General features: G+C 42.1%; 53 protein-coding genes, 2 tRNA genes and 1 pseudogene (2 of these 56 running past the window's edge). 26 read left to right on the top strand and 30 right to left on the bottom strand.

Annotated elements, in window-relative coordinates:
* The 5 genes from rodA to QTA56_RS04900 form a co-directional block, all read right to left on the bottom strand.
* Positions 1-394, bottom strand: the 5' portion of a protein-coding gene (rodA, locus tag QTA56_RS04920) for a rod shape-determining protein RodA (protein ID WP_267979805.1). The gene continues 749 nt to the left of window position 1, outside the view; the window shows 394 of its 1,143 coding nt (coding positions 1-394); the start codon lies at positions 392-394; its stop codon lies beyond the left edge, outside the window.
* A 246-nt stretch (positions 395-640) separates the two neighbouring features.
* On the bottom strand, positions 641-1,300 hold the full coding sequence (locus QTA56_RS04915; protein ID WP_267979804.1) for a hypothetical protein: 660 nt from the start codon (positions 1,298-1,300) through the stop codon (positions 641-643).
* A gap of 33 nt (positions 1,301-1,333) precedes the next feature.
* Positions 1,334-2,149, bottom strand: coding sequence for an NADPH-dependent 7-cyano-7-deazaguanine reductase QueF (queF, locus tag QTA56_RS04910; RefSeq protein WP_267979803.1), 816 nt, complete (start codon positions 2,147-2,149; stop codon positions 1,334-1,336).
* Entirely contained in the window at positions 2,146-2,919 is a 774-nt protein-coding gene (locus QTA56_RS04905; RefSeq protein ID WP_004679673.1) for an ABC transporter permease, read from the bottom strand. The genes queF and QTA56_RS04905 overlap by 4 nt, the downstream gene beginning before the upstream one ends.
* Complete coding sequence (locus QTA56_RS04900; RefSeq protein ID WP_267979802.1) at positions 2,916-3,851, bottom strand: ABC transporter ATP-binding protein; 936 nt, start codon at positions 3,849-3,851, stop codon at positions 2,916-2,918. The genes QTA56_RS04905 and QTA56_RS04900 overlap by 4 nt, the downstream gene beginning before the upstream one ends.
* 261 nt (positions 3,852-4,112) lie before the next feature.
* On the opposite strand from QTA56_RS04900, the gene QTA56_RS04895 reads away from it, so the two are divergent.
* Positions 4,113-4,188: transfer RNA gene (locus QTA56_RS04895), tRNA-Arg, on the top strand.
* A gap of 97 nt (positions 4,189-4,285) precedes the next feature.
* Here the strand turns inward: QTA56_RS04895 and QTA56_RS04890 are convergent.
* The 3 genes from QTA56_RS04890 to QTA56_RS04880 form a co-directional block, all read right to left on the bottom strand.
* Complete coding sequence (locus tag QTA56_RS04890) at positions 4,286-4,861, bottom strand: hypothetical protein (RefSeq protein WP_267979801.1); 576 nt, start codon at positions 4,859-4,861, stop codon at positions 4,286-4,288.
* A gap of 139 nt (positions 4,862-5,000) precedes the next feature.
* On the bottom strand, positions 5,001-5,693 hold the full coding sequence (locus QTA56_RS04885; protein ID WP_267979800.1) for a 3'-5' exonuclease: 693 nt from the start codon (positions 5,691-5,693) through the stop codon (positions 5,001-5,003).
* Positions 5,694-5,790: 97 nt separating this feature from the next.
* On the bottom strand, positions 5,791-6,579 hold the full coding sequence (locus QTA56_RS04880; protein WP_267979799.1) for an alpha/beta fold hydrolase: 789 nt from the start codon (positions 6,577-6,579) through the stop codon (positions 5,791-5,793).
* Positions 6,580-6,648: 69 nt separating this feature from the next.
* Between QTA56_RS04880 and QTA56_RS04875 the strand changes: the two genes are divergently transcribed.
* Positions 6,649-7,623, top strand: a complete 975-nt coding sequence (locus QTA56_RS04875) for a GlxA family transcriptional regulator (protein ID WP_267979798.1) — start codon at positions 6,649-6,651, stop codon at positions 7,621-7,623.
* Here the strand turns inward: QTA56_RS04875 and QTA56_RS04870 are convergent.
* Together QTA56_RS04870 and ychF are read right to left on the bottom strand one after the other, a co-directional pair.
* The gene (locus QTA56_RS04870; protein ID WP_267979797.1) at positions 7,616-8,461 is read right to left on the bottom strand and encodes a GGDEF domain-containing protein; all 846 of its coding nucleotides are present in this window, start codon (positions 8,459-8,461) and stop codon (positions 7,616-7,618) included. The genes QTA56_RS04875 and QTA56_RS04870 overlap by 8 nt on opposite strands.
* A gap of 17 nt (positions 8,462-8,478) precedes the next feature.
* Complete coding sequence (gene ychF / locus QTA56_RS04865; RefSeq protein ID WP_267979796.1) at positions 8,479-9,570, bottom strand: redox-regulated ATPase YchF; 1,092 nt, start codon at positions 9,568-9,570, stop codon at positions 8,479-8,481.
* A gap of 208 nt (positions 9,571-9,778) precedes the next feature.
* Between ychF and QTA56_RS04860 the strand changes: the two genes are divergently transcribed.
* A complete protein-coding gene (locus tag QTA56_RS04860; protein ID WP_267979795.1) occupies positions 9,779-10,549 on the top strand; it encodes a glutathione S-transferase family protein in 771 nt (256 codons plus the stop codon).
* 55 nt (positions 10,550-10,604) lie between these two features.
* Here QTA56_RS04860 and QTA56_RS04855 read toward each other — a convergent pair whose 3' ends face one another.
* A complete protein-coding gene (locus QTA56_RS04855) occupies positions 10,605-11,633 on the bottom strand; it encodes a DUF6670 family protein (RefSeq protein WP_267979794.1) in 1,029 nt (342 codons plus the stop codon).
* Between the two features lie 195 nt (positions 11,634-11,828).
* Here QTA56_RS04855 and QTA56_RS04850 point away from each other — a divergent pair, with 195 nt between their 5' ends.
* Positions 11,829-12,299 carry an Lrp/AsnC family transcriptional regulator gene (locus QTA56_RS04850; protein WP_004661600.1) on the top strand — a complete coding sequence of 157 codons (471 nt, stop codon included), beginning with the start codon at positions 11,829-11,831 and terminating at the stop codon, positions 12,297-12,299.
* 43 nt (positions 12,300-12,342) lie between these two features.
* Here the strand turns inward: QTA56_RS04850 and QTA56_RS04845 are convergent, their stop codons facing one another.
* Both QTA56_RS04845 and QTA56_RS04840 read right to left on the bottom strand, forming a co-directional pair.
* The gene (locus tag QTA56_RS04845) at positions 12,343-13,092 is read right to left on the bottom strand and encodes a YebC/PmpR family DNA-binding transcriptional regulator (protein ID WP_004679662.1); all 750 of its coding nucleotides are present in this window, start codon (positions 13,090-13,092) and stop codon (positions 12,343-12,345) included.
* Positions 13,093-13,227: 135 nt separating this feature from the next.
* Positions 13,228-13,773, bottom strand: a complete 546-nt coding sequence (locus QTA56_RS04840) for a 1-acyl-sn-glycerol-3-phosphate acyltransferase (protein WP_267979793.1) — start codon at positions 13,771-13,773, stop codon at positions 13,228-13,230.
* Between the two features lie 283 nt (positions 13,774-14,056).
* Between QTA56_RS04840 and QTA56_RS04835 the strand changes: the two genes are divergently transcribed.
* The 3 genes from QTA56_RS04835 to QTA56_RS04825 all read left to right on the top strand — a co-directional run bounded on the left by QTA56_RS04835 (position 14,057) and on the right by QTA56_RS04825 (position 15,011).
* Positions 14,057-14,133: transfer RNA gene (locus QTA56_RS04835), tRNA-Ile, on the top strand.
* 204 nt (positions 14,134-14,337) lie between these two features.
* On the top strand, positions 14,338-14,685 hold the full coding sequence (locus tag QTA56_RS04830) for a hypothetical protein (RefSeq protein ID WP_267979792.1): 348 nt from the start codon (positions 14,338-14,340) through the stop codon (positions 14,683-14,685).
* A 116-nt stretch (positions 14,686-14,801) separates the two neighbouring features.
* Positions 14,802-15,011 carry a hypothetical protein gene (locus QTA56_RS04825; RefSeq protein ID WP_267979791.1) on the top strand — a complete coding sequence of 70 codons (210 nt, stop codon included), beginning with the start codon at positions 14,802-14,804 and terminating at the stop codon, positions 15,009-15,011.
* Positions 15,012-15,110: 99 nt separating this feature from the next.
* Here QTA56_RS04825 and QTA56_RS04820 read toward each other — a convergent pair whose 3' ends face one another.
* The 7 genes from QTA56_RS04820 to QTA56_RS04790 form a co-directional block, all read right to left on the bottom strand.
* A complete protein-coding gene (locus QTA56_RS04820) occupies positions 15,111-17,123 on the bottom strand; it encodes an esterase/lipase family protein (protein WP_267979790.1) in 2,013 nt (670 codons plus the stop codon).
* A 117-nt stretch (positions 17,124-17,240) separates the two neighbouring features.
* Positions 17,241-18,146 carry an ABUW_2363 family tetratricopeptide repeat lipoprotein gene (locus QTA56_RS04815; protein WP_267979789.1) on the bottom strand — a complete coding sequence of 302 codons (906 nt, stop codon included), beginning with the start codon at positions 18,144-18,146 and terminating at the stop codon, positions 17,241-17,243.
* Between the two features lie 137 nt (positions 18,147-18,283).
* Entirely contained in the window at positions 18,284-19,096 is an 813-nt protein-coding gene (cysE, locus tag QTA56_RS04810; RefSeq protein WP_267979788.1) for a serine O-acetyltransferase, read from the bottom strand.
* Complete coding sequence (locus tag QTA56_RS04805) at positions 19,089-19,922, bottom strand: RNA methyltransferase (RefSeq protein WP_267979787.1); 834 nt, start codon at positions 19,920-19,922, stop codon at positions 19,089-19,091. Before QTA56_RS04805 ends, cysE begins: the two co-directional genes overlap by 8 nt.
* Before the next feature lie 13 nt (positions 19,923-19,935).
* Positions 19,936-23,499: a DNA polymerase III subunit alpha gene (dnaE, locus tag QTA56_RS04800; protein ID WP_267979786.1), complete on the bottom strand. Its 3,564-nt coding sequence runs from the start codon at positions 23,497-23,499 to the stop codon at positions 19,936-19,938.
* 400 nt (positions 23,500-23,899) lie between these two features.
* Positions 23,900-24,727, bottom strand: coding sequence for an SDR family oxidoreductase (locus tag QTA56_RS04795; RefSeq protein WP_267979785.1), 828 nt, complete (start codon positions 24,725-24,727; stop codon positions 23,900-23,902).
* Between the two features lie 36 nt (positions 24,728-24,763).
* Positions 24,764-25,480 carry an enoyl-CoA hydratase/isomerase family protein gene (locus QTA56_RS04790; RefSeq protein WP_267979784.1) on the bottom strand — a complete coding sequence of 239 codons (717 nt, stop codon included), beginning with the start codon at positions 25,478-25,480 and terminating at the stop codon, positions 24,764-24,766.
* Between the two features lie 119 nt (positions 25,481-25,599).
* Here QTA56_RS04790 and QTA56_RS04785 point away from each other — a divergent pair, with 119 nt between their 5' ends.
* Complete coding sequence (locus QTA56_RS04785; RefSeq protein ID WP_267979783.1) at positions 25,600-26,682, top strand: helix-turn-helix domain-containing protein; 1,083 nt, start codon at positions 25,600-25,602, stop codon at positions 26,680-26,682.
* Here the strand turns inward: QTA56_RS04785 and QTA56_RS04780 are convergent.
* The 3 genes from QTA56_RS04780 to QTA56_RS04770 all read right to left on the bottom strand — a co-directional run bounded on the left by QTA56_RS04780 (position 26,643) and on the right by QTA56_RS04770 (position 30,712).
* A complete protein-coding gene (locus QTA56_RS04780) occupies positions 26,643-28,073 on the bottom strand; it encodes an aminotransferase-like domain-containing protein (protein ID WP_267979782.1) in 1,431 nt (476 codons plus the stop codon). The two genes, QTA56_RS04785 and QTA56_RS04780, sit on opposite strands and share 40 nt — an antisense overlap.
* A 196-nt stretch (positions 28,074-28,269) precedes the next feature.
* Complete coding sequence (gene cydB / locus QTA56_RS04775) at positions 28,270-29,274, bottom strand: cytochrome d ubiquinol oxidase subunit II (protein ID WP_267979781.1); 1,005 nt, start codon at positions 29,272-29,274, stop codon at positions 28,270-28,272.
* Positions 29,267-30,712 carry a cytochrome ubiquinol oxidase subunit I gene (locus QTA56_RS04770; protein WP_267979780.1) on the bottom strand — a complete coding sequence of 482 codons (1,446 nt, stop codon included), beginning with the start codon at positions 30,710-30,712 and terminating at the stop codon, positions 29,267-29,269. Before QTA56_RS04770 ends, cydB begins: the two co-directional genes overlap by 8 nt.
* A gap of 359 nt (positions 30,713-31,071) precedes the next feature.
* Here QTA56_RS04770 and QTA56_RS04765 point away from each other — a divergent pair, with 359 nt between their 5' ends.
* Together QTA56_RS04765 and QTA56_RS04760 are read left to right on the top strand one after the other, a co-directional pair.
* Positions 31,072-31,890, top strand: coding sequence for a hypothetical protein (locus QTA56_RS04765; protein ID WP_267979779.1), 819 nt, complete (start codon positions 31,072-31,074; stop codon positions 31,888-31,890).
* Positions 31,891-31,934: 44 nt separating this feature from the next.
* On the top strand, positions 31,935-32,108 hold the full coding sequence (locus tag QTA56_RS04760; RefSeq protein ID WP_267979778.1) for a hypothetical protein: 174 nt from the start codon (positions 31,935-31,937) through the stop codon (positions 32,106-32,108).
* 115 nt (positions 32,109-32,223) lie between these two features.
* Here the strand turns inward: QTA56_RS04760 and QTA56_RS04755 are convergent, their stop codons facing one another.
* Positions 32,224-33,228 (bottom strand): helix-turn-helix domain-containing protein, encoded by a 1,005-nt coding sequence (locus QTA56_RS04755; protein ID WP_267979777.1) that lies wholly within the window; start codon positions 33,226-33,228, stop codon positions 32,224-32,226.
* A gap of 171 nt (positions 33,229-33,399) precedes the next feature.
* Between QTA56_RS04755 and QTA56_RS04750 the strand changes: the two genes are divergently transcribed.
* Positions 33,400-34,401, top strand: a complete 1,002-nt coding sequence (locus tag QTA56_RS04750) for a putative solute-binding protein (RefSeq protein WP_267979776.1) — start codon at positions 33,400-33,402, stop codon at positions 34,399-34,401.
* Between the two features lie 175 nt (positions 34,402-34,576).
* Positions 34,577-35,585 (top strand): annotated as a pseudogene (locus tag QTA56_RS04745) (putative solute-binding protein).
* A 70-nt stretch (positions 35,586-35,655) separates the two neighbouring features.
* Here the strand turns inward: QTA56_RS04745 and QTA56_RS04740 are convergent.
* Complete coding sequence (locus QTA56_RS04740; RefSeq protein WP_267979775.1) at positions 35,656-36,372, bottom strand: glutamine amidotransferase; 717 nt, start codon at positions 36,370-36,372, stop codon at positions 35,656-35,658.
* Positions 36,373-36,402: 30 nt separating this feature from the next.
* On the bottom strand, positions 36,403-37,368 hold the full coding sequence (locus QTA56_RS04735) for an alpha/beta hydrolase (protein WP_267979774.1): 966 nt from the start codon (positions 37,366-37,368) through the stop codon (positions 36,403-36,405).
* A 160-nt stretch (positions 37,369-37,528) separates the two neighbouring features.
* Between QTA56_RS04735 and QTA56_RS04730 the strand changes: the two genes are divergently transcribed.
* Complete coding sequence (locus QTA56_RS04730) at positions 37,529-39,241, top strand: AAA family ATPase (protein WP_267979773.1); 1,713 nt, start codon at positions 37,529-37,531, stop codon at positions 39,239-39,241.
* 171 nt (positions 39,242-39,412) lie between these two features.
* The gene (locus QTA56_RS04725) at positions 39,413-40,264 is read left to right on the top strand and encodes an AraC family transcriptional regulator (RefSeq protein WP_267979772.1); all 852 of its coding nucleotides are present in this window, start codon (positions 39,413-39,415) and stop codon (positions 40,262-40,264) included.
* A gap of 29 nt (positions 40,265-40,293) precedes the next feature.
* On the opposite strand, the gene thiM is transcribed toward QTA56_RS04725, so the two are convergent.
* Positions 40,294-41,112 (bottom strand): hydroxyethylthiazole kinase, encoded by an 819-nt coding sequence (gene thiM / locus QTA56_RS04720; RefSeq protein ID WP_267979771.1) that lies wholly within the window; start codon positions 41,110-41,112, stop codon positions 40,294-40,296.
* 18 nt (positions 41,113-41,130) lie between these two features.
* Positions 41,131-42,291 carry a hypothetical protein gene (locus QTA56_RS04715; RefSeq protein ID WP_267979770.1) on the bottom strand — a complete coding sequence of 387 codons (1,161 nt, stop codon included), beginning with the start codon at positions 42,289-42,291 and terminating at the stop codon, positions 41,131-41,133.
* Positions 42,292-42,513: 222 nt separating this feature from the next.
* Between QTA56_RS04715 and QTA56_RS04710 the strand changes: the two genes are divergently transcribed.
* The 6 genes from QTA56_RS04710 (at position 42,514) to QTA56_RS04685 (ending at position 45,965) form a co-directional block, all read left to right on the top strand.
* Positions 42,514-42,987: a DUF2147 domain-containing protein gene (locus QTA56_RS04710; RefSeq protein WP_267979769.1), complete on the top strand. Its 474-nt coding sequence runs from the start codon at positions 42,514-42,516 to the stop codon at positions 42,985-42,987.
* A 138-nt stretch (positions 42,988-43,125) separates the two neighbouring features.
* Positions 43,126-43,602, top strand: a complete 477-nt coding sequence (locus tag QTA56_RS04705) for a DUF2147 domain-containing protein (RefSeq protein ID WP_267979768.1) — start codon at positions 43,126-43,128, stop codon at positions 43,600-43,602.
* 140 nt (positions 43,603-43,742) lie between these two features.
* Positions 43,743-44,219: a DUF2147 domain-containing protein gene (locus QTA56_RS04700; protein ID WP_267979767.1), complete on the top strand. Its 477-nt coding sequence runs from the start codon at positions 43,743-43,745 to the stop codon at positions 44,217-44,219.
* A gap of 71 nt (positions 44,220-44,290) precedes the next feature.
* A complete protein-coding gene (locus tag QTA56_RS04695) occupies positions 44,291-44,764 on the top strand; it encodes a DUF2147 domain-containing protein (RefSeq protein WP_267979766.1) in 474 nt (157 codons plus the stop codon).
* A gap of 106 nt (positions 44,765-44,870) precedes the next feature.
* Positions 44,871-45,344: a DUF2147 domain-containing protein gene (locus QTA56_RS04690; protein ID WP_267979765.1), complete on the top strand. Its 474-nt coding sequence runs from the start codon at positions 44,871-44,873 to the stop codon at positions 45,342-45,344.
* Between the two features lie 147 nt (positions 45,345-45,491).
* A complete protein-coding gene (locus tag QTA56_RS04685) occupies positions 45,492-45,965 on the top strand; it encodes a DUF2147 domain-containing protein (RefSeq protein WP_267979764.1) in 474 nt (157 codons plus the stop codon).
* A gap of 58 nt (positions 45,966-46,023) precedes the next feature.
* Here QTA56_RS04685 and QTA56_RS04680 read toward each other — a convergent pair whose 3' ends face one another.
* Positions 46,024-46,281 carry a hypothetical protein gene (locus QTA56_RS04680; protein ID WP_267979763.1) on the bottom strand — a complete coding sequence of 86 codons (258 nt, stop codon included), beginning with the start codon at positions 46,279-46,281 and terminating at the stop codon, positions 46,024-46,026.
* A 345-nt stretch (positions 46,282-46,626) separates the two neighbouring features.
* On the opposite strand from QTA56_RS04680, the gene pepN reads away from it, so the two are divergent.
* From pepN to QTA56_RS04660, 4 genes are all read left to right on the top strand, one after another.
* Positions 46,627-49,236 (top strand): aminopeptidase N, encoded by a 2,610-nt coding sequence (gene pepN, locus QTA56_RS04675; RefSeq protein WP_267979762.1) that lies wholly within the window; start codon positions 46,627-46,629, stop codon positions 49,234-49,236.
* A 100-nt stretch (positions 49,237-49,336) separates the two neighbouring features.
* On the top strand, positions 49,337-51,472 hold the full coding sequence (locus tag QTA56_RS04670; RefSeq protein WP_267979761.1) for a sensor histidine kinase: 2,136 nt from the start codon (positions 49,337-49,339) through the stop codon (positions 51,470-51,472).
* A gap of 224 nt (positions 51,473-51,696) precedes the next feature.
* The gene (locus QTA56_RS04665; protein WP_267979760.1) at positions 51,697-53,823 is read left to right on the top strand and encodes a two-component sensor histidine kinase; all 2,127 of its coding nucleotides are present in this window, start codon (positions 51,697-51,699) and stop codon (positions 53,821-53,823) included.
* Positions 53,824-53,868: 45 nt separating this feature from the next.
* On the top strand, positions 53,869-54,522 hold the full coding sequence (locus QTA56_RS04660; RefSeq protein ID WP_267979759.1) for a response regulator transcription factor: 654 nt from the start codon (positions 53,869-53,871) through the stop codon (positions 54,520-54,522).
* Here QTA56_RS04660 and QTA56_RS04655 read toward each other — a convergent pair.
* Positions 54,514-55,122 carry a Uma2 family endonuclease gene (locus tag QTA56_RS04655; protein WP_267979758.1) on the bottom strand — a complete coding sequence of 203 codons (609 nt, stop codon included), beginning with the start codon at positions 55,120-55,122 and terminating at the stop codon, positions 54,514-54,516. The genes QTA56_RS04660 and QTA56_RS04655 overlap by 9 nt on opposite strands.
* 200 nt (positions 55,123-55,322) lie before the next feature.
* Between QTA56_RS04655 and QTA56_RS04650 the strand changes: the two genes are divergently transcribed.
* Both QTA56_RS04650 and QTA56_RS04645 read left to right on the top strand, forming a co-directional pair.
* On the top strand, positions 55,323-57,263 hold the full coding sequence (locus QTA56_RS04650; RefSeq protein ID WP_267979757.1) for a hypothetical protein: 1,941 nt from the start codon (positions 55,323-55,325) through the stop codon (positions 57,261-57,263).
* Positions 57,264-57,350: 87 nt separating this feature from the next.
* Positions 57,351-57,671: the beginning of a hypothetical protein gene (locus tag QTA56_RS04645; protein WP_267979756.1), read on the top strand. The gene runs 747 nt beyond the window's last position; only the first 321 of its 1,068 coding nucleotides appear in the window; the start codon lies at positions 57,351-57,353; its stop codon lies off the right edge, out of view.

The raw sequence follows: 57,671 nt of genomic DNA, 5'->3' as shown, positions 1-57,671 counted from the left end.
ATTCACTGGGCTGGACGCTACCGAAACCAGGAATATCAATCCAGCGCTGTGCCCCCATACGCACTTCACCAAAAATCACCACTGCAAGCAACGACAGCACACCAAAAACATAAAAGTAGGGTGAGAATGCCTGATAAACCTTGGGTGGAATCTGCGCCAGACTGAACATGACCACAAAACCAATGCCAAAGCTCATGGCCTGCTTGCTGACCAAGCCGACATCCTGAGCAGAAGCACTATATAAAACGGTCAATCCAAGCAGGGCATTCAGCACAAGAAACAGGCAAAGCCAGGGGTCGATATGCAGTTGTTGCCAACGGGATAACTGGGTTGCTGTGCTCAAGCCGTCACGAGGCGCTTGACGTAGAAATTTGTACTGGGAACTAGGTGCCATGCGAGTATAGATCGGGAAATCAATGCTTGGCGAATGCTAACATAAATGCGGATTTAGAGCGTGCAAATTTAGAAAATGTGACATTTATAAGCATTCAATCTATAGAATGAAATGGCAATACATTTGTTCATAGGGTTGATGCAATAAAACGCTATAAATCAATCTAATAGATGGGCTGGGCTGTATTGTATACGCTTAATAAAAAGCGACGGTTTTTTGGCCGTCGCTTTTTTATCATTTGATGAATTATTTTTGAACCAATAACTGATCAAAATGTTTTGCAAATACTTCCAGTTCTGCCTGGCTTAAGCTAGGGATGAGTTTCTTGATCACAATATGAACGGCTGTTTCCACACCACTGGTTGCAACGCTGGCAACACCACGTTTCACCATGCCTAGACCCAGGGTTTTGTTAAACTCAGTCATGAAGTGGTGAATTAATGCATCAGCAAAGGTTTTAAACTGCTGGGTTAAGGCATCACGTTGTGCCTGTCCATTTCCAGCAGCCACTTCTGCAAAGCTTTTCTTCATGTCGGTGACCAGCGTATCAGGTAGAACCGTACCAATACGTTGTTGACCGTCATTATCAGTAAACAGGCTTTTTTCCATAAATACCAATGATTCAAGAACCTGCTCGTTTGATGCTTTACCTAACAATTGTTTGAGTAAAGTTTCAACAATGCCACGGATCTTGACAGCAAGGTTTTCAGTGGTATCACGCTTATCACTTGGTGGAAATTTTTGAACCAACTTAATCAGCATGTTGTCTAATAATTCATCAGTCAACTGTAAAGAAATTTTGTCACGCAACGGATACTGTGGTTCTTTACTGTCACGGTTGGCTTGTGCAAGTTTAATATCCTGACTCAAACCTGCTGATGGAAGAATACCGAAATAACTGGTCATTGAAGAACGTCCTCTATATCAAATTTATTCGTTTTATTGTCGTGCCAGACGAATTGGCTCGGGCATCCATGACAAATCCGATACACGGCATGGGTTAATATCCAGCCCCCCGCGGCGTGTATAGGTTGCATAAACCATCAGCTTTTCTGGTTGAAGCAGTTGCCAAATATCCGCAAATATTTGCTCAACACATTGCTCATGGAAACCATTATGCTGACGGTACGAGATAATATAGGCTAACATACTGCGATAACAAGGTCTTTTGCCTTGCAGACGAATAAAAACCGTACCCCAGTCAGGTTGGCCTGTCACAGGGCAGTTGCTTCTTAAAAGATGTGAATACAGTTCAATTTCAACATTATCCTGAATGGTTGAGTCGAATTGCAGCAAGCTTGAGTCTGGATGTTCAGACAACCGTTCAGGAATCAGCTCATCAATGCAGATGCCTGTCGGTTTGGAAATGGCTAAATCATCGACCTGAAACAGTTGTAGCTCAATCTTTGCGCCAGCAGCCTGGGACAAGTCACGTTCCACTGTTTCAACAAATGCTTCTCTTGACTGAAACTGGGTAAAGTTCAGGCTGTTGAAATATAGCTTGAGCGACTTCGATTCAATCAGGTTCGGTGAACTGGCAGGCAGGGTGATACGGCCAATCGCAACCTGTGGTAAACCGAGCTGGTTTAACCACGAGATTTCAAAGACATGCCACCAGTCTTTACCTTGGGTAATGCCATCAATATGTGCATATTGTTGACGGGAATCAGCACGGGCAATTGGAAATAAAACTTCTGGCTGATATTGAGTTGGGTATTGGGTATCTTTGCCCAACAAAGAAAGTTCAACACTCATTCACGCATTCCTGAACCACGAGCTAATAAATGATAGGCAATTGCATAGAGGGCAACGCAGCACAGTGTCACAATGCTCAATGAAAAGGAAACATTGACATCACTGTGCCCTAAAATGCCGTAACGGAACGCATTGACCATATATACGATTGGATTGATTAAAGACAGGTTTTGCCAAAATGGGCTTAACGCACTAATCGCATAGAACACACCACCCAGATAGGTGAGCGGGGTCAATACAAAAGTCGGGATAATTGAAATATCATCAAATGACTTGGCATAAACGGCATTGATGAAGCCACCAAGCGAAAACAACAGCGAAGTAATGATGACGGTATAGACCGTCACAAATAAATTGTAAATTTCCAGATGGGTAAAGAACAGGCTCATTAAGGTTACAATCAAGCCAACCAGCACACCACGGCTGACACCCCCAATCACATAACCCCAAAGAATCAGGTGTAAGGGCACAGGGCTCATGATCAGTTCTTCAATACTCTTTTGAAATTTGGCACTAAAGAAACTTGATGAAACGTTGGCATAGCTATTGGTAATCACCGCCATCATAATCAGGCCAGGCACAATAAACTGCATGTAGCTAAAGCCACCCATTTCACCAATACGTGAGCCGACCAAGTTGCCGAAAATCACAAAGTATAAACTCATGGTAATCGCTGGTGGCAGCAAGGTTTGTGGCCAAATCCGCATAAAACGACGAATTTCTTTAACAACTAAAGTCCAGAGTGCGGTTTTAAGCTGATTGAAGTTCATTGATTCGCTCCCGCAAGATTCTTCTCGACCATTTTCACGAACAACTCTTCCAGACGATTGGATTTATTCCGCATACTGTTGACCTGAATATTCTGTGATTGCAGGATCAGGAACAGGTCATTCATGTTATGTGCCTTGTCCATGGTCACTTCCAAAGTCACAGGATCAACCAGGTTAAACTTGAACCCGATAATATCGAGTTGTAAATGCTCAATCGGTTGCGCCAAGTCAAAAATAAAGGATTCCTCGTTCAACTGATTAAGGAAACCTTTCATGCTGGTATCTTCCTTAATCACACCACGGTCAATGATGGCAATGCGACGGCACAGCATCTCTGCCTCTTCCAGGTAATGTGTGGTCAGGATGATTGAAGTCCCTTTCTCATTCATTTCAATGAGGAAATCCCACATGGAACGGCGCAGCTCAATGTCCACACCCGCAGTTGGTTCGTCCAGAATCAAAAGCTTTGGTTCATGCATCATGGCACGGGCAATCATCAGGCGGCGTTTCATCCCGCCAGACAGCATGCGTGACTGGATATTACGTTTTTCCCATAACCCCAGTTTTTCTAAATAATGTTCGGCACGTTGTTCAGCCAGTTTCTTTGGAATACCGTAATAACCCGCCTGGGTCACCAAAATATCAAAGGTTTTTTCAAACTGACCAAAGTTAAACTCTTGTGGGACGACACCAAGACATTGTTTGGCATGTGAGGGGTGGGTATCAAGGTTATGCCCAAAGATTTCAACTGAACCCGATGTCTTTTTGGTTAAGGAACTGATGATACTGATTGTGGTTGATTTACCTGCACCATTCGGACCCAGTAGTGCATAAAATTCACCCTCAGGCACAGTTAAATCAATACCTTTTAATGCCTGAAAACCATTACGATAAGTTTTGGACAAATCGCTCAACACCAAAGCATCAGTCATGAACGCCTCACGTTATTTAATAGAATGCGTATTTTGAGCGATATAAAAGAATAAACCAAGTGGAAAAACAGGTTTATGGTGTGTTAAAAACAGAACGCTAAACTTTTAAATTATTTCAGTAACAAATAGTCTATTAAATTTTTCAAAAGCAATTAGATAAGATTTTTAGTTAAAAATTGCTGTTTTAATAAGCAAGAAACATTTTTGTTTAAACTAAGATATTTACCAATATGTTTTTTTTGCCTATGATGTGGCTCGCATGCGCTCATAGCTCAACTGGATAGAGTACAGGTCTCCGAAGCCTGTGGCGTGGGTTCGAGTCCCGCTGAGCGCACCAAAATTCCTATTTTTCAATATAATAAAATTTTTATTGTCTTTATACTTTCAATCATCTAAGAAAATTCAGATTAAAATATATATTTATCTTTCATAAATTATAAATGCTGAACTGAATAATTAATCAGTTTTAGCGTTTGATTCAGTTGGGTTGGGGGAATACGGGATTCCTGTAATGAAGTAATCCATTGCATTTGACATGCTTTGAGTTGTTGTAGCGTTTTAATGGACTGAATTTTTTGTACCAGTGGACGAGCCATCAAGCCACAATAGGTGGTTAAGGTCTGAATCATCACTTGCTGAATTTCAACAAATGCGAGTTTTTCCAGTGAAATACTTTCTGGTTGAATCTGCTGCACAGGAGCAGTACTGGTTTCAGATACTTCTTTTATAGCGGATGTTTCTGAACTGTTCACTTCGTTGGCTTGAACACTTAAATCTTCTTTTATTTCATTTTTTACTGGGGGCTGTGTGGTTTGCTGCGCCAATAAGCCCATATCAATCAGTTGTTGCACCAACTCTGTCGGTGCGATTCTTTGTTTATAGTCATGATTCAGGTCCTGAAAATCTTCGTGGTCAATCAGTAGCAATAAACGGCGTTGACGTGCGGTCAACTCAATATTGCGTAGTTGTAATGCACTCTGCCCAAGTTCTGTTTTAAAAAAGTATGACATTTCTGAATCTCCCCCAGCCAAGACCTAGATGGAGATTAAGATAAGGTTAATAAATGACAATAATGTTAACAATTTATTAAATATCATTATCTTGTTTGGAGTAAGTGGAAAATAATCTAACAGTGCAACGCGTTATGAATTATTTAACTAACTGCGTTTCCAGTGCCTTGCGTAAATAAAGGTCAAGATCATCCTGACGCAGCAACCATTGAATATAGTCGGTAGGCAGGTCCTGAATGGCAGTACCCTTGTGTTTGCCGAAAGTGATGCTTTTTGGAATACGGGCTTCTTCTGAAGCAATATAAAGTTGTTCAATATCCTGAATATTGAGGCGGTGAATGATGTGCATCAGGATATTGGCGGTTAGGATAATATCGGCATCGGCTCGGTGGGCGCCCTTGAGCATTTCCCGCGCCTTGTCACTGCCTTTTGAAATTAAATAAATCAGGGCTGAAATATTGTGTGCTTCCGCATCTTCCCAAACATGGCGGGCAAGGGCAAGGGTACAGATCGGTTTAAGTTTGGATGTATCAACCCCACAGCGTGCGATTGCAGCAACATCATAATCCACATTATGCCCAATAATATAGCGTGTCTGTTCTGGTAGCTGGAATTCACGGTAATTGGGCTGGTCAACCAGGTCAGATTCCAGAATATGGTGTACTGCCATTGCCGCATAGGAAATAGGTTGATTGACCTGATAAAGCTGATCAAAGATTTGGCTCTTATCCAGACTTAATTTTCCACTTTCAATTTTAATCGGCGCATAGGCGATTTCGATTGGCAAACCATTCAGTGTATGTGTCTCAGTATCCAGAATAATGGCTTGCATGAAGTGGTCCTATATGAAGTCTAGAATTTATTATCTTACAAGAAATTTGATAGGCAATGTTTGTTGATCATGCCTATTTTAAACTTCTAAAAATGTGTTAGGCATACGTTTCTACAAAATCTCTGACTATCTCAATAATCTGTTGTGGATTCTCTCGGTGTGGTACATGCCCACAGTTTTGAATGATATGTATTTGAGCATCTGTATATTGGGCTAAACGTTTAGGCTGCTCTAAAGTTCCATACTCATCATGATCACCATGTAGAATAAGTATTTTTGCTGATAAGGACCCTAAGTCTTGATCCAGAGTCCAGTTACGGAATTCAGTTGAGAGCCATGTTTCTGTCCAAGCATCCAAGACCCATTGAGCTTTTTCAGCATGATATTTTTTAAGGCGCTGGAATTGTTCAGGTTCCTGAAACATCTGTTTTGCTAAGGTAATACCCGTTAAAGTCTTTGGTTCAACATAAGCTTGGGCTGCCTCGGTAATGATAGCCCTACATAAGGACGGATATTGTGCTGCACAACTGACAGCTATTCCACCACCAACACTGTGTCCAAAGTTAATCACCTCGGGAATTTCAAGTTGGTGTAAAAGTTCCGCGAATATTTCGGATTCTTGCTGAATAAAATTGATTGGTAGTTTTGTAGTCATTACATCTGACCTGCCAAAACCCAAACGGTCATAGGCAATAATCATTCGGTTGGTTACAAGACAAAGTTGATCAGGAAAATCCCGCCATAACTGCACACATCCAAGCGAATCATGGAACAGTAGAATAGGAATTTCTTTAATTTGTTGAGATGGATTCGGTTGCCAGATTTTTACAAATATTTTGCCTTGTGCTGTTGAAATCATCTTTTCAATTGTATGGGTAGGCTGCATGGGAAATGATTTAAATGACTAAATTGAGCAAAGAATAATGAAAACATAGGGTTTGATATAGATATAATCATGAAACATAATAGTCTGATCGTGCCATTTAAAATGAAGCGTATTGCAATCATTGCTTATGATGGATGCTGGGCAATGAGCCTGATGATGGTGAAAGATTTCTTTCATATTGTAGCTTTGTTGGAAGCACGGCAAGGGCATACCGAAAGTTATCAGGTTGAAATTTTGAGTACAGATGGATCGGCTAAACAGAGTGCAAGTGGTGTATTGCTTGAAGTCGATGGACAGGTCTCAACTGATAAAATTTATGATTTAGTCATCATTCCTGCTTTTGAGGAGAATAAATTAGCCCAAGTAAAATCACAGTCTAAGGAATTGGTGATATGGCTGGAAAATCAGATACAGAACAATACTCCTGTTTTAACGCTCGCTACTGCGGTGTATTTAGCAACACAGCAGATGAAGCATAGCCTAATGGCAACACACTGGGCTTTTATTCGTGAACTGAATTTATTGTTTCCAGACTATTCATTTACTAAAAATCGCAATTATTTACAGGTGGGCCAAATTTATACAACTGGTACGCTGATTGGGACTTTTGATGCATTACTTGGAATTATTTCACAGCATAAAGGAGATTATTTTGCCCAGTTGTGTGCGAGTCATTTATTAATTACCTATCCTCAAGCGTTGAATCCTGTCTTACCTATGTATCGTAATCATTGTGACGAGGCAATTCTCCAAGTACAGGACTGGATGGATGCAAATTGTTCCACAGAAAATCGTATAGTCGATTTAGCAAGGCAGTTTAATTTTAGTGAACGTAATTTAAAACGCCGTTTTCAGGTAGCGACCCAAATTTCACCTAACCAATATTTGCAGCAGGTGAGAGTGGATAAAGCCAAGAAATTACTTTTAACAGCCGATATGAGTGTTCAGAAAATTGCCTATGAAGTGGGCTATGAAAATGTCAGCTTCTTTATTCGTGTATTTAAAAAGATTGCTGGTTGTACACCAACACAATGGATTAAATAAAGGTTTGAATAGTCGTTTGAGATTTACCCAAAGACTTTGACTGATACATGAGCTGATCTGCAATCTTGGTTGCATCCTCAAGATTCTCAGGTAGTTCAGCCAAGATGGCCAAACCCATACTAAAGTCCACGCCGTATTTTTGTTTTAAATCACTTTCCTGAAATAATGCTCTAATACGCTGGTCACAGTGATGTGCCTGTGTTTCATCAATATCCAGTAAAATAATCGCAAACTCATCACCGCCCAAACGGGCAATAATGTCAGAGGAGCGGCAGGCTTTTTTGAGAACCTGTGAAAACTGGAGCAGAACCTCATCACCACGATGATGTCCATGAGTGTCATTGACTGCCTTGAAGCCATCAAGATCGATGATGCCAACTGCAAAACACGTTTGTTTGCGGAAATTCAACTTTCGCAGAATACGGTATTCAATATCAAAGGCGCGGCTATTGTCCAGAGAGGTGAGCTGATCTTTCATTGCCAGATTTTTCATTTCCTGCCAGTTCTTACGCACATTGATCAGCAAGAAAGCGACAATTGAAAAGAAGCCCAAACGGACTAGGGCATTCCAGAAAGGAATAATGCTATTTGAATAGGGATGGCCTGCATTGCTGTCTGCAATTAACCAAGTGATTGCTGACAGTAGGATGGTGATGACAGTGGTTTTATATTGGTCATACCATGCGGCAATGGAAATCGGCAGCAGGTAAAACACAGAGAACGAGTATTCATAACCTGTTGCAAGGTCAATGATGCCCAGCACGACGAGAATGAGCAAAATCAATAAACGTCGTAGCTTGGTATTTCGTGCGAATAATCGTTCTAAGGTCTTTTCCATTACATTGTTATAAATGATTACACATTAAAACGGAAGTGCAATACGTCGCCATCCTGAACAATATAGGTTTTCCCTTCCAAACGCCATTTACCCGCTTCTTTCGCACCGTTCTCACCGTTGTATTGAATGAAGTCATCATAGGCAATACATTCAGCACGGATAAAGCCTTTTTCAAAGTCAGTGTGAATTACACCTGCCGCCTGTGGCGCTGTGGCACCCACTTTAACGGTCCAGGCACGAACTTCCTGCACACCCGCAGTGAAGTAGGTTTGTAGGCCGAGTAATTTATAACCCGCACGGATCACCACATTTAGGCCTGGCTCTTCCATTCCCATCGCTTCCAGAAATTCAGCGCGGTCTTCATCTTCCAGTAATGAAATTTCAGCTTCGATCTGGTTGCAAAGCGGTACCACAATCGCATTTTCCTCAGCAGCCAATTTTTGTACTGCTTCAAGATGTGGATTGTTTTCAAAACCATCTTCCGCCACGTTGGCAATGTACATGGTTGGTTTGAGTGTCATTAAACCAAAACCACGGACTGCCTTACGCTCATCATCAGAAAGGTCTGCCGCACGTGCTGGCTTACCTTCATCCAGTAAAGGCTGAATTTTTTCCAAAGCAGCTTTGGTTGCAAGTGCTTCCTTGTCACCACCTTTTGCTGCTTTGGTTAAGCGTAACAATGCTTTTGCAACGGTATCAAGGTCAGCCAGTGCAAGTTCAGTGTTGATGGTGGCAATGTCATCCAACGGGTCAATTTTACCATTCACATGAATCACGTTTTCATCTTCAAAGCAACGTACCACATGCGCAATTGCATCAGTTTCACGGATGTTGGCAAGGAACTGGTTACCCAGACCTTCACCCTTGGATGCGCCCGCAACCAGACCCGCAATATCAACAAATTCCATCGTGGTTGGCAGAATACGCTGTGGTTTTACAATCGCCGCAAGTTTGTCCAGACGCGCATCTGGTACAGGAACAATCCCTGTATTGGGTTCAATGGTACAGAACGGAAAGTTTTCAGCAGCAATGGCCGCCTTTGTTAATGCATTAAATAATGTAGATTTACCTACGTTTGGCAGACCAACAATACCGCAATTAAAACCCATGAAACCACTCACAAATGTGTTATTTAAAAAATTGCTGCTGATTTTACATGAAAGCCATGACAAAGTCAGGTCATGGCTGGAATGAAAAGTCGATCTCGCCCAAATTACAGGAGATAGGGAAAAAAGGACATTGTATTGATTCGCTTTTACTTCTAAAGTATGGCAAACCTTATGTTTGAACGAATAGAAAAATAAAGTTGGAGAGTCTATGCGGGTTTTATACCAATTTCCTTTATCTCACTATTGTGAAAAAGCTCGCTGGTTGTTGGATCATAAGGAATTGGACTATGTGGCACATAATTTAATTCCTGGTTTTCATCGTGCGTTTACCTACTTAAAATCTGGGCAATATCTATTGCCAATGCTGAAAGATGATAAACGCTGGATTGCCGATTCGACCCAAATCGCCTTATATCTGGATGCAACCTATCCAGAACATGCACTGTTAAGACGTGATGAGCAATTACGTGATCAGGCGCTGCAAATTGATAAACTGGCAAATGAGCTGGGTATCCATGTACGCCGCTGGTCACTGGCACAGGCGCTTTTAGTCGGGGATCATCCACTTGAAATCATGATGGGAGAGCAAGGCTATTTACGCCAGTTTGAGAAGATTTCCAAACCGATACTCAAGAGCATGGTTTCCACCAACTATAAGCTCAATCCTGAAAAAGTCGCCCAATCCAAGATTCGTATGACAGAGTTGATTGCCGATTTAAATCAGCGTCTGGTTGATAATCAAGGACGTTACTTGGTGGGGGATCGTCTTGGTTTGGCTGATATTTCCGTATGTTCAATCCTTGCACCCTTGCTGGTGATCAAAGGAACACCGTGGGAACTGGAAAACGATGATATTGAGCAGTTCTCAGGTGAATTAAAGCAATATCACGACTATTTACTGGATTTACCACTTGGACAATATGTGCAGCGTATTTATGCCACTGAGCGTAATGCCCGTGTTGATTGGCGTGGTTTATAAGTATAATTTGGAAATGATCTTAAAAACCAATAAGATCATTTCCATTCAATCGTGCCTAACGAATGTCTAGATACTCAATATAGCCTGTTCCCGTAATGGCTTTGCCCTGAAAAGCTCCAGTATATTGATAACTACCAGCATAACCACCTGCCATACCATATTGGAAATCATGATTTGATGTACCATCAATGGTAATGAGTGGTTGACCTGAATGATTGTTCACCTGCCATGAAAACTGATGCGGTAAACGCATGCTCAGGCCATTGGGTGTAATGGAACGTTCTGGATAAAACTCATGCACATTCAGTTCAAAACCATCTGAATAAATATCACCATAATCATCCAGCGAGCGAACATATACCCGTTGCTGCATCACCAGATTGAATGACCCAATAATCTCAACCAATAAAACCTGGGTACGCTCATCAATATTTAAAATATGATAGGTAAAATAACGCATTGGGAGATTAATATTTACACCCCGTGCATATTCATAAGTACATAAACCCTGAATATCCGTTTTTTTACCTTGATATTCGAGATGACCCTGATATTGGCAAAGTAGTGACCAGTGATCATATACCCCACCAAACAGTTCAGCAAAATTTGCAACTTTATCCGTTGCCTTGATATTTAGCTCAAAATTAAAGTCATGGCCCTCACGTTTGGCATGGAAATTGGGATATTTCCCCTTAAGCAATAGGTCATTGCCAAAACGTAGTGATGAACCATCTGCGCTCAATTCACAGTCATTCTGGACACTATATCCATTAAAATGATCTGCTGTACCTACGGCTGTGCCAATGAGAACATTGGCGGTATCAATATCCGTGGTTTTGATGAGATGATGATTTCTAAAAAGTTTAATTTTTGGCTGACCAATGACGGTGAGTAAATTTAAAAAATTGAAAGGAGCAGGCAGGTTCGGAAACATCGAACCATAATGTACACAGGTATATTTTCCTTTTGGAATATGGACCTCTGTCTCAGGATTAAATGGGTAGCTATGATGTAATCCTGAACGGTCAATTAAGTTATTGATGGCTGCTGGAGCATGGATTTTTTCTGGGAAAGGAAATTTCATTAAGTATAATCCTAAGTTTAGGCCTAAGTTTTACGACAGTGATTAAAAATATATTGAGGTATCTGTTTATATTGAATGTCATTTTAGGAAAATGTCGTGTCATTTATAATGCTGGTTGAGAATATTTAAAATTTAACTTTCTAAATGGGGTTAAATTTCTATAATGGGTATAGTTTCGAATTGAAAGAGTTGAAGATGGAATTAGATCGTTTTGATAAACAGATTCTTGAAATTTTGACCCATGAGGATGTCAACCTGAATGAACTGTCAGAGCGTATCAACCTATCTGTTAGTTCAGTTCATCGTCGGATCAAAAACCTGATTGAGTCCCAAGTCATGGGACAACTCAAACGAGAAATTAATTTTAATAAACTCGGCTTTAGCCTGCATATTCTGTTGCAGGTTTCATTGAGCAAGCATGACAGTGAAACTTTTGACAAGTTTTTGCAGGAAATTGAAGATATTCCAGAAGTGACCAATGCCTTTTTGGTAACGGGGCAAAGCGCAGATTTTATTCTGGAACTGGTGGCTCGCAATATGGATGACTACAGTGAAATCCTGTTACGCCGTATTGGCAAGATTGACAGCGTGGTTGCACTACATTCAAGCTTTGTGATTAAGGAATATAACGTATTTAACTGCTATAAACTTTTAAACAAGCTATAAAAAATGCATCTAAAAAGATGCATTTTTTATTCATCTGAGTGGTTTACGCATCGAGTTGAGCTAGAACATCTTCAGAGAACTCAACGTTGGTATAAACGTTTTGAACATCATCCAGATCTTCAAACATATCAATCATTTTCATGATTTGCTTGGCTTGATCAATATCTGTGATTTCAGCTTTGGTTGATGGACTCATGACCACTTCTGCATTGTCGGACTTTAAACCCGCAGCATTCAAGGCATCTTGTACATCACCAAAACTTTCTGGTGTAGTAATAACCAGGATTCCATCTTCAGAAACTTCAATGTCTTCTGCACCAGCTTCCAGTGCCACATCCATGATTTTGTCTTCTAAAGACACATCTTCAAAGCTAATTTCACCGCGTTTGGTAAATAAATAAGCCACTGAACCCGATGTACCCAGGTTACCATTATTTTTTGAGAAGCAATGACGAACGTCTGGCACAGTACGGTTTAAGTTGTCTGTCATGGTTTCAACCAGAACGGCAACACCACCAACACCATAACCTTCATAAGTGACTTCGTTTAAATCTTCATTATCCTCGCCACCTGCACCACGCTGAACAGCTCGGTTGATTGCATCACGCGTCATATTCACTGAAAGTGCTTTTTCAATCACCGCACGCAGACGGGGATTACTGGCTGGATCGCCACCGCCTAGTTTCGCTGCTGTAACGATTTCACGAATATATTTAGTAAAGACTTTAGCACGGCTGGCATCTTGTTTTGCTTTACGATGCTTTGTGTTGGCCCATTTAGAATGACCTGCCATGGAAATAACTCCAAAAAATTAAAACTTAAAAAAGTGCAGGAATATTAGCATAGCGATGGTTTTGTTGAAAACAACCGTATTTGATATTCCAAATTTAAAATTGGCCTGATGATCTTAACGTGAACAGAACAAACGCTATTGAATTTTCACATCGATGCCATATTCGGCATACAAGGTTTTGATTTTTTCTAAATCCTGCTGCAAGTCGGTTGGATAAATTTTACCTAGAATACCGCCTTGCTTGGTTTTGGCATTGGCATACATCAGGATGATGGGTACATTTGCCGCCTTGGCAATATGCCAGAAACCAGTACGGATTGGCTTGCGTTCTTCGCCATCTTTGGCACGTGTTGCCTCAGGTGCGATCACAAGGTTGAAACGATCATTTTGATTAAACAGCTCAACCATTTGCGTCACAATATCTTTGCTGGCCTTGCGGTCAACAGGGATGCCACCAAGCTTTTCCAGAATCGGTTTGAGAGGGCCTTTAAACAGCTCTTTTTTGATCAGGGTATGGATTTTAAGCTCTAAAATTTCAAATAGTGCAAGTGACAGGATGGTGTCCAGATTTGAGGTGTGCTCAAAGCCAATAATAACTTGTTTGTTTTCTAAAATGGCTGGATCGACGTTATATGTCCAACCTGTTGCTTTAAAAATGGATTTTCCTAAGAATTTTTTCATGGCAGAAATACATGACAAATGAATGGCAGCAGTGTAATACGAGTTTTTTAGAAAATACATATCCTAAAATTCCACACTAAAAAGAAATTTGGATGTTTCTTAATTGATCAAAATATGCAGATATTATCTTTACTCAAGACGCAGAGATCAGATAGAATCAGCGCAGTTTTTGGTTTTAGTTCGTTTTTTAGCGACTTGATAAAATCATCTGCTTGTAATTTAAGTTAAATTTAGCTAACATCAAGCGACTTTAATCATAAGAAATATGATTAAAACTTTATAAGGGCCTATAGCTCAGTTGGTTAGAGCAGCGGACTCATAATCCGTTGGTCCCGTGTTCAAGTCACGGTGGGCCCACCATATAAAACAACCACTTAGGTGTACTAATCCTAAGTGGTTTTTTAATGCCTAAATTTATGTAAGCACTATGTAAACGTTTGAGATAAACAATAAAAAGGCCTGAACGCTTAACAAAAAGACCAAACTTCTTTTAAGAAATTTTTAAGATTGAATCCTTAGTTTTTAATCATGAGTTGATGAAAAAAACGCCGAGAGGAGCTTTCAATGAATATGCTTTATACCCATAAACCGAACTACTATTTCTTTGCGCATAAGCTGGTATTATTCTTGGAGAGTTACCTTAAAGATCATCCTACGGAACAGCAGACCAGTTTCAATCTGCAAACCATTTATGACCTGTTTAGCCATGACCGTGCCTCAAGCACCACCAACCTAGAGGGTATTTTAAATATCGCTGATGAATACGTGCTGGACACAGATGAGGGGCAGCAAGCCTTGATTCGTGCTTATCATGTTCACTTGGATAATCATGTACTGGCGCTTGAATTTAACCCTAAAGCGATTGCCAGCCTGAAAGCAGGTCAGAGTATCGTAAGTCCACAGGCGGCTTAAGGAAAATCTATCTCTCATATACACTTGGCTACGGCCAAGTGCCTTTTTATCAAGCTGATTTTGTATGATCTATCCGCTATGATGTTGGTTTCAGTTGAAATCATCAGAATAGCATTATGGATAAGGATTTTAAGTCGGAAACATATACTGTCGATGAAAGTGTCACGGATACCCTGATATGGTTGATGCATCATCAAGAAATTTTTGATTCGTTTCATTTTGATGCCCATACTCAGGAGTTGTCTGTCACCCACGCGGCAGGTGTAGATATTATTCGGGTTGGGATGTTCCTTAATGCCAAATATGGGATTCTGGTGACATCTTAGTTCAGCTTTAAATAGTCCTAAACATATCTGATCTTTAGGATGTATGATTTAGCTAAACTTAATAATAAGCCCAAACAGGATTTGGGCTTGTTGGGTGAGTTAAGGTTTATATAAACCATGATCAACAAGGTGCTGGCGTAGGATCCGTCGTAATTCCAGAATTGCTTCTGGTGTTTCCTGAATCGAGTGGCCGCCATGAATGATTTTTTCAGAAACAGCACCATCTAAATGGGCACTTTTATAAGGCACAATCCCGTCAGTAATTACATTAGGGTCGTCACTCTTGGTGATGTTGCCCATAATTGAATGGAACACCAAACCTTTTTCTGGTGGAATATTGGCAGTCAATTCCATGAACTTGGACTTTTTACTCAAGTCACTTGGACCATTCTGAATCACGTCATTGGTCAGGGTTTTTACGAAATCTTTCAGGTCAACATCATCGCTGGTCAAGGTATCTGCCAGCGTGGTGAGAAATGTTGCAGGCAAACGAATAATCTTACGCGCAGCCAGGGTAAACCAGCGATCTGCATAGTCTGTTCCGCGATGTGGCGCAGCGAGGAAAATGGCACGGTCAAAGTTGGTGATTGGTTCCATTTTCAGCCGCTCACCAATTACGGGGTGCTTTCTTAAACGGGTCTGTTGGCGATTGTTCATCATTGCCAGGGCTTGTTTGGAAATGTCGGCATCACTGACCAGTAGACGGCTAATAATTCCGCCCATACTATGTCCAACCAAAACAGCATCTTTCGCAGCTGCATCTTTAGGATTGACGGTGGAAAAGGCTTGCTTGAGCAGGGCATAGATCTGGAAACGGCTTTCCAGAATCGGCATATTGGTTGAATAAAACACCTGCCACACCTGATAATGTTCACGTAGTACAGCATCCCCCATAATGTCGTTGGTCACGGCAATCCATGCTTCAGGGCTACTGGCCAGACCATGCACCAGTACAATGATCTTCTTGTTGGGATTGTAGGGTTCCAGCATGTAGAGATGCGGCATGGTTAAATGCTGGTCACGGTCAATTAGCGTTAGGTATGCCGCCGCACCCAGATTATTTTCGGCCAGCCATAAACCATAGGGTGCGGAAAAATTGGCAGCCAATGAGTAAGGCTGGCCTGCGATATTGACTTTGTCAATGCTATACGGGTCATAGACCTTAATTTCAAATTCAGGGCTGGTTAAAACATCATTCACTGAAGCGGTTGGTTTTTTCGGCTGGGCAATAATGGTTGCCGCCAGATAACGTGCCTTGTGAATGTTTGGATTAGTGCCTTTCGGATAATGATAGGTTAAAGGGTCAAGAATATATTTATTGTCATGCTGTGACACATCACCAGAAGGAAATACCGCAACAAAGTCAGAACCGAAACCGTCACGTCGGTTAATGGCCTTTAAACCTGAGAAATTCATGTTATAGCTTGAAATGAACTTCTCAAGCTTCATGTCCTGTAACCGCTGATAGGACTGAATATCAAGGGTATAGGTACTTTTACCAATCTTAATTGTTGGGGTGATATTGGTGGTGGGATTTCTTAGACTATGCACATTGACCAATTGGGTCAGCGCCTGATTGTAGAAATCCCGAATCTGAACCTGTCGGTTATCAAAAATCCGTTCCTGTGGCTTTCGGGAGGTTTTAAATAAATAGGCATAGCTATAGCGGATACTTTTATCCAGATTTTCCAGTTGTTGGTCTAGGCAATTCTCATAATTTTTCTGGATAATTTTTTGGTCATCTTCAGACTTATGTTTGGTCAGCTTACTTATTTTACATTCTGATGAATCTGAAAGTGCCATGGATTTGGCCAGATAAAGTTCACTTGCTGTTGAGAGCAACTGTTCATCCAGTATTTGCGGAATTTTATGCAGGTCGGCAATACATTCATTCGGTGTCTGTGAACAGACTTTGGCTTCCTTGCCCGACATGGACAGGACATTGAGGCTGGCTTCACTTAGTTTTTTCTGGGTTAAAATGCTGTTACGTTCATTGGCAATGGTGACATCAATCGCCTGTTGTTTAAGGCTGACCACCTGACAACCGCTCATGACCATTGTGCTCAGCAGGGTAATAACAAATAGGCGACAATTTGGAGTAAATGCTAGCATCGGAATTCAGCAAATTAAGTGCGAAGATTAGAGCTATAATACGAAAAACGGCTGCTTTTTCAATCGGTATAAAAAAATAGACTGCTTAGGGCAGTCTATTTTTACAAAAAATCTGGATCAGTTCAGCACTTGCCACACATTCCAGCGTTTACCAGATTCCACTTCGCTAATAAGGCGGTCAGCCACTTCAGCTTCATCTGGATATTTAACTTTATAGTTCTTTAGGGTCTGGATGGCATTTTTCTTTTGTTCTAACCAAAGAAAATTGTTTGCGGCAGAAAGATAGGCTTCCTGTACACCACCTTTAATGGCCTTGTCTAAATATGGAATTGCCTCACGTTGACCGCCACCCTCAGACAAGCCAAAACCAAACCAGAAGTTGGTTTCAGGGTCATTTGGGCTGATTGCCAAAATACGTTGTGCGTAATTGAGTGATTTGGTGGTATATGCTGTTCCGAGGTCCATATTACGCGCCATTACACTGGCTTTAAAGGCACGGGTTAATACATCCAGTGATGCATTTGGTTGTTCAGCCAAGGCATCAAGTTTCTGTGTGATTTCCTTAAGTTTGGTTTCATAACCCTTACGTTCCTGACGGTCAGGGAAACGTGGTGGATAGTGACGGGCCTTGCCTTCAACCAGTTGTAGGAAATCATCAATCTCAGTCACATCCACTTCATTATCGCCTGCAAGTACGGCATATTTCATGCTGCGCTGTTTGCTGTCGATGGTTGGAACGATCAGTTTATTCACTTCAAGTGTGGTTGATTTTGATGGGTCATTTTGCAGGCTTACCACCATTTTGGTCACAGGCTGTGTTGTTGCATCTTTAATTGCAAGCTCAAAGCTTGGTGGCGCATCATAATTAACTGGATTCAAAGCATAGAATGGTGGTGTTGGATCTGGTTCTTTAAAAACAAAAGGCTGGGGTGCCGCTACTTCTTTTTTTACAAGGGGTGGGGTACCACATGCAGTTAAAACAGAAGTTGAAAGTACAAGTAATGCCAAAGGCTTAAAATTCATGCTTTACATCCATTAATTTTAGTGAATTAACTAGGTGGGTCGTTGGTTTTACCAGTCTAGGAAAAGCAAAACCAACTTGCAACGAGAAGCTTGTTACATTTCTTTATAGATAAGCTCTATTAATATCCATCTCTTGATTATGTGGCAGATGTTTTGGTTTGGGCTTCACATTCACGCCTAACTTCTTCAATGATTTTGAGTTCCTCTTTGCTAAATGGCTGTGTCTTCTGGTTTTGTCCCTTAAATGTTGGGTCCAGTAGAGAGAGGCGCTGGCAAAGGGTGTTCATGCGCTTTTCATTTTGCTGCATACGATCCAGTAAAACACGAATACCCTCTAAAATTGGGTCTGACTGATCCTGCGTGGTCGCATAAGGCTGGAAGCCAATGCTTTCAGCATAATCACGGCGGCGTGCCTCGTCCTGCTCAATCTGGGTTTTATCCTTGAAAATGTATCGTGCAGGGTTGCCAACGGCGGTTACGCCCTCAGGAACTTCCTTGGTCACAACCGCATTTGAACCGACTTTTGCCCCTTTATGAACGGTAAATGGTCCAAGAATTTTGGCGCCTGCACCGACCACCACGCCATCTTCAAGCGTAGGGTGGCGCTTGCCTTTATTCCAAGTGGTGCCGCCAAGCGTAACACCATGATAAAGGGTGACATCATCACCAATTTCAGCAGTTTCACCAATTACCACACCCATGCCATGATCGATGAAAAAACGTTTGCCAATTTTTGCACCTGGGTGAATTTCAATACCCGTGGCAAATCGGCTAAAAGAGGAAAGCAGACGGGCAGTGCCCTTGTATTCTTTCTTCCAGAGTTCATGGGCCATACGATGCATGATCAATGCATGAATCCCAGGATAGGTGGTGAGGACTTCCAGCGTATTGCGTGCAGCAGGATCACGTGCAAATACAGCCTGAATGTCTTCTTTAAGCTGTTTAATCATTGGAATGATCCTCCGTTGTTTTTTTCCATGAACCATTGGCTAAGGCCTGTACGCGGCTAAAGATTCCGCGTAACAAATGATATTCCATACGATCTAATTGTATCCTTCCGAATAAACGGCGCAAGCGTAACGGTAGTAAACGGGGATTACTTGGGTCTAAAAACTCGATTTCAGTCAGCATTTTTTCCAAGTGGGGGTAGAATTCTTCCATTTGCCTTTGCGTGACCAAAGGCTCATCCCACTGCATGCTTTGCTGTTGCTTGAGCTGCATGTGATCATCAGGTGTTTCCGTAGGTGCATTTTGCTCAAGTGCAGCCATACGCAATTCATAGCACACCACCTGAATGGCCTGAGCCACATTTAACACACCATACTCAGGATTGACTGGAATGGTCAGGTGATAATTGGCAAGAGCTAACTCTTCATTGGTGAGCCCGCGATCTTCACGGCCAAACACAATCGCGATATTTTGTTGTTGATGGGCTGCCTGCAAGGCCTCTTTTGCTGCAGGGCGAACATCGAGCAGCGGCCAGGGAATGGTTCGGCTACGGGCACTGGTTCCAAAAACCAGATGACAGTCCTGAATGGCCTGCTCCAGTGTTTCCACAATTTCAATCTGCTCAATTAAATCCTGTGCGCCAGCAGCAAGGGCATCAATGTCAGGATGCGGATATGTCTTTGGTGCAACAAGCACAAGCTTGGAAAGTCCCATGGTTTTCATGGCACGTAAGGCACTGCCGATATTGGCGGGTAGCGTGGTGTTCACCATCACAATACGCACATGATCCAAATGTTTGGACACATGATTTTGGTCAAACAGGTTCATAGATTATCCAAAATTAAGAATATTGGGAGACTTCGGCTTGATAGAGGTCTAGAGCCTCATCCATTGACATATTGTCAGGAGGTGGAGGGACAGCCGCAACTTTTGGTGTCTCAACCACTTTGGCAGCTTTAGACTTGACCTGATATTCGATGTAAATCGCATCCTTGCCGAAATAGTCACGCAGTTTGGCGAGTAGCTCGTCAAGTGGAGCAACTTTCCATTGTGCGCCCAGCAAAAGTTCAGCGCTTGCAAAACTTTGCTCAAGCTGGATTTGCACCCCAATATGCTGACACATATCGATGTTGCAGTAAGGTAAAAGCATGCCTTGCAGGTCTTTTGCCAAAGATTTGCCCATCAGGTCATGTGCTAGGCGAATCTGGATGTTCTGTGCCCGTTTTTGCCGTATTTCATTCAGGTTAAATGCCTTACTTAAACGTGCCATCGGGCGGTCAAAGCCCTCACGTTCATAAATCTCCCCTTCAATCACCACCACCTGTTCCAGTTTGAGAATGTCTTTATAGCGCTGGAAACGTTCGTGGTTGCAACTGACTTCAACACGCGATGTCCCATCATCCAGGGTAATCATGATACGGTTTGGGAAGTTGGCAATATCCAGCACCAAACCTGCAAAAACAGTGGTTACACCACGACGTGTTGGGGTCAATTCATTCAGTTTGACTGAAACGAACTGCTTTAATTCCTGACGATAGGTATCAATCGGGTGGCCTGTTAAATACAGGCCCAGCGTATCTTTTTCACCTTTTAAACGGACTTCATCTGACCACGGTTTGACAGGTTTGGCTGGCTTGCGCTGAACTTCCTCAACTTCACCAAATAGGTCCATAATCCCCGTTTCGCGGTTGCTGCGTGCCTGTTCAGCCGCCTGAACCGCTTCTGGAAGTTGTGCCATCAAACTTGAACGTTCAATGCTCAGACAATCCAGTGCACCTGCACGGATCAGGGCTTCAAGTGTGCGTTTATTGATTTTTTTCAGGTCAATACGATGGCAGAAATCAAACAGGTCCTTATACGGACCTTCCTTGATCCGTGAATCAATCACAGACTGCATTGCCTGTTCACCCACACCCTTGATCGCCCCCAAGCCATAGACAATGGTGCGTTCATCACTGGCATGGAAATGGTATAGCGACATATTGACAGAGGGCGGTAACACGTCGAGTTTATTGTTACGACAGTCATCAATCAGGAATACAATGCTGTCAGTATTCTGCATTTCCGATGACAATACCGCCGCCATAAATTCGGCAGGGTAATGTGCCTTTAACCATGCGGTATGATAGGCAACCAGTGCATAGGCTGCGGCATGTGATTTGTTAAAGCCATAGCCAGCAAACTTTTCCATATAGTCAAAGATATGGTTCGCGGTTGCTTCATCAATATTTTTTTCGGCAGCACCTGTAATAAAGATTTGACGCTGTTTGACCATCTCCTCAGGTTTTTTCTTACCCATGGCGCGACGCAGCAGGTCTGCGCCACCCAGCGTATAGCCTGCACAGAACTGTGCCGCCTGCATTACCTGTTCCTGATACACCATGATGCCATAGGTAGGTTCCAATACACCCTCAAGCAAAGGATGCAGATATTCAAACTCGCCACCATGCATACGGTGGATAAAGTCTGGAATCAGGTCCATTGGGCCAGGACGGTATAGTGAAACGAACGCGATAATCTCTTCAAACTTGCTTGGTCGTGCTTCCTTGAGCATCTTTTTCATGCCGACAGATTCAAACTGGAATACCGCAGTGGTGTTTGCCTCGGCAAAGACCAGATAGGCATCTTTATCATCCAGTTCAACATTGGCAATGTCGAGTGGGGTATCCGACTTGATCCTTTTGTTAATATTCTGAACAGCATCTTCAATAACAGTCAGGTTACGCAGACCCAAAAAGTCAAACTTGACCAGACCCGCCGCTTCAACGTCATCTTTATCGTATTGTGCAACACGGTTGGTGCCATCAGCATCACAAAGAACTGCGGAATAATCGGTAATTTTACCTGGTGCAATAACCACACCACCCGCATGCTTGCCTGTGTTACGGGTAATGCCCTCAAGCTTGAGCGCCATTTCCCAGATTTCGGCGGCATCATCATGATCGGGATTGGATGGATTGGTAACGATATCCTTGAGCTGCGGCTCCATTTCAATCGCCTGTTTTAAATCCACACCCAGCGGTTTGGTTGGCACCATTTTGGAAATACGGTCAGCCAGACCATAAGACTTGCCCAGTACGCGGGCAACATCACGAATCGCACCTTTGGCTGCCATGGTACCGAATGTTGCAATCTGTGAAACCGCTTCACGACCATAATTCTGGGCAACATACTCAATTACACGGTCACGGCCCGCAATGCAGAAATCCACGTCAAAGTCGGGCATGGAGACACGTTCAGGGTTAAGGAAACGTTCAAACAGTAGGTCATAACGCAGTGGGTCAAGGTCGGTAATCTTTAAGCTATAAGCAACAAGTGAACCTGCACCTGAACCACGACCAGGCCCCACAGGTACGCCATTGTTTTTTGCCCACTGGATAAAGTCCATGACGATCAGGAAGTAACCTGGGAATCCCATTTTCAGGATAATGTCGACTTCATACTTGATCCGTTCATCATAGGGCTGGCGAACTTCTGCCCAGTCTTCACCACGTTTTTCAACTGGGTAAAGATGATTTAGGCGTTCTTCCAGACCTGTACGCGACAAATGCTCAAAATAGGTGTCGATGGTATAGCCATCTGGAATCGGGAAGTCGGGTAGGAAATAAGTGCCCAACTGTAAGCTGACATTGCAGCGTTTTGCAATCTCATAGGTGTTTTCAATGGCACTAGGAATGTCTGAAAACAGTTCAGACATTTGCTCGGCCGTTTTAAAATATTGTTCAGGGCTGTAGGGTTTGGGCCGTTTGTCATCACCCAGGACATAACCATCGGCAATGCATACGCGGGCTTCATGCGCCTCAAAATCGTCCTGCTCAATAAAATGCACATCGTTGTGTGCCACCACACCAATTTGATATTTTGCAGCAAGTTTTGCAGCCTGTAGGATAAAATCCTCTTCGCCAACACGTTCGGTACGGGTTAGGGCTAAATAGACACGGTCGCCAAATTTCTCAATCCACGCTTCCAGTAAAGGTTCAGCTTTCTGTGGGTTGGATGAGCAGAGCATTTTGCCAACATCGCTATGTTGACCCAGCAGAATGATCAGGTCTTCCGCCTGTTCCAGTATCCATTCTTTCTGTATGCAGGGCGTGCTGAGTTGTTGTCCCTCAATAAAACCACGCGACACAATCTCAGTTAAATTCCGCCATCCTGTATTACTCATGGCAAGCAAGGTTGCGCGATGTTCAGCATCATTCAGGCGAATGACACTACCCATAATTGGCTTGATGCCTTTACCCAGACATGCGCCGTAAAATTTTACCGCTGCGTGCAGGTTGGACAAATCGGTGATGGCAAGCGCAGGCATTTCTTCTGCAACAGCAACTTTGACCAAATCGGGTATGCGAACAATCGATTCGGTAATCGAGAATTCTGTATGTATACCGAGATGAACAAACTGCATAATAAAGACGATCCTTTTTCAAACCAAGGCATAGTTTAGCATGCAAACTTATAATGACATGCTTAATATTTTGGCAAACCGTATGGCTGCCTGATTATTTGGGTTAAATTGGAAAAATAATTTTTTATTTTTATATGCTTATAAATCAAAAGCTAAGATGAATATATTTGTGGTTGGAATGTGATTGCTCAAATTTTATCTGTTTATGAATGGTGCTGGTTCCTAACCTTGCTGGTGGATATGTACAGTTAAAAAAAAAATTGGAGACTTATATGAAATGTACCGTTTTCAAGATTGAAAGACAGCTTTCCTGCTGCTTTCAACCTTGTTAAATAGCGGGAAACTAAATGATTCAGTTCCATCATTTGAATAGGTTGCTAAAAATGATGTTGCACCCAAATCAATCCAGAAAAAAGTCTTTTTGTAGCTGAGTGTTGCCACTGACACAGGCATACTGAGTGAAATCAGTCATCCCGATACGCGCCAACGCTTGCTCATCGGTTAGGCTTTGTCCTGTCAGTTCGCCTTTCGCCGTACTATAAATCGCAAAAGCTGCATCTGCCATAATTTCTGGCTTTCGGCTGAGCTGCCGTGTATTTTCTTCACCTAGGTTCTTCGAAACCGCTGCTGTGGCGATATAAGTTTCAGGCCAGAGGGTATTACAGGAAATGCCATAGTGACGAAATTCTTCTGCCATACCTAGCGTCAGAATCGTCATACCATATTTAGACAAGGCATAAGGCGAGAGCATACCTAACCATTTCGGTGACATATTCACAGGTGGCGATAAGCTTAAAATATGCGGATCTTTTGCTTGTTTGAGATAGGGTAAAGCGGCCTGCGCACAAATAAAGGTTGCACGATGGTTAATGGTTTGGATCAGGTCATATTGTTTTAATGAGGTGGCTTCGACTCCTGTGAGTGCAATCGCACCTGCATTATTAATCAGCACATCAATGCCACCAAAGTTCTTGGCTGCTTGTTGCATGGCAGCATGGATTTGCTGTTCATCTCGTACATCTAAAAGTAAGGGCAGTGCTTTGCCACCCGCAGCTTCAATCTCTTCGGCGACGCTATAAATCGTGCCTGTTAATTTGGCTGTTTCCACTTCCGTTTTTGCTGCAATGACAACATTTGCCCCAGCTTGTGCTGCTTTCAGCGCAATGGCTCTGCCAATTCCTCGGCTGCCACCCGTAATAAAAATGGTTTTTCCTTGCATATTACTCATGTCGATGTCCTATATTTAATTTTTATCAATATGTCGTTAAATCATAAAAGGATGTGCAAATTTTTCTGGATTGTAGAGTTGTCGTTGTTTGGCAATCTCAACAATGCGATGACGCAACTGACGTTTGATCACGGCGTAGGTTAGACGATGCTTTTGTGACATCTCTTCAGCAAACTTAAAGACTTCAGCATTTAATGATTCGGCAGGATGAAGCTGATGAACCACATGTGCGTCTAAGCACTCAATCCCAGTCATGGATTTGCCTGTTAAGGACATTTCCCAAATGGCATGTTGATTGGGAAGGAGTTGCACAATTTCTGCAATACAGTCAGTAAAAGGAATGGTCAGTTTGACTTCGGGGAAGCAAAAGCGTCCTTTGTCTGCCCGCATCAAGCGGAAGTCACATGCAGATGCCAAGATTGCACCACCTGCATAAGCATTGCCATTAATTTCCGCAATGACAGGGAGGTTAAGCAAGGCCAAGCGCAGCAGCATATTTTCCAGTTGCGTGGTAAAAGCTTTTTTATCTTGCATGGATTGCTGCATTAACCATGCGAGGTCTAAGCCATTGCAAAAAGTCTTGGGGTGGTCGCTTCGAATGACTAGGCAAGCATTATGCGAATGGCGCTCGATCTCATCAAAGATCTCGATATATTCATTCAGCACATCTTGATTTAAGACATTTTCCTGATCGCCATTGGTTAAGGTGAGAACATAAATAGACTGCTGTTGATCAAACGTCATGGTGGTCATTGAAGCGCTTCCTCATTCTGCGATGGTTGATTGATTGCAGTCATTATTTCGAATAAAACACTCGCACAATAGGTGTGACTATGCCATATTGATGATCATTTTAGGACAGTGGATGTGCGATGCGAGATCCTTTTGGATTGTTTCAGGAAACCATCTCAGTTTCATATGCACATCTATTATTAGAAATTGTGCATGATTATGCGATTGATACTGAAACAGTTTTGTCTGGCACAGGATTGGTGCTGGCAGAAATGAAACAAGCCGATGCCAAAATGAGTGCGCATCAATGGTCAAAGCTAGTGGTGAATGCTTTAAGGCTGACGGATAATCCAAGGCTTGGGATTGAATATGGTTTTAAATTACGTCCCACTTCGCATGGAGCCTTAGGTTTTGCATTTCTGAGTTGTACTGATGTTGAAACTGCATTAACGCTGTGCCAACAGTATTTCTGTACACGAATCCAGAACTTTACCCCTGAATGGTACATGGATGAAGACTTTGTCTATGTCTATTTGGATGGTGTACATCCTGTTAAATTTGGCAATGAACAGCAATCTGATCAATTACGACACTTTCTGATTGAAAGTTTGCTATTTGGGGCGATTCATTTTTTAGCTTTGTTTTCTGAAAAAATTGTTGAACGTTGTGAGGTCTTTGTTGATTGGGCCGATGCACAAAATTATAAACGTATCGATTTATCTCAGATCAAGATTCATTTTAATCAGCAACGCAATGGCCTGCGCTTCCCCAAGCAATATCTGCATTGTAAAAATCCTAATGCTGATCAAGTCGCATTCCAGCAGGCATTATTGTATTGCGAAAATGACAAATTGAAATTACTCAAAGAATCGGCGCGCGACCTACAGAAAAGTATTCGTTCTGAGTTGTTGTATAAAGCTGGCAATACTTATCCGACATTAGCGTTGATCGCACAGCGGTTGAATATGTCTGAACGAACCATCAAGCGACATTTACAGGTACAAGGAACTACTTTTTTACAGATTTTGGCTGAGGTACGTTTTAGTCAAGCCAAGAAGTTGCTGCAACAACCACAATATAGTATTCAGGACGTTGCAGCTCTGGTGGGGTATGAAGAAGCCACAAATTTTATTCGAGCTTTTAAAAAGATGTTTGGGGAAACACCGAGTCAGTATCGGAAAAGCTATTTGTCCAAGGCCGATTCATCCGACATCGCCAACTGAACCGTTACAATAAAAAGTTCTAGCGAATGCTGAATCTGTTCGGTCCATTCAAAGGAACAATTCATACGAATAAAGTGCTGATGAGACGGCAGCACATTAAATAATGGGCTTGGGGCAACCCCAACCTGATTTTGAATGAGCTGCTCATAAATTTTCATACTGCTAACTTTATCAGGCAGTTGAATCCAAAGAAAATAGCCACTTGGATAGTTATACACCTTACAGTCTTTCGGTAGATGTTGTTTGAGATATTGAAAGAATTGTTTTTTATTCTTTTCCAAAGCCCGTCTAAGCGTTCTCAGGTGCTTTTCATAATGATGATGAGAAAGGAACTCAACCAATGCATTCTGGATCAGCGCATTGGCTGAAATGGTGCTCATCAACTGTAGATGCTGAATATGTTCGGAAAATTTTCCAGCATAGACCCATCCCATACGGAACCCTGAACCCAAGGTTTTGGAAAAAGAAGAGCAGTGCAAGACCAGATTCTGCTGATCAAAATATTTCATTGGCAGAGGCTTTTGATTGCCGTAAAACAGTTCTTCATAGACATCATCTTCTATCAAATGAATTTGATGTTCATGCAGCAGCTTGGCAATTTTATATTTGATATCATCGCTGACGGTAAAGCCAATCGGGTTATGTGAGTTCAACATAAACCAGCACACTTTGATCGGATAGTTTTTAATGACTTGTTCAAAAGCTTCAATATCAAAACCATGTTGTGGATGTTCTGGCAGGGTAATCACCTTGAGTCCCAAACGTTCAGCTGCCTGCCATGCACCATAGAAGATGGTTTGCTGCAATAAAATATAATCGCCTGGTTGAGTAATTGCTTGCAGGGAAAGATTCAAAGCTTCTAAACCACCCGATGTAATGACAATGTCATCTGCATCAGTTGGAATCCCTTGCATACAATAGCGTTGAGCAATCAGTTTTCTGAGTGCTAAATTCCCAGGCGGTAGGTTGGTGGTTTGATCATAACTATGGCGATTGCGGGAAAGTTGCCCCATGATCTGAATCAGTTTGGGTGGATAGAGTAACTGACTATCTGGAAATGCAGAACCTAGTGGGCTGACCTGTTTAGACTGGATCGACTTGAGGTATTTAAACACCAAGGAGTTAATTTCAATTTTGGGGTTTAAAGAGACCACCGAATAAGCTTGTGGAATCTGGATATTATTTTGCTCTGCGACAAAATAACCTGACTTTTCCTTGGAATAAATCAATCCTTGCGCTTCCAGTTCTTGGTAAGCGTTCATCACGGTAATTAAGCTAAACCCTGATCGTTGCACTTGCTCACGTAAAGAAAGCAGTTTGCTGTGCGGCTGCCATGATCCATTTTCAATGAGAAGTTTCAGGTTGTGCGCTAATTGTTCTGATTTATACATAAAGTAAAGTGAATCCATCTTGATGGAACAGCTTGGTATGCAAGCTGCTCCATCTCTTTTTTAATAAGCAAACATCAATAACAGTCTAAATAGGCCTGCAATGATGGCGAGTGCAAAAAATCCAACTAACCACAGTATTATAAACCATTGAGTTTGGCTTAAATGCAGAGATTTAATTTTCATGCAAAGTTGCTCCTTAGTGATAACCTGTATCTCCAACCCGTACTTTATCTCTAAACACCCAGTACGACAGGATGGTATAGGCGATAATGATCGGAATGAGAATTACTGCACCAACCAATGCAAATTTCTGACTAGAATGCGGTGCTGCAGCTTCCCAAATCGTGACCGATGGTGGGATGATATTCGGCCAGAGGCTGATCACAAATCCAGTAAAGGCCAAGAACACGAGTGCCAAGGTATAGATAAAAGGTTTATAGTCCTGACGTTGTTTACAAGCTTTTAAAATTAAGAATGTAAACAGCAGTACTAAGATGGGTACAGGGCTAAAATACAGGAGATTCGGTAAGGCAAACCAACGCGCTGCAATTTCAGGATGGGTCAGTGGGGTATAGAGACTGACACCTGCAAAGACTACAAATAGCAAAATGATCAGCTTAGGCATCAGTGCATACATTTGATCTCGTAGTTCATGGTCGGTTTTCATAATCAGCCAGCCACAACCGAGAGCCGCATACATGGCAACCACACCCAGCCCCGTAAATAAGGCGAAAGGAGTGAACCAATCTAAACCTGAACCTGAGAAAATCCCATTGGTGGTTTGGATGCCTTGAATATAAGCACCTAAAATCACGCCTTGCAGGAAGCTGGACAGAATTGAACCCCAGATAAAAGCCTGATCCCACAAATGCTTGGTGCGATTGGCTTTAAAACGAAACTCAAAGGCAACTCCACGAAAAATCAAGGCGATCACCATCAAGGTAATCGGCATATACAACGCAGATAGTACAGTTGAATACACCAATGGAAAGGCAGCGAATAAACCTGCACCACCGAGTACCATCCATGTTTCATTGCCATCCCAGACAGGTGCGACGGTATTCATCATCACATCACGTTCTTCACGGCTTTTGATGAAAGGGAACAGAATCCCGATCCCGAGATCAAAACCATCCAGAATGACATAGATCAGGACACCAAGACCGATAATGCCCACCCAAATCAGAGATAAGTCAATCATGGTGTTTCTCCTTATTTGGGTTTTGTTGATCAATGCTTTCATCGACTGCACTTAAAGGACGCATTGGTGTTTTGAAATGCCCATGGCCTGCTGGCTCAAGATCAATCGCTTCAATAAATTCAGGACCTTTTTTCAATAGTTTCAGCATGTAGTAAATACCGCTACCAAACACGATGGCATAGACCACCACGAAAATGATCAAGCTGATCCCGACTTGATCGGCAGTCACCGTATGCGACAAACCATCTTTGGTGCGCATCACCCCATAAATTACCCAAGGTTGACGGCCAACTTCGGTGGTGACCCATCCCGCCAGTAAGGCGATATAGCCTGTAGGCCCCATGACAAAAGCGAATTTATGAAACCAAGATGAACCATAAAGCTTGCCTTTTTTACGCAGCCATAAAGCAACGAAAGAGAGCAACACCATTAACATGCCAAGCCCGACCATGACACGGAAACTCCAGAATACAATGGTGGCATTTGGGCGATCTTCAGGTGCGAAATCTTTTAGACCTGTCACTTTGCCATCTATGGAGTGGGTCAGGATCAGACTGCCAAGATGAGGGATGCCGACTTCATAGCGGTTTTCTTCACTGTTTATATCAGGAATGGCAAATAATAACAGTGGCATGGACTCATTGTGATTGGTTTCCCAATGACCCTCGATGGCAGCTAGTTTTGCTGGTTGATGTTGCAAAGTATTCAAACCATGATGATCCCCAATCACCACCTGCAAGCACGAGGTGACAAGTACCATCCATAGACCCATCGAAAATGATTTTTTGACCAGTTCATCACGACGGCCTTTAATCAGATGCCATGCGGCAGTACCCACCACCAATAAGGAGGACACTAAAAATGCAGCGGCGGCCATATGTGCAAAGCGATAAGGGAAAGAAAGATTAAATACGATTGCCCACCAGTCTGTTGGAATAATGATGCCATTCTCAATGGTAAAACCTTGTGGGGTTTGCATCCAACTGTTGGAGGAGAGAATCCAGAACATGGAGATACAGGTGCCAATGGCGACCATCAAGGTGGCAAAGAAATGGGCTTTGGGGCTGACTCGTCCCCAACCAAACAGCATGATGCCCAAGAAGCCCGCTTCCAAGAAGAATGCACTGAGCACTTCATAAGTCAGTAAGGGGCCAGTCACACTTCCCGCAATACGGGAAAATTCACTCCAGTTGGTACCAAACTGGTAGCTCATCACCACGCCAGATACCACACCCATCCCAAAGGCAACCGCAAAGATTTTGATCCAGAATTTAAACAGATCTTTGTAAATCGGGTTTTGAGTACGCAGCCATTTCCATTCCAGCATAGCAAGAAAACAGGCGAGACCAATTGAGGTGGCGGGAAAGATAATGTGAAATGAAACAGTAAACGCAAACTGTATTCGGGCTAATTCTAAAGCAGTGAGACCGAGATCCATATATCCTCTCCTATAACAGACTTAAAATAGTTGCTAGGAAAATGTGAAAGAGCAGTTCTTAAATGGTTAAAAAATAAGATTAGAGTCGGTGTGCTCAATTCTTATGCAGAACCATTTTCAGTTCTATTCATCATCTGCTGTTATGGTGTGTAGGAGTAGATACACATGCTTATGATTTTTTTATAACAGATAAAGCAAAAATAAAACATCTGTTATATTTTTTTAGGCAGCCTCTGTAGCTATTCAGCGATTGATATCTTCTACAAAATAACACCAAGAACGGTACGGCTTGTTAAATAGTGTACAAAACGTACAGATCAATCAAAAGACAATGGTTTTGCTGAAAGGTGTGTAGGGCGATGTTTGTAACTAAAGAACTTAATGCGATAACCCAGCTTTTTCAGGATGGCGAGGTTTCGCAAGCAGTACAAGAGCAGCTACATCTTGACTATGTAAATCTCGAAGCAATCTTGTTACGAGGCAAGGTATTAAGAGACTTTTCTAAAGAGAAAGTCGCTTATATTGTGCAAGCAAAAATAGAGGAAAATGACAATAATCTTGGGTATTTGTTTGCCCCATTTATTATTGCCAATTTAAATCAGCCCGTGATTTATACAACACCGATTTCAGCAGCTGTTCTGGCAATCCTGAATCAATATTATCAGGCTGAGAAAAGTGTCAATTTAAAAATTGAAGAAGTGCTCCAAAGTCTAAAGCTTTATGTGGATTTGGTTGAACAGCCTAAAAAAGAAGCTGATTTTCTGTTTCGAACTTTGGTTAAAGCCCTCTGTCGAACAGATATTTCCCATCTTTTCTTGATTACACATTTACTTGTAAATCAGGATCAAATTCAAATCTTGCAGGAGTATTTGCAGATAAAAATTGACGTGATTTGCTGTGATACAGCAGAACGTAGTGTTAATGATAAATTGATTAATACTCGAAAATTATTGTTTAAAAACAAGGATGAGTTTCATAAAGTTATTTGTACTTTTTTTTCGAGCCTGAATGCGCAACTGGTGGCACAGATTGGCCAGTTCAGCCAAAAACAGGCGGCACATTTAATTGAGGATATGTTTTATTCAGAACACATTTTTGAAAAGTTGTCGGTCTATGCTGAATATATGCAAACCCGCATTCAAAATGGTGCCAGTTACAGGGCTTTGTCCATGATGTAGATGATGCAGTATTGAATTTTACTATTTAAATAGGAGCAGATGATATGTCTCAAGAGCAAGCAAAATTCCCATACCTTACTGTTGGGATTAGTATTTTACTTGGCTGTTTATTCCTGGTTTTCTTCTTTCTTGCGGTCAGTAATGAACCAGATTATATGCCATCACAGCAAAAGCAGAATACGGCACAGATGCAACAGTCAACGCAGGCTAATAAATAAGTTTGGGTATGGCGCACAATGCAAGGTTTATCTTTCTTACTGGTGATTTGAGCATTCACCAGTAAGCTTTTTTGACGCTTATGACTTTTTATTTATTCAGGGCTAGCTATTAAACTCAATAACGTCTTGGCGACTTTCCTGTCCAGCGTTTAAATGCGCGTGAGAAGTTTTTGGTATTGGTATAACCAAGATGGTTTGCGATATGTTCAAGTGATAAATTTGGATTTTTGAGTAATTGCGTTGCTTTTTCACACCTTACTTTATCTACTAATTCTCTAAAATTGGTATTTTCACTTTCTAATTTTCGTTGTAAAGCACGCTCAGAGATTTGTATTTTTTCCAAGATATCTGATAAAGGACTGATTCCCATCGCCTCATCGTAAATTAGATCTTGTATTGTACTGATAAAGCTGTTTTGTTTTAAAAGCTTACGTAATTGGTATTTACATTCTTCTCTTGCGAAACGTCCTGCAATTGCATCTGAATGAAGTAGGGGAATATCTAAAATTTCTTTTTTAAATTCTAGACAGGTAACAGGGCGATTAAATCTTACTTCGCCAGGAATTAAGGGAAGTAATTTATCAAAATAGTCAGGTTTATTAAATTGGACATCAGCAAAGCCTGTTAGGGTATGTCCAGAAATACTTTTCCCCATTTGTGCAAACCCAAGCAATAAAGCAATTTGGATGACTTCATCTAGGTAATAAGCTTCAGTTTGTTCAAATGTGATAAGCGCATGATCATTCACAACTTCTAGTTTAATGGTATGTATACTGGATTGGAGTGAAATGAATTCCTGGGCAACATTGAGTGCCTGTTTGACATTTTCAGCCAGCATGGCAGCCATTCCCATTAACCCATGACAGGTAATGGTCATTTGCATGCCTAAATAAAAACCAAACTCTAAAGTTGGAACCTGTGTAAGTTCAAGTGCCCGCTTTAGAATGCCCATGACAATCTTGGCATCTGCACGCCATAGGGGTTGTACCAGCTGCTCTGCGTGGAAACCTGAGTCTTTTAATAATTCATCTGCAGAAATTTCCCAACGAGATACAACATCCACGATCAGGGCGATATAGGTGCCAGGAACAGTTTTTTCTAATTCTTTATTGAATGTCATAAAAATGCGATGTCGGAAAATGATACTAAAATGGCTTGATAAGAACTATTACAACATTTTTTTATATTTAAAAATAGCTTCACCAATCCCCTAAGTAAATAGACCACGTTTTAAAACAGTTTATGTTTTTCTATGGGGTTGAATAGATTAAGAATAACACTAGGATTCGTAATGAAAAACGGAATTTTGATTGCAGCCTTAATGACAGTTTTCTCAACGACAACATATGCGAAAGTCGATATTTGTGTATTCGATTTACTGGGTAAGGCTGGTGAGTCGTATAAGATGGTCGAAGAGTGGGCATTGGCCGCAAAGTCTTGGAATGCTGATCTAAACCTGATTCCATATCAGGATGAAGCCAAGGCACAAAATGATTTTGAAGACGGAAAGTGCGATGGTATTTCCATGACATCGATGCGTGCCCGTAAATACAATAAGTTTGCGGGATCAATTGATGCCTTGGGTGCAATCACCAGCAATTCGATTGCGCAAAAAGCCATTACCTATGTACTAGACCCCCGCAATAAGCATCGTATGGTGACAAAGGTAGAGGGGGATGAATTTGAGGTTGCTGTTATCGCTCAAATTGGCTTGGCCTATGTGTTTGTACACGATAAAAATATCAATACCATTGAAAAAGGCAAAGGTAAACGGTTTGCCTATTTACACTATGACCAGGCCCAGAAAATGATTGTGGAACGTCTGGAACTGGTCGGTGTCCCTTCTGAAATTTCAGATTTTGCTAAGAAATTTAATAATAACCAGGTGGACGTGATTGCTGCACCAGCCTATGCCTATAAACCATTGGAAATTGCAAAAGGTCTAGGGGCAAATGGTGCCATGTTTAATTTTCCTGTTATCAATTTAACGGGCGACATCATTATTCGCCCAGACAAATTCCCTGCTAATTTTGGATTGAAGTCACGTGACTGGGCGATTAAGCAACTTCCCCAAAACTTTGCCACCATTGCGCGTCTGGAAGCTGAAATTCCTGCCAAATATAAGCAGGGGCTTTCTGCGGAAGATAAACGCCGTTATCAACAAATGTTGAGAGATGGACGAATCGAACTGACTAAATTGGGGGTTTATGACCCAGTGATGATGGGAGTTCTAAAACGTGCCCGTTGTACAGTGGAACGAACAAATTTTGAGTGTTCTTTAAGTGGGGAATAGCTAACCTGTTGTTCAGGCACTTAAATAATTGACTGATCCTACTGTAATTATAAAAAGTTTCTTTATAATGCGGCAAAAAATAAATAGCGATGATTTGGATAATCGTTATGAGTAGAAAGGCACATTCAGTGCCGAATGAAGAAAACAAACATAAGGTTTGTGAAAGGAAGAAAATATGAAAAAAGTTGCACTAGCCATTGTAACGACTTCTCTTATGGGAATGTCGATTTCTGCTCAGGCAAAAGTGGATGTCTGTGTTTTTGACATCTTGGGAAAGTCTGGTGAGGCTTATAAAATGATGCAGGACTGGGCATTGGCAGCAAAAGGCTGGGGCGCTGATGTCAATTTAATGGCAATTACGGATGAAGCGGTTGCTGATAATGACTTTAAGGCAGCCAAGTGCGATGCGGTTGCAATGACATCCATGCGTGCACGTCCATATAATAAATATGTGGGTTCTATTGATTCGTTGGGTGGTGTTCCAAGTGATGAGATTGCAAAGCGCGCAATCACTTTCGTTTCCGATGCACGTAACGCCGCCAAAATGACCACCAATCTTGGTGGTAACAAATATGAGGTAGCGGGCATTTCACCACTAGGCTCAGCTTATATTTTCGTTCGTGATAAAAGCATCAACTCAATTGAAAAAGCAGCAGGTAAAAAGTTTGCTGTCTTGGGCTATGACGATGCACAGAAACTGATTGTACAACGTGTGGGTGCTCAGGCCGTACTTTCTGACATTTCAAAACTTTGCCGCCAAGTTTAATAATGGTCAGGTTGATATGATTGGTGCGCCAGCCTATGCCTACAAACCATTAGAGTTAAGTAAGGGGCTGGGTACGAACGGTGTGATGTATAATTTCCCTGTGCTGCAAGTGACAGCAAACCTTGTATTGCGCCCTGAGAAATTTCCAGCAGGCTTTGGTCAAAAATCCCGTGAATGGTTTGTAAAACAGCTTCCAAAAACATTCGCAACCATTAAGCGTCTGGAATCTGAAATCCCCGCAAAATATAAAATGGACTTAACTGCTGAAGATAAACTGAAATACCAAAAAATGATGCGTGATGGTCGTATTGAACTAACACAACGTGGGATCTACGATGCGGGCATGATGTCTGTTTTGAAGAAAGCACGTTGTTCAGTAGATAAGGCGAACTTTGAATGTTCTTTGGCAGGTGAATAATACAGGACGTATCATTCTAAAAATCAAAAAGCCTAGATCATCTAGGCTTTTTGATTTCCACCATTTTACTTTAATGGTTGAGATTTTCTAAAAAACGCTGGATAATTTTTTGTGCCTGATTTTGCAATTGGGCTGCATAAAGCAGATTATCCTGTCTTAACTGGGGAATAGACAAATTGGCATGACGTATTTCGCAAGTATGACCAATTAACCATTTCTCAAAACTATGTTGACTGACTTCCAGATGAAACTGTAAGGCTAAAATCTGCTTTCCGACAGCAAAGGCCTGATGAGGATAAACATCCGAACTTGCCAATAAGGTCGCATGATCTGGTAAGTCGAATGTGTCGCCATGCCAGTGCAACACATGGGTATCTTCAAGTGCTGCCAGAATATTTTCAGCAACAGGCTGAATGTCCAGTTTGCCCCAGCCAATCTCTTTTTGGTGTCCAGCATAGACTTTGGCACCTAGTGCATGAGCAATCAGCTGCGCCCCCAGACAAATACCAATCGTGGGTTTATTGGCTGCCAAACGCTGTTTAAGCAACTCAATCTCATCAATCAGGAAAGGGTAGTCCTCAGTTTCATAAACACCAATTGGACCACCGAGGATGATGGTTAAACCCTCATAATTGAGGGCTGGGCTGAGGTCGTCAACACCCGCCTCGAAATAACGGACGCGGAAGCCAAGTTGATAAAAAGCATCTTCCAGAGAACCTAAATCCTCAAAGGCAAGATGTTGAATTGCATAAACTGTTTTAGGTAATGAGGCTGCTATCGTATTCATGGTTTATAAGGTCATTATATTGGAAGTGAGTTAAGGCATTTTTTGCTCAAGCCAGGCAAATAAGTCTTGGTAGACTTTTTCCCGTACTGCTGGGGCTGAAAGTACCAGATCATGCAAGCCGTTGTGTACTGATAAGGTTTGTATATCACCTTTCATTTTTTTGGCATTATTGGTCATGTCTTTGACATCAAGAATGACATCACTTTGCTGGGCATCAATTCCCCATTTTTTAGGGTATTTGGATTGATGTGAATGCATGATCAGGGTTGGAATATTCAGTGTAATCCCTTTATGGATTTCTTTTTGCGCTTCATGGATGGCATGCACAAAGCACAGTTGTACAAATGGCATGGATTCAGGTTTCCATTCCAGATTAAACTCCCATTCACCATGAAATTTTTTATGCAAACTTGGTACATACCACGGGTTTAGGCCACTTGGAAATTTGGCATTTGGGAAACGCTTGCCAAATTCACTCAGCAATGGAATTCCCACTTTTTTCTCAATGATACTCTTAAAGAAATCATAAAATGGACTATTTGCCCATAATGCCTTAACCAGACGATGGTCAGGATAATGTGCAGCGTATAAGGTTGTGATCAACCCACCTGTTGAATGTCCAGCAAGCAAAACCTGATTATGGTTTTCCTGACCGATGATCTCCAGTGACTTGCTGATTTCAGCATCATATTCACGTAAATCCCGCACGTAATACAGGGTTTGATGGGGAAGTTTGGAACGCCCATATTTTCTAAGGTCAAGTGCGTAGAAATCATAGCCATGCTGGTTGAACTGTTCAGCCATTTCTTTTTGAAAGAAATAATCGGTAAAACCATGAACGTACAACACAGCCTTTTTGGTTGCTTGAGCAGCTTTTTTTCGAACCAATGTCGCAACAACTTTCCCATCATAATCATCAGCAAAGTTCAGGGTGAGTTGCTGATAACCATCCCCTAGGATATCTGTTTGATAAGTATAAAAATTTGAAGTATTCATTTTTGATATAAAGTCTAAATTCATTCATCAACACATTAAATGAAAACATCTGGATGTCAATGGCAATCTGAGATATGAGTGGTTTTCCAGATCGGTTTAGGTTTTTATTTTTGACAAAAAATCGGTAAGCTATGGGCTGCTACTTTTACCTGATGAAATTATGAAACAAGAGACTGCACTGAAACTATTGAAAGCTGGAGAAAATGTTTTTTTAACGGGTTCAGCAGGTGCAGGAAAAACCTATACGCTTAATCAATACATCAATTATCTAAAGGCACGCAAGGTGCCTGTTGCCATTACTGCATCTACAGGGATTGCCGCAACGCACATGAATGGTATGACTATTCATACCTGGGCGGGTATTGGAATTAAAGACAGTTTGAGTGATGATGACCTCAAGCGTATGAAAGAGCGTAAATATTTAAAAGAGCATCTGGAAAATGCGCAGGTTCTCATCATTGATGAAATCTCAATGCTGCATGCCAAGCAGCTGAATCTGGTCAATCAGGTATTAAAATACTTTAAAGAAAGTGATGAGGCGTTTGGCGGTATTCAGGTCATTGTCGCTGGCGATTTTTTCCAGTTGCCACCAGTCGGGCGTAACGGTGAAGCCAATCGGGATAAATTCTGCTTTATGTCTGAGGCCTGGGTGGAGGCGAAATTTCGGGTGTGTTATCTCACCGAACAACACCGTCAGGATGATGAAATCCTCAACCAGATTTTAAATGCGATTCGGGCGCAGAGTATTCAAACTGACCATATCCGAGCGCTACAGCAATCACGCCAGCACGATATTGGTGAAACCTTTACCCGTTTATATACCCATAATATGGATGTCGATAATATCAACTATCAACATTTGAATGAGATTGACAATGAAAGCCATCAGTTTAATGCGGTGCTGGATGGTAATGAAAAGCTGATCGAAACATTGAAATCGTCTGTACGTGCGCCTGAAGAACTGACCCTAAAAAAGCATGCCAAGGTGATGTTTGTGAAAAACAACTTTGATTTGGGCTATATCAATGGCAGTTTGGGGGAAGTGATTGGTTTTGAGGAAGATGATCAGAACGGTATTTTGCCTAAAGTAAAATTGACTGATGGTACAACTTTATTGGTTGAGCCAGAAACATGGTCGATTGAAAACGAGGCAGGCAAGGTGATTGCCAGTTTTCAGCAGATTCCCTTGCGTTTGGCCTGGGCAATCACCATCCATAAAAGTCAGGGCATGACCTTGGAGGCCGCAGAAATCAACCTGACCCATACTTTTGAAAAAGGTCAGGGCTATGTGGCCTTGTCGCGGTTAAAGTCTCTGAATGGCTTAAAACTATTGGGTTTTAATGATCAGGCCTTGGAACTGGATAGTCTGGCCATTAAGGCAGACCGCCGTTTTCAGGAACTTTCTACTGAAGCCGAAGTCAATTTTGAAAACGTTGATTTAACCACACAGCAAAATGCATTTATCCGTCATTGTGGTGGTACGTTAAATCCGACTGAAATTAGCCGTAATGAGAAAAAGCTCAGCAAGGGCGGAAAGCAAAGTTATGCCACCGCGACTCTGGATGAAACCAAGGCACTGTTTGAAGAGGGTTATGATATTGAAGATATTGCCAGTGAAAGAGGACTGACCCCTGCAACCATCATCAATCATTTGGCACGTTTGCACAAAGAACAGAATCTGGATATTTCAGTGGCCCATCCTGGCGATGAAGTAGTGGAAGAGGTGCGCAAAATCTATAAGAAATTGCAAAAGCGCCAAAATCCTGAACATTTCACTGAAGATGGCTCAATCAAGCTGCGTCCAATTGTAGAGGCAACCAGTCCACGTATGGCTTATGATCAGGTACGTTTAGCCTTATTGTTTATTGAGTAGGGGCAGGAAAATGGTATATCTGATTTGTATAGAAATACTGGATGTGCCAAAAGAATATTATTTTAAGGCAGAAATTTAGGTGAGGAGTTAAAAGCGCAATCCTGATCAAGTTTGAAAAATCTGAATCTGGCAAATTAGTCTCTATCAAATGAACACTTAAAAGTTAAATGTATGATGCTATATGACCAGAAATTGCAAAGGGTATGTGAATATATCCAGCAGCATTTGGACGATGAACTTGATGTGGAAACTTTAAGTCGGGTTGCCGCATTGTCCAAGTTTCATTTTCACCGTATTTTTCTGGCAAATACGGGTGTGAATGTGATGAGGTTTATTCAGATGTCACGTCTTAAACGGGCATCCTACCAACTTGCATTCTCAACTGATACCAAGATTATTGATATTGCCCTAGAGGCAGGTTTTGATAGTCCTGAAGCATTTAGTCGAGCATTCAAACGTTCATTTGATCAAACTCCGAGTGCGTTTAGGGAACAGCCAGACTGGCAATCCTGGCACCAACGGTTTGTTTTTTCCCTACCTCAGAGAGAACTTAATATGAACGTGAACATTGTTGAAAGACCAGAAGAGCAAATCGCATTTATCTCACACTTAGGCGCGCCAGAACGTGTTTTTGAAACCGCTGCCCAATTTATTGCGTGGCGCAAGGAAACAGGTTTATCTCCAATCTTGAAAAGTAAAACCTACGGTATTCCATTCTCAGACCCTGAACAAACGCCAAGCGCAGAATTCCGTTTTGATATCGCAGGTACAATCAATACAGAGGTGCCTGAAAATCAATACGGGGTTAAGTCAGGTATCATCCCTAAAGGAAAATATGCGGTGATACGCCATCTAGGCAGTCATGACAATATAAAAGACAGTGTCTATCATTTATATCGCGACTGGTTACCGCAATCGGAACTGGAAGCTGGCGATTTTCCCGTATTTTTCCATTATCACAACTTTATCCATGATGTGGACGAATGTGACCTGATCACGGATATTTACCTGCTGTTGAAATAAGCTTAAGGCGCTGTTTGTATGGCAGGGCCTTATTCCAGTATTTCAATATCCACATATTGCTGAATCAGGTTTTCATCAAGCATGTGCACATAATCCATAAACATGACATTAAAGCTGCCTACGGTTTGTGCCTGATCATAGGCAAGCTTTCCCGCAATTGCGAAATGGGTATGTGATGCAAGTGCTGCAATGAGTGGGGAACTGACCGCACTATATGCCGCCGTTAATGCTCCCAGGGCACAGCCTGTTGCGGTGATTTTAGGCTGCAAATAACTCCCGCCGTTCACCTTAATCACGGCATCAAGCTGTCTGGAAATGAGGTAGTCCGATTCACCTGAGATTGCAATACATTCAGCATGCTGTAATAGGCTTTTTGCCTGGGCATAGACATCCTGACTATCGAGGGTGCTGTCCACACCTTTTGATTGTACCTGGCTGCCTGCAAGTGTGCTGATTTCAGAGGCATTGCCCCGAATAATGGTCGGTTTAAAGTGCAGAAGCTGGTCAACAGTTTCACTCCGCCATTTTAAAACCGCACCATAACCCACTGGATCAAGCACCCACGGCACTTGATGTTGTTGCGCTGTTTGTGCCGAAATCAGCATGGCCTGAGTTTGTTCAGTCGTCGGTGTTCCGACATTGATACTTAAGGCTGAACTGATTTGCGTAAAACTGTCCGCCTCAAATGGGTTGTCAATCATGGCAGGGGACGCGCCAGCTGCCAGCAGGATATTGGCCACATAATTATTGGCAACACTATTGGTCATGCATTGAACCAAAGGCGTTTGTTGCTGTAGTTCATGCCACGCCTGAATAATCTGTTCAATCAGTTGTTGTTTTGATGACATCGCAAATCCTTAAAAACTTTAACGTGTGAAATAGTGGTCTTGATGCTTGCATTGGCGGCAGATCAGCGAGACATAATCCTTGGCATCATAATCCACCACCAGATCATTTGAACCACAATACATACAACGTTTTACAGAATAAAAACTGAGGCGTGGTTCGATTTTACGCCATGATTTCCACACAGGTTGTATGAAAATACGCTCATCATAACCAAGAAACTTAAACAGCAGAATCTCACTCATTTTACTAAATGGAATATTATGTGGTCTTGGTAAGGTGGAGGTTTCCCAGCGTTCAGTCAAGGCACGTTCCCGATACTGTTCCAGCGTCTTTTTGAGCAGGTTGGTGTTGATAAACTTGTCATTTCGGGGCTGTAATGCCTTTTGTTTGTACAGATATTCCAGTGCAGTCTGGATTAAATAGTAAATCTGTCCCACTGCAAGGCTTTCCATCAAGCGATAACAGAAGCCCTGAAAATGTCGATTTCCTGCAATCTGAATGCCCCAGGTACGGCAGTAAAACTGCATAAACTGAACAATTTCCTGATATAGAATAAGGTAGAGGCTATCTTTCACCTCATCCGTGGTCTGGAATGGAATACCCAAGCTCAGGTTTTCATAAAACCAGTGCCGTAGTTGCTGTGTGATGCTAAAAAGACTTGGGTCAGCATAACCATCCAGACGAACATTCAAGTAATAATGCTCGGTTTCAATGCCTGAATCCTGCGGTTTTAAAATGCCTGCTTTCAGCAGTTCCTGAACAAGATGGTTCTGAAATAGATAATTCGGCGTAATTTCGTGATATTTGCAATTTTTCCAATGAATGAGTTCATCATGCTGGACCTCCTCACGCGCATACTGATCCAATAGGCTGAGCAGGAATAACTTGTTGAGAAAACTCAGCTGATCAAGGCTGTAAATGACTTCATCTTTTACCTTGTTTTTACGCTGTTCCTGCAAGCGCGTTTGTTGGGTCTGTTTCTTGCGTTGTGCTGTACAGGAGGCACAATGACAATTTAGGTTGCTGTCCTGTTTAAAAACGCGATGCTGGCAGTGGCTACATTCATGAAATTGCAGTTCATGTGTGTATTGTTCCGCCTCAATCCAGTACATGGAAGCATGGCACAGTGGACAATGGCTACTTTCATCTAACTGTTTTTGTAGAATCTGTAACTCCATTGATGCCTAACCCATATTATAAAAAAAAGATTATACATGCTGGACCAAGACAATGATGCAAAGTTTGTATCGTTAAAAAGTAGTTCCAAAATGAGACCTGATAGACTGAAGTATGGCTAAAAGTTAACTTTATAACGTTGATATTTTTTTAAATATGGTAAATTCCCGCGCCGATTAGAGTAATCACTCAATGCTATTTTAAAAGAGCAGAAAGGGGAAAAGATGAGTCACCAATTATTGAAGAAATGTGTTTTGGGGTTAATAGGTTGTTTTATTAGCATTGTTTCTTATGCCGCTTCGATTGAGGGATATTGGCGCAGTATTGATGATCGAACGGGCGAACAACTGACGATTATTGAAATTAGAAAGGCTTCTGACAATACCTATCGTGGCAAGATTGTTCATATTTTTCCAAGTGCCCAGGGCGTTGTGGTGACACACTGTGTGAATTGTCCAGCCCCTTATACCAATAAGCCACGTATGGGACTTGAAGTATTGACTGGATTGGTGGAAGACCCGAAACGTCCCAACAACTATATAGAGGGACACATCCTTGAAAGCAAAACAGGTAAAACTTACAAGGGTAAAGCACGCCTAAGCCCAGATGGCAAGCGTCTCTTTATGCGTGGCTATGTTGGGATTTCAGCTTTAGGCCGTACAGTGATTTGGATTAGAACAGACAGCGCGACACCTTGATTATTTATTTTCAAATATAGGATTTGGTATAAATTTCATTTCATTTTTAGACAGTTAAACATCCCTTAGTTGGTTGATTGTCTATAGATATTGGAATAAATATATACGGTAGATCTATTCTGTATTATGGAGTTTCATATGCAAAAAAAACTATTCATGAATGGAATCGTGGGAATTTCTTTATCTCTGCTATCAACCACTATCTTTTCAGCTTCAATAGAGGGTTACTGGAAGAGTATTGATGATCGTACGAGTGAGCAACTTGCAATTATAGAAATTAAAAAAGCTGCGGATGGAACCTTTCGGGGCAAAACAGTTTATGTATATCCAAATGTTAGAGGGGGTTCAGGCAATGAATTGTGCGTAAAATGTCCACCTCCTTATACCAATAAACCCCGTTTAGGCTTGGAGATTATGACAGGCATTACGCAGGATTCTAAAGATCCTAGTAATTATATAAATGGAAAGTTGCTTGATCCAGGTACTGGCAAAATTTATAAAGGGAAAGCACATCTGAGTGCAGATGGGAAACGTTTAAAATTAAGAGGCTATATCGGAGTTTCTTTACTTGGCCGTTCAGTGGTTTGGATTAGAACTGATAGTGCGTCACCTTAATCGTTTATTTTTAAATATGTGAATTAGTTAAAATTTACGCTCGTTTTAGACAGTCAAATATCCATTGATCGTGTTGACTGTCTATACACATTAGAATAAATATATATAAGACGGACCTATTTTGCATTATGGAGCGTTTTATGCAAAAAAACTCACTCATGAATGGAATCATGGGAATTTCTTTGGCGGTGCTCTCAACAGGTAGTTTTGCTGCAACACCCGAAGGGTATTGGAAAAGCATTGATGACCGTACGGGCGAGCAGCTTTCAATTGTCGAAGTTAAAAAGAAACCTGACGGTACCTATACAGGTACCATTGTTTACCGCTATCCCGTTCTACGTGGAGGGGTCACACTGACCAACTGTGTCAAGTGCCCTGAACCTTTCAAAGACAAACCCATCCTAGGCCTCCAGATTGCCTGGGGATTGAGGGAAGATCCAAAAAATCCAGACCATTATATTGATGGTCGTGTTCTAGAACCTAAAACAGGCAATATCTATAAAGGTAAGGCACAACTCAGTGTTGATGGCAAACGTATGCGTATGCGTGGCTACATGGGGATTTCCGCCTTGGGACGTACCCAGGTCTGGATTAGAACGGACAGCCCAAATCCCTAGGCATTTTTAGCCATTAATTTTTAACGGTTTAGGTGCATATATTATTTATATCTGCGCTAGTGGGGGCTTTTATGCACAAAAATTTATTAAAAAAATGTTTTGTGGGCGTGACACTACTTTTCTCAAGTATTGCTATTTATGCGACACCAATTGAGGGCTATTGGAAAAGTGTGGATGATCGTACTGGAGAGCAACTGTCAATTGTTGAAATCCGTAAAGGAAACGATGGGCTATATCATGGAAAAATCGTTTACCGTTACCCAAACCCTCATGGTGTGGCACTGAGCCATTGTGTTAAATGTCCCGCACCCTATACGAATCAACCGATTTTAGGGCTGGAGATTTTGTCTGAGCTGAAAGACGATCCCAACAACCCGAATGCCTATATTGACGGTAAAATCATGGAACCCACCAGTGGCCGTGTCTATAAAGGCAAGGCCGTGGTGACAAGTGATGGTAAACGTCTGCGTATGCGTGGTTATATGGGAATCTCTGTTTTGGGGCGTACCGTGGTCTGGATTCGAACGGAACATGCAAATCCATAAAACTTCGAACTGGGGCGTCAAAGTTAGTTGATTTAAAAATGTGATAAGTTATATAAAATCGGTTCTATAAAGATAAATGTGTTTCTTTTTAAATGACGGGGTTACTATGCTAAATCGTGTGCTCATAAAAGGCATCGTGGGATTCTCTATTGCTTGCGCAAGCCTAACAACTTTTGCAGCCTCTATCGAAGGTTACTGGAAAAGTATTGAAGAACGTACAGGTGAACAACTGTCAATTGTTGAAATCCGTAAAGGAAACGATGGTCGTTATCATGGAAAAATAGTTTATCGCTATCCGAACTCACACGGTATTGCACTAACCAACTGCACCAAATGTCCAGCGCCAAATACAAATAAACCCATTCTGGGTTTGGAGATTTTATCTGGATTTAGGGAAGATCCAGATAAAGCGGATGCTTATATTGATGGGCGGGTGCTGGAACCTACATCTGGGCGAATTTATAAAGGTAAGGCTGTGGTGAGTGGTGAGGGTAAACGCCTGCGCATGCGTGGTTATATGGGGGTTTCTGCATTGGGCCGCACCGTGGTCTGGCTTCGTACAGACAGCGCAAACCCTTAAATGCAAGTCTAAATATTAAGTCGTATTTAAGCTGATTTAACTATAACAAACCTGATGGTATAGGGTAAGATAAACTTGATTTAATGAATAAAATTTTAAATCAAGTCTAATAAGTACGAAGTGTCATTTAAAGTTAACGGAGATAATATGTTAAATCGTGTACTCATGAAAGGAATCGTGGGTTTGACTATTGCGTTTGCCAGCGTGACTGGTTTTGCTGCATCAATTGAAGGTTTCTGGAAAAGTATTGATGACCGAACTGGTGAGCAACTATCAATTGTAGAAATCAAGAAAGGTGCTGATGGTCGTTACCACGGTAAAATTGCTTATCGTTATCCTGTTCCTGGTGGAGCTGCGTTAACCCATTGTACAAAATGTCCTCCGCCTTATACCAATCAGCCAATTCTGGGTTTGGAAATTTTGTCTGGATTTAGGGAAGATCCAGATAAGCCAAATGCTTATGTTGACGGAAAGGTGTTAGAGGCAAAAAGTGGCAAAATCTATAAAGGCAAGGCGAACTTAAGTGCTGACGGTAAACGTTTACGCATGCGTGGATATGTTGGTATTTCCGCATTGGGGCGTACTCAGGTTTGGATTCGTACAGACAGTGCAAATCCTTAATTTTATTTAAAAATAAAACCTCGAATCCAAATGGGTTCGAGGTTTTTTATTGACTAAACTAAACAGGGCAAGGTAGGTTTTCGTCCTCCTGACCGATTTTTTTAGCGGCAATCAGTGCCTGCACTTTTTTGCTTGGTACTTTTTCTTTTCCAAGCGCATCATAGGTATTCACGATATTGGTAACTTCCAGGGCGCTAAGATCAATACCCTCCGCTGATAAGAATACTGAAATCACATGATGATCAATGCCCGCAGCAGCAAGATCATGGATTGCCTTAATATTTTCTAGACGATACAGATGTGCTTTTAATTCCATAACAGTAACCCTCGCTTGTTATTTTATATACCTACATTGGCATATATCATTAAGCAATAACCGTGCACAAAATGTAAAAGTCTGGGAAAAAATGTAAGTTGAGCGATGAAAGGCAATTGCTTCTGTAGTTTTTATTTAAGAATGGAAAACTATGTTGTAATTTTGTCTAAACGATCAGCATATTGACTCAATTTGATTTGAAAATGACGGAGTTCAGCCCAATAAAATTGTTAAAACTCATACTGGGTCTTAAAGACAGGTTGTATCAGTTGGCGTATGATCAAGTCATTACGAGTCTTGCCAACAAGACCATCTAAAAGACATGACTAAAGATAAGGAATACTGATGAATATTGCGGCACAACCTCCTGTACAGGCAGATCAAACCATTTATTTAAAAGACTATCAAAAGCCCGCTTTTCTGGTTGAGTCGATTCATTTGGACATTCAGGTCTATGATGATCACACTATTGTTGATTCAACACTGGTTATGCAACGTCAGGCAGCGGGTGAACTGGTATTGTTGGGTCGTGATCTGGAGCTACAATCCATTCAAATGAATGGACAGTTGTTGAATGCTGGTCAATATCAACTGGACAGTGAACAATTGCTGATCACCGATGCACCAGATCAGGTCATTGTGCAAACCAAAGTGATTATTCATCCTGAATCAAATACCCAGCTTGAGGGTTTGTATAAGGCAGGTGACTTATTTGTTACCCAGAATGAGCCTGAGGGCTTCCGTAAAATTACATTCTATCCAGACCGTCCAGATGTGTTGGCGGAATTTACCACCCGTGTCGAGGCTGACAAAAAATATCCAATCTTGCTAGCCAATGGGAACTTGCTGGAAACAGGTGAAGTGGGAGAGGACCGCCATTTTGCCATTTGGCAAGACCCGACCAAAAAGCCAAGCTATTTATTTGCCTGTGTGATTGGTGATTTAGCGGTACTGAAAGATCGCTATACCACGTCTGAGGGACGTGATGTTGCTCTGGAAATTTATGCGATTGAAAAAGATATTCCAAAATGCTATATCGCGATGGAAGCACTAAAACATTCAATGCGCTGGGACGAGGAACACTATGGTCGCCCTTATGATCTCGACAACTATATGATTGTGGCGGTGAGCCAGTTCAATATGGGCGCAATGGAGAATAAAGGTTTAAATATCTTCAATACCTCATGTGTGCTTGCTGATGAGGAATACACTACTGATGCCGCCATTATGCGGGTGCAGTCGGTGATTGCCCATGAATATTTTCATAACTGGACAGGAAACCGTATCACCTGCCGTGACTGGTTCCAGTTGTGTCTAAAGGAAGGTTTGACGGTTTTCCGTGACCAGTCTTTCTCTGAAGATTTACAGTCGGCAGCAGTCCAGCGTATTGATGATGTGGCGGTGTTGAAGTCACATCAATTTCCTGAAGATGCTGGCCCATTGTCGCATCCACCACGCCCAGACCATTTTGTTGAAATTAATAACTTCTATACTGCAACGGTTTATGAGAAAGGTGCGGAAATTAACCGCATGATGGCGACTTTGCTGGGCAAGGAAAAATACCGTCAAGGAACGGATGAATATTTCCGTCGTCATGATGGTCAGGCGGTGACGGTGGAAGACTGGGTTGCTGCATTAAGCGCAGGGTCAGGTGTTGATTTATCTAATTTCCTGATCTGGTATAACCAGCCTGGCACACCAAAGCTGGAAGCCAAAGGTGAATATGATGCGGCTGCACAGACCTATCGTATTAGCCTGAAGCAAAGCCTAAAAGCACATCCTAAATATCCAAATTTAAAAGCCGTTCCAATTCCTGTGGCTCTAGCATTATTCAATGCCAATACTGGCGAGCAATACACCTTGCACAGCCCTGATCTGTTTGTGGATGATGTTAAAGATGGGGTGTATCTATTTGATCAGGATGAGGCAAGTATTGAATTTACAGGTGTGACTACGCAACCTGTTGCATCGTTATTGCGTAATTTCTCTGCACCTGTCAATCTTGTGTTTGACTATTCAGATGATGATCTTGCTTTCCTCATCCAGCACGAAACCAACGGTTTTAACCAGTGGCAAGCCACACAAACCTTGTTGGAACGCATCCTACTACAAGACCATAAGGTCGATGCCTATATTCAGGCGATTAAAAATACCTTGCCTGAATTGGTCAATAAAGATCCTTTGCTTGCCTCACGCCTGTTTGATGTACCAAGTGAAAACTACTTGGGTAGCCGTATTGATCAGGATTATGAACCTGAGCTTATTCGTGAGAAACGTGAAGCAGTGCTGGATCGGTTGGCTCGTGAGTTGGGTTCTTTCTGGAAAGACACCTATCTATCTTTAGATCCAGAGATGCAAAAAGAGTTTTCTTTGGCGATGGGTGTGCGGGCGCTTAAAAATATCATGCTAAATATGCTGGCACGTCAGGGCGATGAATCGGTATTTGATTTGGCTTATGCGCAGTATCAAAACACGGGCAATATGTCTGAACGTTTGGGAGCATTGCGTGTGCTGGTCTGGAATGATGCACCACAGGCTCAAGATGCTTTGGATGACTTTTATAATCGTTTTAAAGATGAAGCCTTGTCGCTGGATCAATGGTTTAGCATTCAATCCTCAAATCCAAATGCAACTGAGGAAACCATCAAATATCTGACACAACATGCCAATTATGACTTGGGCACACCAAACCGTATCCGTTCTGTCAGTGGTGGTTTATCAAATAATCCAGTCAATACGTGGAGTTTTGGTGTAGATCATTTTATTGAACTGGCTGGTTATCTGGATGAGAAAAACCCAATTTTAGGCTCCCGTTTATTACAGGTACTTTCTCGCTGGTACACTTTGGCTGAACCACAACGCAGTCAAGTACAGCAAGGGCTTAAAGCATTGCAGCCGAAAGTGAAATCGAAGAATGTGTCTGAAACCTTGAGCAGTATGCTAAACATTGAATAACACACCGTTTTCGTCAGAAAGGATGCTGTCACAGCATCCTTTTTTACATGTTCTGGATTATCATTAGTTCACAGAAAGGATACTCATATTGTGGTGATACATGGCTTTGCGTCGCAAAACACCAGCGGATCGGTTGTTTTATGCCATTTTAGGATTGTCGTTGGCCCTTATTGCGGTCATCTATTGTGCGGTAAATCAGTCCAGTAGCCATTTACGCTTTGAAGTCAAAGAACGCCAGAAAATTTCGGTATTTGACGGGCAGCGATTGATATTACAGGATGTAGATTTAGTTGCAATTTCAGCAGCTGGTGAACAAAATCCAATACTACTCAATGCAAATGACTTTACTGAAGACCCGCATTTTGTTGCGACTTATCCTGAGATGCAGCAATTTTTTATCAAGCAGAGCCAAGTTCATCAACTGATCAGCCAGCATCAGCAAATATTTTTGCAGTCAGGCGATCATTCAAGCTCAACGCCATATCCTGTCAATATTCAGCCTAAACGTACACTTCGGGATTTATCTTTTGAGTTCTGGTTTCAGCTTGCTGTCAGTTCGATTGGATTTTTACTGGGCTGCTGGATTTGGGCATTGCGTCCCAATGAAATCGCCCCCCGTGTTTTTGCCTTACTTAATGCGGCCTATCCAGTATTCGCTTTTTCCGCAGCCATCTATAGCACCCGTGATCTGGCTTTAAATGCTGAATTATTTCGGTTACTGGTCGCAATCAATACGGGTGGCGCATTGCTATATGGCTGTGCATTAATCAGTCTATTCTTGGTGTACCCAAAGCAGTTGATCAGAACCCAATGGTTGTGGGCAATACCGATATTTTTCTCTGGTTGGTGGTTGCTCGATACCTTATTTCTATTACCTGAACCAAGCATGGGGGGCGATTTACCCGTTACCTTACAAATGCTGAGCGCAATTTTATGTATGGTTTGGCAATGGCGGGCAAACCGACATGATCCACGGGCAAAAGTGGCATTGCGCTGGTTTGCCTTATGGATTCTGGTCAGTAGCGGCGCATTTGTATTTTTGGTTCAGAGTACCCAGCTACTTGATATTCAGCTGAATATGTCACAAGGCTATTCGTTCGGTTTCTTCCTGTTTGTGACGATTGGTATTGCGATTGGCTTAAAACGCTATCAGTTATTTAGTCTGGACCGTTGGGCGTTCGGAATTCTGTACTGGTTGGCAGGAGCGATTTTACTGGTGTTGCTGGATGCCTTTCTGGTGATGATGTTAAGCCCACTTATGTCACTCAGTCTGGCCATCCTGATCTGTGGTCTGGTCTGGCTGCCTGTCCGTGGCTGGCTACAGGCGCGCCTGTTACAACGCAAAAAGTTATCTGACAGCGAACTGTTTGAGCGAATCTTGCAGGTCAGTTTTGCGGTGAATGAGCAGGAACGCCAGTTACAGTGGAAAGCCTTGTTGAATGACCTGTTTCAGCCATTAAACCTTGAAATAAGTGAACAGACAAATCATAGCCAAATTGAAGACAACGGACTGGTGCTGTATACCCCACAGGTGGCAGGGCTGGCAGCAATGCGTCTCAGCTATCCGCAGCAAGGTCGCCGTTTGTTTAGTGAATATGACCAGCAACTGATTCAGAATCTATTGCCGTTTTTAGCTCAGGCTGTGGAAAGCCGTGTTGCCTATGACAATGGTGTGCGTGAGGAAAGACATCGTATCGCCCGTGATCTACATGATGATCTGGGGGCAAAATTATTATCAGGACTCTATCAGAAAGATGTGGATCAAGCCAAGCAGGCCATTCGTCAGGCGATTGCTGAAATGCGTACCATCGTCAATGGACTATTGGGTACAGGGGTTGAGTTAAATGTGATCTTGCAGGAGTTTGAGCATGAGGTTGCGACCCGCCTGCAAAGTTGTGGGATAGAACTGAACTGGCAACAAAAGCTTGGAGATGCACCCATTACCTTAAGTTATGCACAATACAGGCATTATATTTCTATGCTTCGGGAAATCATCAGTAATATAATGAAGTATGCCAATGCCCAGAGTGTAATCATTGACATTAGCCTAGTTGATTCACAACTAGTTTCAGTCATTTGTGATGATGGCACTGGTTTTGATGGTCAAACTGGGCAGTCTGAGGGGAATGGGCTAAAAAACCTGAGAGAACGTGCAACTGAACTTTCGGCAGCGTTGCATTTCCAAAGCCTGCCAGAAACACAAGGTTCAAGGATTGAGTTGACCTTTTCATTATGAATCAATGGATATAAATGGATTCTGTACACAACGGACGTAGATGAGATTACATTGCTTCAATAGTTCAGCATAATCAAAATAAAGCATTTTCGGGGGTGTCTAAGGTGTGGTATAGCTTATTAAAATCCGTCATGTTATGAACTCAGGCTAAAATTAATACATTGTTTTAAACAATATAAATACTTGCCATGTGTGTGCATGGGACAGGTGGGGCATATGGCAAGATGATCAAGACACCTTTTGTTGCGATGTGGGGCATTCTACTCACTGGAATAATACTGACACTGCTTACAGTGATGACCGCAGTGTACCAACCCTGGTTTGGTTTGACGCTGACACTGGATAAGCAGCATATCGTGGTAGATACCATCAGCAAACCGCTAGATGTTCAACAGGGACAAACCATCCAGTCAATTGCCAGTGCGGATGGCCGAAACAGAATAGAACTGATTGAACAGGATGTTCTGGAAGATCCTGACCAACTGGAAACCTATCAGCAAAGCAGGCAGTTTTTTTCCCGTCAGGATGATTTGGCAGGTGTGCTGCGCCAACCACAAATCAGTATGCAGTTTGTCAACGGAAAAAGTGTGGTGCTGGAGGTGGAACCCAGACGACCTGTGAATAGTTTGCCTGTAGTATTCTGGGTACAAATTCTGGTGGGACTGAGCAGTTTTTTAATTGGGGGCTGGGTATGGGGCATGAGCCGCAAACGCTATACCACCTTGATCTTGTTTATTGCGGGTTGCTGTATTATGGCAGCGGCATTCTCGGCTGCTATTTATAGTACTCGGGTACTTGCCTTGCCAGCACCCTTATTTGAGCTATTGTCCAACCTTAACCATACTGGTGCGGCGTTGTTTGGCATGGTACTGGTATTACTGTTTTCTAATTATCCTACTGCCCGTTTGCTTCCACCCAGACTGCAACTGCTGTTTGTTGTCGTTACATTCTGCTGGTGGCTGTGTGATATGTTCAAGGTATTCTTTTCTGGCCCTCCGATTGGTGCCTTTGTTCCACTGTTGATTGCGCTAAGCATTATTTTATTGCTGAGCTGGTGGCAATATCGTAAGACAAAATATGATCCCGTTGCACAAGCTGCTTTACGCTGGTTTGGTTTGTCTCTTATGCTGGGTGCAGGTATTCCTGTTCTGCTGGTGAGTATGCCAAACCTGCTGGATATAGATGCCGCAATGGAACAGGGTTATGCTTTCCTGTTTTTCCTGCTGATTTATGTGGGAGTGGTACAGGGTGTAGCACGTTATAGGTTGTTTGAGCTGGAAAGCTGGGTATTTCGTATCCTGTTTTATCTGTTGGGAGCTTTTTTACTGGTCTTGCTGGATGCGCTTTTGGTCATGGTGCTTAGTCCACTGATGTCACTGGGTCTGGCCATCCTGATTTGTGGTCTGGTCTGGCTGCCTATCCGTGGCTGGCTACAGGCACGCCTGTTACAACGTAAAAAATTATCCGACAGTGAACTGTTTGAGCGAATCTTGCAAATCAGCTTTGCGGTGAATGAGCAGCAACGCCAGTTACAGTGGAAAGCCTTATTAAACGACCTGTTTCAGCCATTAAACCTCGAAATAAGTGAACACGAAAATAATAGCCAAATTGAAGACAATGGACTGGTGCTGTATACGCCACAGGTTGCAGGGCTGGCGGCGATGCGTCTTAGCTATCCACAGCAAGGCCGCCGTTTGTTTAATGTCTATGACCAGCAACTGGTTCAGAATGTATTGCCTTTTTTAGCTCAGGCGGTAGAAAGCCGTGTTGCCTATGATCGTGGCGTGCGAGAGGAAAGACACCGTATCGCTCGCGACTTACATGATGATCTGGGGGCGAAACTATTATCGGGTCTCTACCAGAAAGATGTGGATCAAGCCAAGCAGGCCATTCGTCAGGCGATTGCCGAAATGCGTACCATCGTCAATGGGCTACTGGGTACAGGTGTCGAGCTAAATGTGATTTTGCAGGAATTTGAATATGAGGTTGCGACTCGCCTGCAAAGTTGTGGGATAGAACTCAACTGGCAACAAAACCTTGCAGACACACCCATTACCTTAAGTTATGCACAATACAGGCATTATATTTCTATGCTTCGGGAAATCATCAGTAATATAATGAAGTATGCCAATGCCCAGAGTGTAATCATTGACATTAGCCTGGTTGACTCACAACTGGTTTCAGTCATTTGTGATGATGGTGCTGGATTTGATGGTGAAGCTAACCAGTCTGAGGGGAATGGGCTGAAAAACCTGAGGGAACGTGCAACTGAACTTTCGGCAACGCTGCATTTCCAAAGTCTGCCAGAGGCAAAAGGTTCAAGGATAGAGTTGATTTTTCCATTATCGTGACTGTGGCAAAAAGTAATGGATGTAAATATATAAATGGGTATAAACATGATTCGAACGGCATTGATTTTAGAAGATATACTGGAAGTCAATGCATGGATCAAACAGATGTTGCTTGAAACCTTTGCAGGCATTCGTATCCAGCAGGTTTATAGTGTAAAGGAAGCAAAGCAGTCATTATTGTCACAACATTATGATCTGGCCTTGATTGATCTTTCCTTGCCTGATGGAAAGGGAACAGAGGTGATTGACTGGCTGGCACAACATTCTGCCAATACCCTGAGTGTGGTGGTGACAATTTTTGAAGATGACCAATATCTGTTTGAGGCCATTTGTCATGGTGCAAAAGGGTACTTGCTGAAAGACCTTGAACCAACAGTATTTCAACAACATTTGAAAAACCTGATTGCTGGAATCTATGCCTTTTCCCCAAGCATGACGCAGAAACTGCTCAATTATGTCAAAACACATGAACAGCTCAACCAGCAAAAACAACAGGCCATACAATCGCTGACTTTAACCAATCGGGAGAAACAGGTGCTTGTTTATATTGCCAAGGGGCATCAGGTCGCTGAAATTGCCTACGAACTGAAATTATCCAGCCATACCATAAATGGTTATATCAAGACAATTTATCAGAAATTGCATATCTCCTCCCGTGCTGAAGCGGCATTGCTGGCACAGCAATATGGTTTAATTTGAGACGTTTTGTTCTGCTAGGACTTTCTTCTCTAACCATGTCACGACATCTTCATTTTTGACACGGTCATAAATATCTTCAACTGAAATGGTTAAACCAATTGAGTTCAGTGTAATGTGATCTCCCAAATAGTAGAAATGAGATTGCCAGTTTTGACTACGACATACCACTTCAATCTCGGCAATATCCTGTTCAATCAGGATATATTCCTGTAGGGTCGGAATCTGTAGATACTTTTCACGTTTGATCACACGATCGATCTGGCGAGTGGATTTAGACAATACCTCAACAATAATGGTCGGTGTTTCTGTAAAAACACTGTCATCTGCTAAATCTGAACAATCAACCAGTACATCAGGGTAGAAATAACAGCCGTCAATTTTGACTTTCATATCTGACATCATAGAACTGCAAGATTTTCCTTTTAAATGCATATGAAAGGCTGAATTTATATTACTGACAATATGATTATGCGCCGCTTTTGCCCCAGCCATTGCATAGACTTCGCCATGAATATATTCATGTTTAATATCAGTCAGCAATTCGCCATCAAGATAATCCTGTTCACTGACTGGAAGTGGGTATGCATGATGAGGTGACATGGCAATAACTCATAATATAAATACAGCCTATACCTTAGCGTGTATGAAGAAGTATCACAACTCATTCAATATCCACATTGTAAGCAAGTTTTTGAAGTCAAAATAGATTTTAGGCTATCCCCCCTGAACTGGGGATACGCAGAAAACCCTAAAAACGTTACTGTCATCACGAAAGGGATGAAATAACGAATGGGGTTCGTATGTTTAAAAAAAGTTTATTGAGTGCTTGTATTGCTGCCAGTGTGCTACTGACAGCATGTCATGATGACGATGATCAGCAAAGTAACGTATCACCAACACCGACCATAACCTACAGTGATTTAGCTGGAACAGCAGCCGTTGGGGCAGCGATTAAAAATGCCAGTGTCACAGCGAGTTGTAAAGATGGCAGTGGGTTTAAAAATGAGGTTAAAACCAATGAGCAGGGGGAATGGTCAGGGCAGGTGGATAGCACTAAACTACCTTGTGCATTGGAAGTGAAAGCATCAGATATCCAAACCTTGCATGGTTATGCTGCAAAAGCAGGCAATGTCAATATTACGCCATTTACAGATTTGGCACTGGCATTAGCTACTTCCCAAACCCCTAGTGAATGGTTTAAAAGTTATCAACCTGTATTAGAAACCACACTGAAAACTGCGGTGGATAATTTAGCCAAACAACTCAAGGCAGATGGTTATCAGTTACCAGAAAACTTTGATTTATTAACAACCAAATTTGCAATTGATGACGCATTTGATAAAGCTCTGGATGCCTTTGCAGCGTCATTGGCTGCCAATCAAGCAACAATTAAAGACTACGCTGCCCTGATTGAAAAAGTAAAAGCAGGAGATGTGGCAGCACTTCCTGCTGCTGCACCAGTCAATCCAACAACAGATCCAAAAGTTTCAGGTCCATTAACGGCTGCATCTGCAAGCAATACAACAGAGTTTTTAAATGCACTGAAAAAAGATGACTATTATTTAAAAGTGGAAAGTAGCTTCGGTGGGGCAGCTACAGAGTTTCCTGTTGGTAGCATACATAAAGTTGGTATTACCAAAGAGGGTAATGTAACCATTCAGGGGAAAACCCAAGCCTTTACCTATAGCTATAGACAACACACCTTATCTGATTTTCATTCGAATGCACTCACTTTCTATAATGCTGCTGGAACGGGTGTGGAACTGTATATCAGTTATGATCCAGCAACAGGTTATTTAACCGTTGAACCGCAGGGTATGGCGGGTGGTGAGGGCGGTGTAAAACTAGTTTCCAATAAAGGTACGGCAACGACTCCGACCCAGCCTACAAACCCAACGCAACCGACAGAACCAAGCACATCTGATTTGTGTGAATCGAATGGCGCGGATGATAAGCTTGGCTTTAAAAATGCCCCACAAGATTTCTGTAGCTTTAGTAAAGCCAGCACAACAGTGATTACGTCACCTGATATTTATACATTCTTTAATGCCGATAAAAAGCAGAATGTGAAAGTGACTATTTCAGGAACAGCTGTTAAGAGCATTCAGCTTGAAAATGATAAATATGCCTGGGCATGTGGTGTGGGCACAACATATGCCTGTACAGGTGCGGTATTCACCAAGAACGGTAATACAGCACAGGTGACTTTCCAGAATGCATTGCTTGAGGCTGTAAGTGGTACAACGCAGGCATTAACCATTAAAAATGGCGCCCTGATTTATCAGGCAAGTAATACATCACCAGTCAATCCGAGTTCAGCGAATAAATCTTGTGATAGTAATACTAATCCTTATGGTTGTGTAACGATTACAGGAACAGATGCACCTGCAAACTTCTATGAGCATACTGGTTCAATTTATATGAAAACTGAACCAGTTGTGCAATTTAATCCTGTTGTCACGAATAGTGGAGCAGTAACTTATACCAGTCAAAGTCAGGATTTATCTGTAACAGGTCTAATTGTTCAATTTTCAGGTGGTACAAATGCGGCTGTTTATACTGTTGTGCAAGGAAGTAATAGTTTGCAATATCAATGTTCACCAAAAATAAATACGTTATGCACAGGTCTGGTTTTAGATACAGCAGCAAAAACGATCACTTTCAATAACGTTGTAATGAAGCAGACACAACCTGCAAATGGTACTGGACAACTCACGTTTAATGGCACAATGAAATTCTAATCTGGAATAAATAAATTATTTGTTACAGGGCATCTTTGGATGTCCTGTCTATTGCCCATTTACAGAAAATTAAATAAGGATAATTCAATGAAAACTGTTTATCTTAAACCCTTATTGTCTGCATTGTTATTGACTTCATCCAGTTTGGTTGCCTCCTCTGTTTTTGCTGGGGCTTCAGTGGGTAGTGATAAGGCCGATGCGATCAAGGGCCATAATAAAGTTGTGATTGCCGAATTTGGGGTGGAATTTTATACCCAGCGTTTTGCCACGGCGACTGCGGGTGGAATGGCAGGTTCGAGTAGCAGTGCCATTGTTGCGACCCTCACAGGTGTGAGCGATACCACGATGCAGGCAATTACCGATCAGGCATATGCTGATACAGTGACTGCATTAAAACAGGCAGGTTTT

It is taken from the genome of Acinetobacter thutiue (genome assembly GCF_030385805.1).
Taxonomy (GTDB): domain Bacteria; phylum Pseudomonadota; class Gammaproteobacteria; order Pseudomonadales; family Moraxellaceae; genus Acinetobacter; species Acinetobacter corruptisaponis.
The sequence above is the reverse complement of the archived record's forward strand: the minus strand, read 5'-3'. Positions and strand labels throughout refer to the sequence as shown.

Excerpts from the sequence above, each read along its gene's own strand:
- QTA56_RS04915 (WP_267979804.1), bottom strand. The coding sequence starts at position 1,300 with ATGACCAGTTATTTCGGTATTCTTCCATCAGCAGGTTTGAGTCAGGAT.
- queF (WP_267979803.1), bottom strand. The coding sequence starts at position 2,149 with ATGAGTGTTGAACTTTCTTTGTTGGGCAAAGATACCCAATACCCAACT.
- QTA56_RS04905 (WP_004679673.1), bottom strand. The coding sequence starts at position 2,919 with ATGAACTTCAATCAGCTTAAAACCGCACTCTGGACTTTAGTTGTTAAA.
- QTA56_RS04900 (WP_267979802.1), bottom strand. The coding sequence starts at position 3,851 with ATGACTGATGCTTTGGTGTTGAGCGATTTGTCCAAAACTTATCGTAAT.
- QTA56_RS04890 (WP_267979801.1), bottom strand. The coding sequence starts at position 4,861 with ATGTCATACTTTTTTAAAACAGAACTTGGGCAGAGTGCATTACAACTA.
- QTA56_RS04885 (WP_267979800.1), bottom strand. The coding sequence starts at position 5,693 with ATGCAAGCCATTATTCTGGATACTGAGACACATACACTGAATGGTTTG.
- QTA56_RS04880 (WP_267979799.1), bottom strand. The coding sequence starts at position 6,579 with ATGCAGCCTACCCATACAATTGAAAAGATGATTTCAACAGCACAAGGC.
- QTA56_RS04875 (WP_267979798.1), top strand. The coding sequence starts at position 6,649 with ATGAAACATAATAGTCTGATCGTGCCATTTAAAATGAAGCGTATTGCA.
- QTA56_RS04870 (WP_267979797.1), bottom strand. The coding sequence starts at position 8,461 with ATGGAAAAGACCTTAGAACGATTATTCGCACGAAATACCAAGCTACGA.
- ychF (WP_267979796.1), bottom strand. The coding sequence starts at position 9,570 with ATGGGTTTTAATTGCGGTATTGTTGGTCTGCCAAACGTAGGTAAATCT.
- QTA56_RS04860 (WP_267979795.1), top strand. The coding sequence starts at position 9,779 with ATGCGGGTTTTATACCAATTTCCTTTATCTCACTATTGTGAAAAAGCT.
- QTA56_RS04855 (WP_267979794.1), bottom strand. The coding sequence starts at position 11,633 with ATGAAATTTCCTTTCCCAGAAAAAATCCATGCTCCAGCAGCCATCAAT.
- QTA56_RS04850 (WP_004661600.1), top strand. The coding sequence starts at position 11,829 with ATGGAATTAGATCGTTTTGATAAACAGATTCTTGAAATTTTGACCCAT.
- QTA56_RS04845 (WP_004679662.1), bottom strand. The coding sequence starts at position 13,092 with ATGGCAGGTCATTCTAAATGGGCCAACACAAAGCATCGTAAAGCAAAA.
- QTA56_RS04840 (WP_267979793.1), bottom strand. The coding sequence starts at position 13,773 with ATGAAAAAATTCTTAGGAAAATCCATTTTTAAAGCAACAGGTTGGACA.
- QTA56_RS04830 (WP_267979792.1), top strand. The coding sequence starts at position 14,338 with ATGAATATGCTTTATACCCATAAACCGAACTACTATTTCTTTGCGCAT.
- QTA56_RS04825 (WP_267979791.1), top strand. The coding sequence starts at position 14,802 with ATGGATAAGGATTTTAAGTCGGAAACATATACTGTCGATGAAAGTGTC.
- QTA56_RS04820 (WP_267979790.1), bottom strand. The coding sequence starts at position 17,123 with ATGCTAGCATTTACTCCAAATTGTCGCCTATTTGTTATTACCCTGCTG.
- QTA56_RS04815 (WP_267979789.1), bottom strand. The coding sequence starts at position 18,146 with ATGAATTTTAAGCCTTTGGCATTACTTGTACTTTCAACTTCTGTTTTA.
- cysE (WP_267979788.1), bottom strand. The coding sequence starts at position 19,096 with ATGATTAAACAGCTTAAAGAAGACATTCAGGCTGTATTTGCACGTGAT.
- QTA56_RS04805 (WP_267979787.1), bottom strand. The coding sequence starts at position 19,922 with ATGAACCTGTTTGACCAAAATCATGTGTCCAAACATTTGGATCATGTG.
- dnaE (WP_267979786.1), bottom strand. The coding sequence starts at position 23,499 with ATGCAGTTTGTTCATCTCGGTATACATACAGAATTCTCGATTACCGAA.
- QTA56_RS04795 (WP_267979785.1), bottom strand. The coding sequence starts at position 24,727 with ATGAGTAATATGCAAGGAAAAACCATTTTTATTACGGGTGGCAGCCGA.
- QTA56_RS04790 (WP_267979784.1), bottom strand. The coding sequence starts at position 25,480 with ATGACCACCATGACGTTTGATCAACAGCAGTCTATTTATGTTCTCACC.
- QTA56_RS04785 (WP_267979783.1), top strand. The coding sequence starts at position 25,600 with ATGCGAGATCCTTTTGGATTGTTTCAGGAAACCATCTCAGTTTCATAT.
- QTA56_RS04780 (WP_267979782.1), bottom strand. The coding sequence starts at position 28,073 with ATGTATAAATCAGAACAATTAGCGCACAACCTGAAACTTCTCATTGAA.
- cydB (WP_267979781.1), bottom strand. The coding sequence starts at position 29,274 with ATGATTGACTTATCTCTGATTTGGGTGGGCATTATCGGTCTTGGTGTC.
- QTA56_RS04770 (WP_267979780.1), bottom strand. The coding sequence starts at position 30,712 with ATGGATCTCGGTCTCACTGCTTTAGAATTAGCCCGAATACAGTTTGCG.
- QTA56_RS04765 (WP_267979779.1), top strand. The coding sequence starts at position 31,072 with ATGTTTGTAACTAAAGAACTTAATGCGATAACCCAGCTTTTTCAGGAT.
- QTA56_RS04760 (WP_267979778.1), top strand. The coding sequence starts at position 31,935 with ATGTCTCAAGAGCAAGCAAAATTCCCATACCTTACTGTTGGGATTAGT.
- QTA56_RS04755 (WP_267979777.1), bottom strand. The coding sequence starts at position 33,228 with ATGACATTCAATAAAGAATTAGAAAAAACTGTTCCTGGCACCTATATC.
- QTA56_RS04750 (WP_267979776.1), top strand. The coding sequence starts at position 33,400 with ATGAAAAACGGAATTTTGATTGCAGCCTTAATGACAGTTTTCTCAACG.
- QTA56_RS04740 (WP_267979775.1), bottom strand. The coding sequence starts at position 36,372 with ATGAATACGATAGCAGCCTCATTACCTAAAACAGTTTATGCAATTCAA.
- QTA56_RS04735 (WP_267979774.1), bottom strand. The coding sequence starts at position 37,368 with ATGAATACTTCAAATTTTTATACTTATCAAACAGATATCCTAGGGGAT.
- QTA56_RS04730 (WP_267979773.1), top strand. The coding sequence starts at position 37,529 with ATGAAACAAGAGACTGCACTGAAACTATTGAAAGCTGGAGAAAATGTT.
- QTA56_RS04725 (WP_267979772.1), top strand. The coding sequence starts at position 39,413 with ATGATGCTATATGACCAGAAATTGCAAAGGGTATGTGAATATATCCAG.
- thiM (WP_267979771.1), bottom strand. The coding sequence starts at position 41,112 with ATGTCATCAAAACAACAACTGATTGAACAGATTATTCAGGCGTGGCAT.
- QTA56_RS04715 (WP_267979770.1), bottom strand. The coding sequence starts at position 42,291 with ATGGAGTTACAGATTCTACAAAAACAGTTAGATGAAAGTAGCCATTGT.
- QTA56_RS04710 (WP_267979769.1), top strand. The coding sequence starts at position 42,514 with ATGAGTCACCAATTATTGAAGAAATGTGTTTTGGGGTTAATAGGTTGT.
- QTA56_RS04705 (WP_267979768.1), top strand. The coding sequence starts at position 43,126 with ATGCAAAAAAAACTATTCATGAATGGAATCGTGGGAATTTCTTTATCT.
- QTA56_RS04700 (WP_267979767.1), top strand. The coding sequence starts at position 43,743 with ATGCAAAAAAACTCACTCATGAATGGAATCATGGGAATTTCTTTGGCG.
- QTA56_RS04695 (WP_267979766.1), top strand. The coding sequence starts at position 44,291 with ATGCACAAAAATTTATTAAAAAAATGTTTTGTGGGCGTGACACTACTT.
- QTA56_RS04690 (WP_267979765.1), top strand. The coding sequence starts at position 44,871 with ATGCTAAATCGTGTGCTCATAAAAGGCATCGTGGGATTCTCTATTGCT.
- QTA56_RS04685 (WP_267979764.1), top strand. The coding sequence starts at position 45,492 with ATGTTAAATCGTGTACTCATGAAAGGAATCGTGGGTTTGACTATTGCG.
- QTA56_RS04680 (WP_267979763.1), bottom strand. The coding sequence starts at position 46,281 with ATGGAATTAAAAGCACATCTGTATCGTCTAGAAAATATTAAGGCAATC.
- pepN (WP_267979762.1), top strand. The coding sequence starts at position 46,627 with ATGAATATTGCGGCACAACCTCCTGTACAGGCAGATCAAACCATTTAT.
- QTA56_RS04670 (WP_267979761.1), top strand. The coding sequence starts at position 49,337 with ATGGCTTTGCGTCGCAAAACACCAGCGGATCGGTTGTTTTATGCCATT.
- QTA56_RS04665 (WP_267979760.1), top strand. The coding sequence starts at position 51,697 with ATGATCAAGACACCTTTTGTTGCGATGTGGGGCATTCTACTCACTGGA.
- QTA56_RS04660 (WP_267979759.1), top strand. The coding sequence starts at position 53,869 with ATGATTCGAACGGCATTGATTTTAGAAGATATACTGGAAGTCAATGCA.
- QTA56_RS04655 (WP_267979758.1), bottom strand. The coding sequence starts at position 55,122 with ATGTCACCTCATCATGCATACCCACTTCCAGTCAGTGAACAGGATTAT.
- QTA56_RS04650 (WP_267979757.1), top strand. The coding sequence starts at position 55,323 with ATGTTTAAAAAAAGTTTATTGAGTGCTTGTATTGCTGCCAGTGTGCTA.